The organism is Chitinophaga sp. G7 BAM 1005 (genome assembly GCF_057126945.1).
Genome location: NZ_CP181478.1, coordinates 6380515 through 6438185 on the forward strand (window position 1 = coordinate 6380515; position 57671 = coordinate 6438185).

General features: G+C 47.0%; 42 protein-coding genes (2 of these 42 only partly in view). 15 read left to right on the top strand and 27 right to left on the bottom strand.

Annotated features, from left to right (window positions below):
• Window positions 1-283: the final stretch of a helix-turn-helix transcriptional regulator gene (locus tag ACMXI2_RS25625; protein WP_483778778.1), read on the top strand. Its footprint begins 638 nt before the window's first position; the window shows 283 of its 921 coding nt (coding positions 639-921); its start codon lies off the left edge, out of view; its stop codon occupies window positions 281-283.
• Window positions 284-289: 6 nt separating this feature from the next.
• Here the strand turns inward: ACMXI2_RS25625 and ACMXI2_RS25630 are convergent, their stop codons facing one another.
• The 13 genes from ACMXI2_RS25630 to ACMXI2_RS25690 all read right to left on the bottom strand — a co-directional run bounded on the left by ACMXI2_RS25630 (window position 290) and on the right by ACMXI2_RS25690 (window position 20882).
• A complete protein-coding gene (locus ACMXI2_RS25630) occupies window positions 290-1774 on the bottom strand; it encodes an MBOAT family O-acyltransferase (RefSeq protein ID WP_483778779.1) in 1485 nt (494 codons plus the stop codon).
• Window positions 1761-3047 (bottom strand): GDSL-type esterase/lipase family protein, encoded by a 1287-nt coding sequence (locus ACMXI2_RS25635; RefSeq protein WP_483778780.1) that lies wholly within the window; start codon window positions 3045-3047, stop codon window positions 1761-1763. Before ACMXI2_RS25635 ends, ACMXI2_RS25630 begins: the two co-directional genes overlap by 14 nt.
• Window positions 3019-4419: an SGNH/GDSL hydrolase family protein gene (locus tag ACMXI2_RS25640; protein ID WP_483778781.1), complete on the bottom strand. Its 1401-nt coding sequence runs from the start codon at window positions 4417-4419 to the stop codon at window positions 3019-3021. Before ACMXI2_RS25640 ends, ACMXI2_RS25635 begins: the two co-directional genes overlap by 29 nt.
• Before the next feature lie 20 nt (window positions 4420-4439).
• Window positions 4440-5015 (bottom strand): glucosaminidase domain-containing protein, encoded by a 576-nt coding sequence (locus ACMXI2_RS25645; protein ID WP_483778782.1) that lies wholly within the window; start codon window positions 5013-5015, stop codon window positions 4440-4442.
• A 151-nt stretch (window positions 5016-5166) separates the two neighbouring features.
• Window positions 5167-5295 carry a hypothetical protein gene (locus ACMXI2_RS25650; RefSeq protein ID WP_483778783.1) on the bottom strand — a complete coding sequence of 43 codons (129 nt, stop codon included), beginning with the start codon at window positions 5293-5295 and terminating at the stop codon, window positions 5167-5169.
• Between the two features lie 24 nt (window positions 5296-5319).
• Complete coding sequence (gene aspS / locus ACMXI2_RS25655) at window positions 5320-7071, bottom strand: aspartate--tRNA ligase (RefSeq protein ID WP_483778784.1); 1752 nt, start codon at window positions 7069-7071, stop codon at window positions 5320-5322.
• 144 nt (window positions 7072-7215) lie between these two features.
• On the bottom strand, window positions 7216-8250 hold the full coding sequence (locus tag ACMXI2_RS25660; protein ID WP_483778785.1) for an NAD(P)/FAD-dependent oxidoreductase: 1035 nt from the start codon (window positions 8248-8250) through the stop codon (window positions 7216-7218).
• Between the two features lie 74 nt (window positions 8251-8324).
• Window positions 8325-14354: an alpha-2-macroglobulin family protein gene (locus ACMXI2_RS25665; protein WP_483778786.1), complete on the bottom strand. Its 6030-nt coding sequence runs from the start codon at window positions 14352-14354 to the stop codon at window positions 8325-8327.
• 146 nt (window positions 14355-14500) lie between these two features.
• The gene (sucD, locus tag ACMXI2_RS25670) at window positions 14501-15388 is read right to left on the bottom strand and encodes a succinate--CoA ligase subunit alpha (RefSeq protein WP_079471030.1); all 888 of its coding nucleotides are present in this window, start codon (window positions 15386-15388) and stop codon (window positions 14501-14503) included.
• 221 nt (window positions 15389-15609) lie between these two features.
• Entirely contained in the window at window positions 15610-16422 is an 813-nt protein-coding gene (locus tag ACMXI2_RS25675) for an ABC transporter ATP-binding protein (RefSeq protein ID WP_483778787.1), read from the bottom strand.
• A 2-nt stretch (window positions 16423-16424) separates the two neighbouring features.
• The gene (locus ACMXI2_RS25680; protein ID WP_483778788.1) at window positions 16425-17168 is read right to left on the bottom strand and encodes an MlaE family ABC transporter permease; all 744 of its coding nucleotides are present in this window, start codon (window positions 17166-17168) and stop codon (window positions 16425-16427) included.
• Window positions 17169-17230: 62 nt separating this feature from the next.
• Window positions 17231-18262 carry a hypothetical protein gene (locus tag ACMXI2_RS25685; RefSeq protein ID WP_079471033.1) on the bottom strand — a complete coding sequence of 344 codons (1032 nt, stop codon included), beginning with the start codon at window positions 18260-18262 and terminating at the stop codon, window positions 17231-17233.
• A 304-nt stretch (window positions 18263-18566) separates the two neighbouring features.
• The gene (locus tag ACMXI2_RS25690) at window positions 18567-20882 is read right to left on the bottom strand and encodes an NADP-dependent malic enzyme (protein WP_483778789.1); all 2316 of its coding nucleotides are present in this window, start codon (window positions 20880-20882) and stop codon (window positions 18567-18569) included.
• 145 nt (window positions 20883-21027) lie between these two features.
• Here ACMXI2_RS25690 and ACMXI2_RS25695 point away from each other — a divergent pair, with 145 nt between their 5' ends.
• Entirely contained in the window at window positions 21028-21468 is a 441-nt protein-coding gene (locus ACMXI2_RS25695; RefSeq protein ID WP_079471035.1) for a DUF4293 domain-containing protein, read from the top strand.
• 80 nt (window positions 21469-21548) lie between these two features.
• Here the strand turns inward: ACMXI2_RS25695 and uvrA are convergent, their stop codons facing one another.
• Complete coding sequence (gene uvrA, locus ACMXI2_RS25700) at window positions 21549-24368, bottom strand: excinuclease ABC subunit UvrA (protein ID WP_483778790.1); 2820 nt, start codon at window positions 24366-24368, stop codon at window positions 21549-21551.
• Between the two features lie 287 nt (window positions 24369-24655).
• Here uvrA and ACMXI2_RS25705 point away from each other — a divergent pair, with 287 nt between their 5' ends.
• On the top strand, window positions 24656-25237 hold the full coding sequence (locus tag ACMXI2_RS25705; protein ID WP_235015960.1) for an RNA polymerase sigma factor: 582 nt from the start codon (window positions 24656-24658) through the stop codon (window positions 25235-25237).
• 94 nt (window positions 25238-25331) lie between these two features.
• Here ACMXI2_RS25705 and ACMXI2_RS25710 read toward each other — a convergent pair whose 3' ends face one another.
• Entirely contained in the window at window positions 25332-26531 is a 1200-nt protein-coding gene (locus ACMXI2_RS25710; RefSeq protein ID WP_483778791.1) for a thiolase family protein, read from the bottom strand.
• 201 nt (window positions 26532-26732) lie between these two features.
• On the opposite strand from ACMXI2_RS25710, the gene ACMXI2_RS25715 reads away from it, so the two are divergent.
• The 4 genes from ACMXI2_RS25715 to ACMXI2_RS25730 all read left to right on the top strand — a co-directional run bounded on the left by ACMXI2_RS25715 (window position 26733) and on the right by ACMXI2_RS25730 (window position 32274).
• Window positions 26733-28661 (top strand): hypothetical protein, encoded by a 1929-nt coding sequence (locus ACMXI2_RS25715; RefSeq protein WP_483778792.1) that lies wholly within the window; start codon window positions 26733-26735, stop codon window positions 28659-28661.
• A 148-nt stretch (window positions 28662-28809) separates the two neighbouring features.
• Complete coding sequence (gene rlmN / locus ACMXI2_RS25720) at window positions 28810-29853, top strand: dual-specificity RNA methyltransferase RlmN (protein WP_483778793.1); 1044 nt, start codon at window positions 28810-28812, stop codon at window positions 29851-29853.
• Between the two features lie 57 nt (window positions 29854-29910).
• Entirely contained in the window at window positions 29911-31515 is a 1605-nt protein-coding gene (locus ACMXI2_RS25725; RefSeq protein WP_483778794.1) for a pseudouridine synthase, read from the top strand.
• 15 nt (window positions 31516-31530) lie between these two features.
• Window positions 31531-32274 (top strand): RluA family pseudouridine synthase, encoded by a 744-nt coding sequence (locus ACMXI2_RS25730; RefSeq protein ID WP_483778795.1) that lies wholly within the window; start codon window positions 31531-31533, stop codon window positions 32272-32274.
• Between the two features lie 39 nt (window positions 32275-32313).
• Here ACMXI2_RS25730 and ACMXI2_RS25735 read toward each other — a convergent pair whose 3' ends face one another.
• The 7 genes from ACMXI2_RS25735 to ACMXI2_RS25765 all read right to left on the bottom strand — a co-directional run bounded on the left by ACMXI2_RS25735 (window position 32314) and on the right by ACMXI2_RS25765 (window position 42876).
• The gene (locus tag ACMXI2_RS25735) at window positions 32314-34035 is read right to left on the bottom strand and encodes a metallophosphoesterase (protein WP_483778796.1); all 1722 of its coding nucleotides are present in this window, start codon (window positions 34033-34035) and stop codon (window positions 32314-32316) included.
• A gap of 21 nt (window positions 34036-34056) precedes the next feature.
• Window positions 34057-35601, bottom strand: coding sequence for a RagB/SusD family nutrient uptake outer membrane protein (locus ACMXI2_RS25740; RefSeq protein WP_483778797.1), 1545 nt, complete (start codon window positions 35599-35601; stop codon window positions 34057-34059).
• 20 nt (window positions 35602-35621) lie between these two features.
• A complete protein-coding gene (locus tag ACMXI2_RS25745; RefSeq protein WP_483778798.1) occupies window positions 35622-38978 on the bottom strand; it encodes a SusC/RagA family TonB-linked outer membrane protein in 3357 nt (1118 codons plus the stop codon).
• 201 nt (window positions 38979-39179) lie between these two features.
• Window positions 39180-40178 carry a FecR family protein gene (locus ACMXI2_RS25750; protein WP_483778799.1) on the bottom strand — a complete coding sequence of 333 codons (999 nt, stop codon included), beginning with the start codon at window positions 40176-40178 and terminating at the stop codon, window positions 39180-39182.
• Between the two features lie 330 nt (window positions 40179-40508).
• Window positions 40509-41108, bottom strand: a complete 600-nt coding sequence (locus ACMXI2_RS25755) for an RNA polymerase sigma-70 factor (RefSeq protein ID WP_483778800.1) — start codon at window positions 41106-41108, stop codon at window positions 40509-40511.
• Window positions 41109-41326: 218 nt separating this feature from the next.
• The gene (locus ACMXI2_RS25760) at window positions 41327-41962 is read right to left on the bottom strand and encodes a peroxiredoxin (RefSeq protein WP_483778801.1); all 636 of its coding nucleotides are present in this window, start codon (window positions 41960-41962) and stop codon (window positions 41327-41329) included.
• Window positions 41963-42249: 287 nt separating this feature from the next.
• The gene (locus tag ACMXI2_RS25765) at window positions 42250-42876 is read right to left on the bottom strand and encodes a hypothetical protein (RefSeq protein WP_483778802.1); all 627 of its coding nucleotides are present in this window, start codon (window positions 42874-42876) and stop codon (window positions 42250-42252) included.
• A gap of 139 nt (window positions 42877-43015) precedes the next feature.
• On the opposite strand from ACMXI2_RS25765, the gene ACMXI2_RS25770 reads away from it, so the two are divergent.
• Complete coding sequence (locus tag ACMXI2_RS25770; RefSeq protein ID WP_483778803.1) at window positions 43016-44020, top strand: helix-turn-helix transcriptional regulator; 1005 nt, start codon at window positions 43016-43018, stop codon at window positions 44018-44020.
• Window positions 44021-44069: 49 nt separating this feature from the next.
• Here the strand turns inward: ACMXI2_RS25770 and ACMXI2_RS25775 are convergent, their stop codons facing one another.
• Window positions 44070-44792, bottom strand: a complete 723-nt coding sequence (locus ACMXI2_RS25775; RefSeq protein ID WP_483778804.1) for a LolA family protein — start codon at window positions 44790-44792, stop codon at window positions 44070-44072.
• Window positions 44793-44902: 110 nt separating this feature from the next.
• On the opposite strand from ACMXI2_RS25775, the gene ade reads away from it, so the two are divergent.
• Window positions 44903-46543: an adenine deaminase gene (gene ade / locus ACMXI2_RS25780; protein ID WP_483778805.1), complete on the top strand. Its 1641-nt coding sequence runs from the start codon at window positions 44903-44905 to the stop codon at window positions 46541-46543.
• A 55-nt stretch (window positions 46544-46598) separates the two neighbouring features.
• Here the strand turns inward: ade and ACMXI2_RS25785 are convergent, their stop codons facing one another.
• On the bottom strand, window positions 46599-47690 hold the full coding sequence (locus ACMXI2_RS25785) for an anhydro-N-acetylmuramic acid kinase (protein WP_483778806.1): 1092 nt from the start codon (window positions 47688-47690) through the stop codon (window positions 46599-46601).
• Window positions 47691-47740: 50 nt separating this feature from the next.
• Between ACMXI2_RS25785 and ACMXI2_RS25790 the strand changes: the two genes are divergently transcribed.
• The 5 genes from ACMXI2_RS25790 to ACMXI2_RS25810 all read left to right on the top strand — a co-directional run bounded on the left by ACMXI2_RS25790 (window position 47741) and on the right by ACMXI2_RS25810 (window position 53246).
• Complete coding sequence (locus ACMXI2_RS25790; protein ID WP_483778807.1) at window positions 47741-49708, top strand: vWA domain-containing protein; 1968 nt, start codon at window positions 47741-47743, stop codon at window positions 49706-49708.
• A gap of 43 nt (window positions 49709-49751) precedes the next feature.
• Complete coding sequence (gene upp / locus ACMXI2_RS25795) at window positions 49752-50405, top strand: uracil phosphoribosyltransferase (RefSeq protein WP_483778808.1); 654 nt, start codon at window positions 49752-49754, stop codon at window positions 50403-50405.
• A gap of 169 nt (window positions 50406-50574) precedes the next feature.
• Window positions 50575-51588 carry a PorP/SprF family type IX secretion system membrane protein gene (locus tag ACMXI2_RS25800; RefSeq protein ID WP_483778810.1) on the top strand — a complete coding sequence of 338 codons (1014 nt, stop codon included), beginning with the start codon at window positions 50575-50577 and terminating at the stop codon, window positions 51586-51588.
• A 180-nt stretch (window positions 51589-51768) separates the two neighbouring features.
• Complete coding sequence (locus ACMXI2_RS25805; RefSeq protein WP_483778812.1) at window positions 51769-52533, top strand: EI24 domain-containing protein; 765 nt, start codon at window positions 51769-51771, stop codon at window positions 52531-52533.
• A complete protein-coding gene (locus tag ACMXI2_RS25810) occupies window positions 52533-53246 on the top strand; it encodes an SAM-dependent methyltransferase (RefSeq protein ID WP_483778814.1) in 714 nt (237 codons plus the stop codon). Before ACMXI2_RS25805 ends, ACMXI2_RS25810 begins: the two co-directional genes overlap by 1 nt.
• Window positions 53247-53285: 39 nt before the next feature.
• Here ACMXI2_RS25810 and ACMXI2_RS25815 read toward each other — a convergent pair whose 3' ends face one another.
• Complete coding sequence (locus tag ACMXI2_RS25815) at window positions 53286-53675, bottom strand: hypothetical protein (RefSeq protein ID WP_483778815.1); 390 nt, start codon at window positions 53673-53675, stop codon at window positions 53286-53288.
• A 23-nt stretch (window positions 53676-53698) separates the two neighbouring features.
• Complete coding sequence (locus ACMXI2_RS25820; protein ID WP_483778816.1) at window positions 53699-55072, bottom strand: M20/M25/M40 family metallo-hydrolase; 1374 nt, start codon at window positions 55070-55072, stop codon at window positions 53699-53701.
• A 179-nt stretch (window positions 55073-55251) separates the two neighbouring features.
• Between ACMXI2_RS25820 and bshA the strand changes: the two genes are divergently transcribed.
• Window positions 55252-56391: an N-acetyl-alpha-D-glucosaminyl L-malate synthase BshA gene (bshA, locus tag ACMXI2_RS25825; RefSeq protein WP_483778817.1), complete on the top strand. Its 1140-nt coding sequence runs from the start codon at window positions 55252-55254 to the stop codon at window positions 56389-56391.
• Here the strand turns inward: bshA and ACMXI2_RS25830 are convergent.
• Window positions 56388-57671, bottom strand: partial view of a murein hydrolase activator EnvC family protein gene (locus ACMXI2_RS25830; RefSeq protein ID WP_483778818.1) — the 3' portion only. 66 nt of this gene lie beyond the right edge of the window; 1284 of the gene's 1350 nt are visible here — the last part of the coding sequence; the start codon falls outside the window, past its right edge — the gene reads right to left on this strand; the stop codon is at window positions 56388-56390. The genes bshA and ACMXI2_RS25830 overlap by 4 nt on opposite strands.

Sequence of the window (57671 nt, forward strand, 5' to 3'; positions counted from 1 at the left end):
TGTGGGGATTATGATTCCTATGCATAATGAGTACGACAAAGCGCACAACCAGGTACGGAGCTCTTTCCAGGAACCATTCAGTCTTTTCACAAAACGTGTTCCTGCAGGCAACTACAAAAAGCTACCCGTGCCCATGAACTTTGCAGCAGCAGGATTGCCCATGTATGAATTCATCAACAACAGCTGCCGGTCAGGATATTTCAAAATGAGCGGCAACCATTTCTTCATCTCGCTCACAGGCGAAAATGAATCTGAAATCTATATCCCCTGGCAAAAAAGGTAAATCAGGTTAGAACTGGAAGTAAATCGGGATCATAGGTTGCGTGCTTTTTACCTGCACCAGCAACCAAATGAAAGCTACCATGATGGCTACGCTACCTGCTACCGGGATACGTCCCAGTATTTTCTCTAGAGAAAATTCCACTTTTGAAGGCAGGAAGTGTAATATAAAGCCAAGTATCATCACCCAGAATACAGCGGTATAGCCGTTGTACAGTTCCAGCGCAATTTCTGGCTGGAAGTCATATACCACCTGGTGGATCAGCGACCAGGCATCGTGGAAGGTAGATGCTTTGAAGAATACCCAGCAGAAACACACAAAGTGGAACGTGATAAGCACACCCAGGATCTTCAGGAAACCGGCTTTCCATCCGGTGATCACTGTTTTGCTTTTCTTCAGGTAGTCGATACGCACTTTATCAATCGCCAGCGCACCGCCGTGCATTGCTCCCCAGAAAATGAAGTTCCAGCTGGCGCCATGCCAGAAACCACCAATCAGCATCGTCAGCGCCAGGTTAACATACTGGCGCACCTTGCCTTTGCGGTTACCGCCAAGCGGTATATACAGGTAATCCCTCAGCCAGCTGGACAGGGAAATATGCCAGCGGCGCCAGAACTCTGTAATGGAAGAACTCTGGTAAGGAGAATCGAAGTTAGGCGGAATTTTAAAACCCGTCCACCGGGCAATACCCAGCGCCATATCAGAATAACCGGAGAAATCGCAATAAATCACCAGCGCATAGCCATACACACCCATCAAACATTCCAGGCCCGTATGCTTGCTGGGATCATCAAAAATATATTGTACAAAGTTCTGATAAATGAAATCCGAGATCACAATCTTCTTGAATAATCCCCCCATGATCAGGTACATCCCCTTGCCAATGTCCTGGGAGCTGAGACGATAAGGCATGGAGATCTGCGGAATAAAATCTGCCGCGCGCACGATAGGCCCCATCATCAGTTTCGGGAAGAAAGACAGGAAGAAAAGATAATCCATGAAATTATTTACCGGCTTAATTTCATCCCGGTAAACATCTATGGTATAGCTAAGATTTTCGAAAGTATAAAAGGAGATACCAATGGGCAGGATCAGCTTCAGCGTAGAAATGTGCCCCGCTGTGATGTCGTTGATCATCCCTATAAAGAAGTTGGTGTATTTGAAATAAAACAGCAGCCCTATGTTCAAGAAGATACTTAGTATCAGCAGTGATTTCTTCACTTTTTTGTCGGGGCTTTCATGGATCCATCTCGACAAATTAAAATCCACAATCGCTGAAAGTATGACCAGTCCTACGTAGTAGCCGCACGCTTTATAAAAGAAATAAAGTGAAAATACCGTATACACCCATACCCTGGCGGTTTTATTCCTGCTTGCCAGCAGGTAACACATCAGGAATATCGCAAAATAATAAAAGAAGAACCCACTGTTAAAAAGGACCGGGTCTGACTCATGGTACGACAGTTCGTATAACAGTTTATTAATGTCGATCATCGGAGGTTACTGGATTTTTCTTTGTTTGCTGTATATAATGTGTATAAGAACGTCGCAGGGCTTCATATAATAATTGTCCCTGTAACTGATATCCTCTTGCATTAAAATGAATATGGTCGGGTGCCCATGCTCCTGCAAATCTACTTTTCTGCGCTTTATTCACCGCATTAAAATTCCAGCAGGCAATGCCATATTGCCGGGCATATCCCATGATTTGCTGTGTTACCATAGAGATATACGGATTGGGATAATACGCAGTATGGTATATCGTTTTGTATTTCTTTTTACCTACTTTTTTTCGGGTGGCTTTCCGCACCGCACGCATACAATCAGGTGGCGTGGTAAGCAGGATATTTACGGAAGGGTCCTGTTCCCGGATAAGCGTTACTGTTTTATCTATTTCATCCCGGAAGGCCAGCGGGTCCATTCTGCCGCCATAGGCTTCATTGGTACCCAGGGAAATGATGACCAGTTTGGGTTTCAGTACAGCCATTTGTGCCAGCAGGATGTTGCTGATTTCATTGTAGTGTTGAAACATCGCGCCGTTGATACCTACGCTGTGGTACAGCACCCCGTTGCGGCTGTTTTCCATAATGGCGCCGTAAAACCTGAAAGGACCGCTACCGGCGCCTTCCCATCTTGCCTGGAAAGATTGTGACGTTTGTAAAAAATCGAGTGTTGCTTTGCTCAGGGTAGAAGAACCGGGAAAAGGTGCAGGCGTTACCGTTACGGTAGCATCCGGCACTACCAATGTGTTGTTGGTATTTCCGGCATCATACAGCAGGGTTACTTTACGGAAATTATTATCCATCTTGCCGTCTGTTTTACCGGTGAAAGACAAGGTAGGCGCATTGTTCTGGGAAATGATGGCAATAGCGCCGGGTCCCAGCACATCAGATTTATTACGATCCACCACTCTTTCCGATGTCCATCTTACGGTGCTGTTCCACTTGAAATCATCCGGGCCGTTGGTGCCTGCCAGGTTGTAGGGAAATACAAATCCTCTCCCGGCATAACCAAACCGGTTCTGCAACAGGGAAGCAACGGTAAGTGGGAAAAAGCCAGCCTGCACATGTGAATCGCCCAGGTGCAGGATGGATATTACATTACTATCTGCCTCATAAAGCGAGGAAAAAAAACGATACAAGGCAGTGTCCTGCTGGATAGCGCCGGCATCTGCTGATTGTTGTGCATAAGTTGTAAATCCGCTGAGTATCAGTAAAAGCACTGCCACCCATTTCGCGCTAAGGTTGTTGTGCCTGACTGTATTCATTCATAATAGCTTTGTAAAGCAGCGATCCTACTTTGGCTGCTCCCGTTCTGTTAAAGTGCGTATAGTCTTTGTTGGCCATCACAGTGTCTCCCTCTACCCACTTTACCATAGCGCCTTTTCCGCCCATAGCGGCGAAAAGGTTCCAGTAGGCTGTACCGTGGCCGGCGGCCAGGTTGTGCTGAACTTTCAGCAATGCTTCCACACCGGGTGCGGTAATATATTTGTCGGCTTTTCTGTAAGATTTATCGGCAGTACCAATGATCAGGAATGAAGTCGCCGGCAGATCCCGGCGAAGGGAGTCCATTACTTTCTTCATCGGGCGTTCATACCAGCTGTAGTCAGTGAGCTCCGGACGGAACAACACATTGGCGCCGTAGTGCATTACCACCAGGTCGTAAGGCCGTTCCTGCTGCATGCGACGGACCATACTGGCAGACAAGCGGCCCAGCTCCACGCCACTGATACCTCTGAACGAATAGTTATCCACGTAAACACCATCCCCGTTTTCAAAGCAAACACCATAAAAAGGCATTGCGCTGCCGGCATTACGGAGCGTTACAGACGTGGCGCCTGTATCCTGCTGCAGATCCAGCCTGTTCACCGGTTCGGCGCCTGAAAGCGTATAGGCTTTATCGTTAATAGTGATAGTGCCGGCTTCAGCAGGACCGTACAATACGGATACTTCCCGGAATTTGTCGAGCAAAGGCTTTTTCACAGGAGAATACCTCACCCAGCTGTTTCCGCCGGGATAAAAAGTATGCCCTGATAAACCCAGGGTGACATTGGACGGTGGTGAATTTTTATAGTGATAATCTTTCCAGTCGGTGGAAAAAGTATGGGTGATAGTAGTTCTGAAAGAGGCTACCACAGAGGTTACGGGAACAAATCCCACGCCTCCGCCTCCGAAGTAGTGCTGTAAGCTGTCGCGCAGATCGCCGGTGATCAGGTCGCCTTCAATCATGGAGTCGCCGAAATAGGCAATCCTGACTTTGCGGCGTTTACCGGCTTTCAGTTCTTTGAGAGCGGCGAGGAATTGTTTCATCCCTACAATAGAATCGCCGGGTACCGGGGAAGCATATTCCATGATGCCGGTATACGACATGAAGTTATGGGTGTGATCCGGATTAGGCACATCCGGATTAACACGGGTGCTATCTAAACCAGAAAGCTTACTGCTGTCGTTGCCGGCTGCAGTAAGCTTTTGATCGTCCGGGGAAGTGGAATTTGTTCTCAGGTCTGATAACATATCCAGCTTCCGGAATTGAAAGTCTTTGTATGAAAAAGTGTAATTGAGCTGTGAAAGCCCTACTACACAAACTAAAGTTCCAAGAATAATATAAAACGGATAGGCAGACTTATTTTTGCCGGACATAGTTTATGATCTGTTGCACATCACTGATCGCCTGCTGCCGGCATGCCTACGGTTAACCATTTTTCTGATTCCGTTGCCACGCTATCCATACTTGCGTCCAGCTTATACAATTTATAGCGGTTAATAATATTTGTCACTCGTCTGATCCATTCATGACCGGCAGATGAATAACCGCTATGGTTCATTTTTTTGAGCCACAGCGCAAATTCGGGGTTTCCCTTCATTTCGCCGAACCATTTCTTGCGTGCCAGTACTTCCACAAAATGCTCATAGGAAGCCATGTCTGACACATATTGCTTGTACACGGACCTGGCTCCTGGTTTTGCCTTGGAAATGTTATTTTTCCCTACAATCCCGAAGTGGTTATGCAGCAACTTTGCATTTCTACTTGTTCCGGTGCCTGATTCCAGCATGGCTATCCCCAGGATAACACTTGCCGGAATACCAGTTTCCTGCATCAATTCTACAGAAACCGGTTTAAATTTCTTTAAATAACTGTTTGTGGATTGTTGTGCAAACCCAACATTGCTGAGCATTAGCAATAATAACACCGCACATAACCATACTGTCCTCTTAAAGAATGTTGAAATTCTCATGGTAGTATTTTTTGATACAGGTGATAGTTCCTTCTTTGTTTTCAGCATCATTTCTTATCTCACATATCAACGATGATCACACCGCAATATTACTTTAAAAATTTAAATAATACGTTCTCCGCTTTTTCTTATCTAACCCGTTAATCTCTTGTTAAAAAAATTGTACCTCATATTTGTGCCAATCCCCTTTGATGCGGCACTTTGCCATATCAAAGGGGATTTTAGCGACAAAAGCATTCTCTTTTGCAAAGACCATGCCGGCAATAGCAGCTTCTGCCATTTAACTGGTGGCAGCCATACTGGGTTATTGCTTTACCAGACTGATCTTCAATTCGTTAAGCTGTACCTGGTCTATTGCAGCGGGTGCATCCAGCATTACATCGCGTCCGGAGTTATTTTTCGGGAAAGCGATAAAGTCGCGGATACTTTCACTACCACCCAACAGCGAACACAGGCGGTCAAATCCGAAAGCAATACCTCCGTGTGGTGGTGCACCATATTCAAATGCACCTAACAGGAAGCCAAATTTATGTTCTGCCTCTTCCTTGCTCATTCCCAGGGCTGCAAACATTTTCTGCTGCAGGTCGCGCTGGAAAATACGGATGGAACCACCCCCTACTTCTGTGCCGTTTAAAACTATATCGTAGGCGTTAGCCTTAATTTTAGCGTATTGTGAAGGATCATCCATCAGAGCAATCTGCTCTGGCTTTGGTGACGTAAACGGATGGTGACGGGCCACCCAGCGGTTTTCCTCTTCGGCATATTCAAATAACGGAAAGTCTATAACCCACAACGGTTTAAAGTCGTTTTTGTTGCGTAAACCAAGGCGTTCACCCATTTCCAGGCGGAGTTCGCTGGCAGCTTTACGGGTACGCTCTTCCTTGCCAGCCAGCACCAGGATAAGATCTCCGGGTTGCGCCTGACATTTTTGCGCCCATAATTTCAGCTGTTCTTCATCAAAAAACTTATCCACAGAGCTCTTCAGTGTGCCGTCTGTGTTATAACGGAGATAGATGAGCCCGCTCATGCCTATCTGCGGACGTTTTACCCAGTCGGTCAGTTCATCCAGCTGTTTGCGGGTGTATTCAGCACAACCTTTGGCAGCAATAGCCACTACCAGTTCTGCATCGTCAAATACTTTAAAGCCCTTATTCTTTGCGGTATCGTTCAGGTTTACCAGCTTCATTTCAAAGCGGATATCCGGTTTGTCGTTACCATAATATTCCATCGCATCATCGAAAGTCATCCGCGGAAAAGCATCCGGGAACTCGATTCCTTTTATTTCCCTGAAGATGTGCTTCAGCATATGCTCAAAGGTGCTCAGAATGTCTTCCTGGTCTACAAAGCTCATTTCACAGTCGATCTGTGTAAACTCCGGCTGGCGATCTGCACGCAGATCCTCATCCCTGAAACATTTTACGATCTGGTAGTAACGGTCGTATCCACTCACCATCAGCAATTGCTTAAAGGTTTGCGGCGACTGTGGCAGCGCATAAAACTCGTTGGGGTTCATGCGGCTGGGTACTACGAAATCGCGGGCGCCTTCCGGGGTAGATTTGATCAGGAAAGGCGTTTCTATATCCATAAAACCAGCGGTGTGCAGGTAGTTACGTGCAGCACGTCCTACCTGGTAGCGCAGTTCCAGGTTTTGTCTTACAATATTACGGCGCAGATCAAGGAAGCGGTATTTCATCCGCAGCTCATCTCCTCCGTCGGTATCATCCTGCAAGGTAAACGGCGGTGTTTTAGCCGCATTGAGGATGGTAAAATCGCTCACTGTGATTTCAATATCACCGGTAGGGATGTTCTTATTTTTATTAGAACGCTCGGTTACGGTACCTTTTACCTGGATCACAAATTCACGGCCCAGCGGCTGTGCGTCCAGTTTTGTATTCAGGCTTTCACCGAACAGCAATTGAGTGATACCATAACGGTCTCGCAGGTCAAAAAAATTGATGCTGCCAAACTTTCTTACTGTCTGTATCCATCCGGCCAAAGTTACTTCCTGGCCCACCTGTTCCATTCGTAATTCCCCGCAAGTGTGCGTCCTATACATGCGTAAATAGTTGATTTAGTTAGTTTTATGGTTGAATTACGGGACAAGTAATCTTCAATTGGCGACCACTATCCAGTTGTTCACTTATACCCATAAGGGGGGCAAAGATACGGTTTGGATCGGGCATTTTATGCCCGATGTATGTTAAAAATATCGCCTGAGGTTTATTTCCGGCATCAGTGGCGCATCAGCAACCAGCACATCCCTGAAATGAGCCGCCATAAAAGGCGCCAGCGAGCAACCCTTTGTTCCAAGCCCGTTAAATAACCCTACAGACGGCAACGCCGGATGAAAACCGGCTATCGGGCGGCGGTCGTTTCCCGATGGCCGCACCGCCGACAACTGGTCCACTATTTCATAAGGCGCCTTCAACAGCTGTACGAGGCTCTTTTCCAGCACTTCCCGCTGCTTTGCGGTCGGATGGTCATCTTCATAATCCCACACGAAAGAAGACCCTGCCCAGAACAATCCGTTGTCCTGCGGCACCAGCGTAATCCCTTTCTTTATGATGTCCACGGTTTCCAGCCCCGGTATCTTCACCAGCAATACTTCTCCCTTATTGGGCAAAAATTTTATCTCCTTAAAAAAAGGAAGCCCGGTAGTGCCTACCCCATCGCAGAAAATAATTTTACGGGCGGTAATATCTTTATAGGTAACTCCTTCTTCCGTAATTTCCAGGTCCGCCACATCCAGGCGAATTTCCAGCAGCGCTTCCTGCGCCTGTAAATATTGCCGGTAAGCCGGCAATAATGCACGGAGGTTCACCGTAGCGCCATGTACAATGGCTGCGCCGTGAGGCTGATCCAGGAAGGCTTCATATTTTAACACCGCCGGCAGCTCCGTATATTCATTACCGGTAGTTTTATTCAGAAAGGCTTCCCGCATCTGCAGCGAAGGAAAAACAGTCCATAGCTGACGCTCCGTAAAAACCGGTACCTGCAGCAAATCCGCTAACTCCCTGTAGGTAGTTTTTGCGAAAGGGTATATCATATCATACATCCAGGCCGGTTCAAACCTGCGGCCCGATACCGGGTTAATGATCCCTGCAGCCACCCTCGAAGCGCTGTTGGGTTTGGCATCGTCGATAACAATTACTTTTTTCCCTGCCTGCAACAGGAACCAGCTTAACATGGTTCCTGCAATTCCCTGCCCTATGATAAGGTAATCTGCTTTCCTCATATCCTCAAAAATAGCAATAAAAAAAGGGCTGATGGACAACTCCATCAACCCTTCTGAAACTATATGGCAATAATTTACTCGGTGACTTTTACATTAAGACCGCTGCTATGTGCTGAAAACTCCGGTGCATACATACACTGGGCGGTGCTGATACCGTTGGAAAATTTACCCTGGTGGGTAACAAACAACGAGTATTCAAACACATAAGTTCCCTTGGGCAGATAACTGAAGAAGAAATCTGTGGAGGCATCCCGGGTGCTTTCATAATAGCTTAATCCATCCTGCCATTTGCTGGCGCTGATTACATTGACAGGCTCAAAACAGGCCGCCCGCATGTCTTTCAGGTGGATGTACTCCATTTGCCTGTCGGCGCGCAACACGATCCGCACCTTCACCTTGTCTCCTACTTTCAGCTCATTGCCATCGGTGATTTTGGTGAGTACCGGTCCTTTATCGCTGTTCACTTCTTTGAACAGTTCTTTTTCCAGTACCAGCGGTGTAGCGGCAGCAGTAATTTTATCGAGGTCTTCAAAGTACTGCCAGTACACGGCGCCCCACGAAGGTTGTCCTTTACTATCCCTCAGGGTTACACTGATGTTGCCCATATCCGGCTTTACTGCTTTTGCGTCTATCCTTTCTTTAAAATAGCCGGTACCTGCTTCTGTTGCGGCAGGTTTCACAGTAGTATTTCCAAGTTGTATGGTTACTTCCGGAGAAGCAGCCAACCAGTTACTGCCTTGCAGCAACATAGCGTAGCAGGCATCTGCAGTAGCTTTGGTGGTATGCCAGTTATTGGTTTGTTTACTTTTCAGCAACCAGGTTTTCATATCCGCCACTGCATCGGCGTCTTTGCCTGCTACCTGGAAGGCTTCAATCAGCAATGCCTGTGTTTCAATAGGCGCCTGGTACCAGTTGTAACCACTGGTTACATCTTTCCAGTACATACCCATTTCTTTACTGTTCATGGCATTTTCCTTCAGCGATTTTAATATAGCCGCCGGCGTTACCTGGTCGTTCTTTTTGAACTGCGATAATGCAATCATGCCTTGTGCATAGCGGCTTTGCTTCGTCCAGTATTTCTGCTGCTGTGCGTAATAGAAGTCAAACGACTTCTTCATGGCGGCAGGTACCGGTTTGTCGAAGAAGCTGCGGGCGTACAGGTAGTGGATTTGTATCTGATTGATCTGTTCTTCTTTCAGGTTAGCCTTTGCTTTGATTAACTTATAATAATCTGCATCCAGCTCTTTATCGAGGTAGTCGATGGCCTTCAACGCCATGTCGGTAGCTGCGGGATCTTTTTCCGTTGTAAGCTGTTGTAAATGACCTAAGCCTGCAACAATGTATTGTGTGAGGAAGCGGTCTTTCCACATACCGGTAAACCAGGGAAAAGCGCCATCCGGCAATTGTTTGGCCGTCAACTGATCTAACGCCGATTTTCTTTCCTTCTGCATCCGTTGCAGATCAAACAGCAGGGCGATATTCTTTTTCTGCTGTGTTTCATTTTTTGCTTCCAGCACCCACGGCGTTTGTTGCAGCAACACTGATTTCAGCTCTTCATTCTTTGCCAGGTTGCTTTGCAACGCAGCGGTATCAGTGATTTTCCATTTATCAAAAATGGCCTTTAAACCGGGTGTGGCGTTGGTAATATGTGTAGCCAATGCGTTGGCATAATAGCGGTTAAATACCTGCTCAGCGCATTCGTACGGGAACTCCATCAGGTAAGGCAATGCCTGTACTGCGTACCAGGCAGGGTTGCTGGTATATTCCACGGTAACGCCATGCTGTACAATTGTTTGGGAAGAATCGCTGTGCAATAATTTCCCGAAGATAAAGTCATGTTTGCCATCGCCGCGAACCGGTAATGGGAGCGACTCTGTCACCAGCATCCGGTTGGTTAACACCGGCAATGCATTTTCTTCTCCATCGCTGAAACTTCCTGCCTGCGCGGTAACCCGGTATATGAGCGCGCTCTGGAATCCGTGCGGGATCTGGATCGGGAAGGTTACCACGGTACTTTGTCCGGCTTTGGCGGTAAAGTGTTGCAGCGGGAAAATGTTCTGGAACCATCCGTCCACCGGCTGCATGGTAGTAGCATCCAGCAGTTCCAGGTGTGCCTGGCCTATCAGTTGGGAGTCGGACAGGTTGCTCACTTTAGCCGTGAATTCCATTTTATCCCCTTCACGTACAAACCGGGGGGTATTGGGCTGGATCATCAGCACTTTCTGTGTAACAATGCTGGTGCTGGTATACCCAAAAGCCAGTTCTTTTGTATGTGCCAGACCCTGGAAGTTCCATTTGGTAAGGGCTTCCGGAACGGTAAACTCAAAGGTGATATTGCCGTCTTTGTCTGTGCGGAGATCCGGGAAGAAGAAGGCGGTTTCCTGGAAGTTTTTACGGATAGAAGGAGCCGTTGGTTCCTCTCCGCCTGCCGGCTCTTTTTCTCCGGCAGTCTTGTTGGCAATAACTTTATCAGCAATTGCGTCGTCAGCCAGTGTTGCTGCCGGAGCGGGGGCCTGGGCCATTTCCTGCACTGCTATGCCACCTACCGCTGCAGAGGCTTTCATTCTTTTTGTAGTTGCAGTCCCCCTTATCAGGATCCGGCCTCCGCCAGAGCCATCCGTCATGTTCCAGTCGAACAGGTTCAGCATTTCATAAGTCTTTTCCTCAGCAGGATGCGATTTCCCTTCCTGGTCATACAGTCCTGTAGATACATCCATTTTGAAATTCTCCCTGCCGTTAAACCTCAGTATATTATTTACATAAGGGTAGATAGCCGGCTGGTACCATTTGTGTGGCAAAAATTCATCCAGGGACGCATCATACATGGAGGCAAGCATTTCGGCTGCTGCTTTTTCATTCTTATACCCGGATATCTGTGCAGTCCACTTTTCTTTTTCTCCCGGTAATAATTTATCGCGATGGGTGCCCAGCTTTATTTGCAGATCTTTGTTATCCCAGTTGACCGTTACCGTTGTCTCAACAGTAAACACCCGGTTGTCTTTTACAAACACATAGGCCAGCGATATATTTCCCCGGTCATTTTCTGTTACGGGAAAATCCAGCTGCTTTACACCGGAGAGTTCCAATGTGGAAAGTACTTCCGGCGCAACCACTGTTCTCTTTGTTTGAATCAGGTGTACATTACCAGCAGAGGAGCCCAGCAGGATAGTGGCCGTTTTACCCGGCGACACCACAGCGGAAATGGGATAGGTCCACAAATATGCAGGCGCCGGTAATGTTTTCGGATGAGCGTCTATTAACTCGAAAGTTGTTTTCTGCACAACAGCTTCGTTGTTTTTATCTTTCGCGCTTACTTCCAGTTCATAAAATCCCGGAGCCAGCTTTTTGGTGTCCAGCACTACTTTTCCTTCCGGGTTGCCTTTAACGGTTTCCTGGATCACTGCCGCCTGGCGGGGCCAGTTTTGAAGATCGTCTTCCGCTTTATAAATATCTACCGGAAACGCCTGTACGTAACTGGCTTCGTCCATTACAAACTGATCGGGCGTTTCCCAATAGCGGGGACGCAGCAGGCGCTTGTTAGGGGTGAGCGGTTTTATCTGCACAGTAAGGTTCGCAGGCTCAAAGGCGCCGTTCAGGTTACGGGAATAAATCTTCAGTTCCTTAAAATCGTCGGGGTGCAGGCGAGCCGGCGCATTCACCACAATTTCCATCGACTGATACCCCACGCTGATCGTTTGGTCGCCGCTGCGGGTTTCACCGTTAAGATCGGTTACATCCGCATGTACCACATAGGTAAATACCGGTTTGGTGGCCGGGTCTACAGACTTATCGCTGAGTGCAGGAAACTGTACACGGAAGGCGCCGTTGGCGTCAGTAGTGGTTTCTCCATGAACAATTTCGCGGGAGGAACCATACGGCGCGGCTATCTTATAAAATAACCACGGGTAAGGAAAACGTACCCGCCGCTCTACGCGGTAGGTTACTTTGGCGCCGTCGATATTGTTACCGGCAAAGGCCAGGGCTTTTGCATTGGCAGTAACGGTATCCCCTATACGATAAGTGCTTTTTATGGTATCAAACTGCACATAGAATTTAGGGCGCTTGTATTCTTCTACCTGGAAAGCGAGGTATCCGTTGCCGATCTCATCTCTCAGGCTGTAACTGCCGTTCATGCGGCCTTCCGGCAATATAAATTTCCCGGAATAGGCGCCGAATTCGTTGGTGGTTACTTTAATTGAATCTGCTTTATCGCCGTTGGCGTCGTACAACGACAAAGTAGTTTTGTAATTAGTGAGTATATCGCTACCGGTTTCATTAGTGCGTTTCTTTAAAACGATCCCTTTAAAGTAAATGGTTTGTCCGGGGCGGTAAATGCTCCTGTCGGCAAACAGGAACGTTTGCGCCTTTGGTTCTTCCGTGCGTTCATAATTGGTATAATAATAACGGTGTGAATCGATATACAGCTCATCCTGTCCATTTTTCCAATGCAGCCGCAGGTAATTATTTTGCTTCAGGGGGGCAGGCTTTACGCGGCCATCGTTACCGGTGGTGAGGTTTTCCACCAGTACCCATTCTTCTGTATTATCGTTGTTCTTATTCCTCAGCAACTGCAGGTTGATGCCAGCCAAAGGCTTACCGGTGGTACGATGCAGGGCATAATACGTGGTGCCGTTTTCTATATAGCTGATATTGGATACCCAGGTCATTTGCATGGCCATAGGATTGTTTTTCAGGGCAAACTGCGGGTCGGCGCTGGATAACAGCATATAATGGCCGGCAGGCAGTGCGTCTATTTTAATTTCTGCTTTGTGGGTGATATAATCCTGCGGATCGGGCAGGGTTTGTTCCCAGGATTTTATGGCGGGGCGCGACAGCATCAGCTGCCAGTAGGTATTTGCCTGGTCGCGGTAGTTGCCCTGTGCCTTGCGTAACAGCTTCAGGAAGGTTTCATCCACTTTAAAAACGCGCAGGTAGATCTTATTAAGATTCTTATATCTTACCAGTGTTCTGAACGGCAGCTCCGGAACATTTACGGTTTCTGTTGCCAGCTCCAGGAATTGCTCGCTGATCTGGTCCAGCATGTAAGCGCAGGACGCACCTCCGGAGGATTTGGGAGCCAGTGCCACTGCTTTTTCGCAAATGGCTTTCGCTTTCTTTATATGATCTCCTTTTGCGTCATCAGCAGCTTCTCCTTTCTGCATATAATAAGACGCCTGCATAACCATTACGGCCGTCACTTCTTTTTCACCGGCGTAGGCTAATGCCATCTGATCGAGCGCCTGGAGGTAAAGCGCATCTTTATTTTCCGTTACTGCCACCTGGTTCATCCAGGCAATTCTTTCCACATCCACATCCAGTAACGCGGCTTTATCGCCGGCATGCAGGCGGATCAGTTCCTGCAGGATCAGCAGGGCGTGATATTGCAGGGAGGCGCTATCGGCGCTGGTGAAGTGATGTGCTGCAAAAGTGGCGGCAGGCGCAAAGGCGGCAGGGTCGTTAAGTTCAAACTGGTTGGTGGGATTGGTAATGGTCGCTTCTCCCGATTTAAAATAATCCAGGGCGCGGTGGGCCAGCAAATCGTACAGGGTTGGCCGTAATTGCCGGGTATTTCCTTTAATGATAATGGGTTCAAAGGCCGTGAGGTTTGTTTTCTCCAGCATTTCCCGGTTGAACAGCGACGCCTGGTAGGCGGCAGTAATTTCCTGGTGCAGCCGGTCGGCCCCCCAGGTGCTTACATCCGTTCCCTCGTTGCCGGCAATGGCGGTGCGGTTATAAAACCGGTATCGGTTATGCTGAAAATACCGGTACAGCATTTCGGCTTTGATGCTTTGAAGAATGGCCTTCTGTGCGCCGGTAGCAGCGGTGATCTCCCCATCCATTTTTTGCATATTGAGCAGGGTGCTGCTATCGTTGATCTCCGCGTTGTACTTCATCTGGTAGATGAGCGCTTTGATTTGTTGTGCCGTTGCCTTGTCTTTTACAGCGTGGGCATAAATATCATTAACTACTTCCAGGGCCGATTTAGGTAATCCCTTTTCTTCCAGTGCGCTAATTTTCTTCCAGGAGTTATCGTAGTTGAACTGGGCCATCATCTTGTTGCTGCTAAAGATTAAAACAATGAATATTCCAATGAATAAACGCATATAGGATCGTTATTTACAGTAAGTTACTTTTTTTACTGAGGATGCCGGTGCGGGCATGGTTTCCATAAAGGGGAACAAAAAAAGGTGAAAAGTGTTGGAATAGCTCTCCTTCACTTTTCACCTTATATAATTTTACCGGCAGATAATTATGCCAGGACTGCTGCTTTACTTAATACTTCTGCCATTGTTTTACCAATGTTGGCAGGGCTTTCTACTACGTGAACACCACATTCTGCCATGATCTTCATTTTTGCAGCGGCGGTATCTTCAGCACCACCAATGATAGCACCTGCGTGCCCCATACGGCGTCCCGGAGGCGCGGTTTGGCCGGCGATGAAACCAACTACCGGTTTAGTACCGTTTGCCTTGATCCACTGGGCGGCTTCCGCTTCCATGCTGCCACCAATTTCACCGATCATGATGATACCTTCTGTTTCAGGATCGTTCATCAGCAGTTCCACAGCATCTTTGGTAGGGGTACCGATGATAGGATCTCCACCAATACCGATGGCGGTAGAAACGCCTAAGCCAGCTTTTACTACCTGGTCGGCTGCTTCATAAGTTAAAGTACCGGATTTGGATACGATACCGATCTTACCTTTTTTGAAGATAAAGCCAGGCATGATACCTACTTTAGCTTCATCTGCAGTGATAACACCAGGGCAGTTTGGTCCGATGAGGCGGGTAGTTGTACCCTGCAGGAAATTCTTCGCCTTGATCATATCCTGTACAGGAATACCTTCGGTGATACATACCACCAGAGCAATACCAGCTTCGGTAGCTTCCATGATGGCGTCAGCTGCAAATGCAGGAGGTACAAAAATGATAGAAACATTTGCACCGGTTGCCTTTACGGCATCGGCTACCGTGTTGAACACCGGGCGTTCCAGGTGTGTGCTGCCACCTTTACCGGGTGTAACACCACCCACTACCTGGGTACCATATTCGATCATCTGTGTAGCGTGGAAAGTACCTTCAGTACCGGTAAATCCCTGAACAATCACTTTGCTATCCTTATTAACTAAAACACTCATCGCGCTTGTTTTATTGGTTTAATATTATATGTCTGATTCTTCTGGACGGCAAAAATAAGCCGATTTCCATAATTCTGCAATTTAGTGCCTTTAAGATAAAGCTACCAATTGGTTTGGAAAATAATTGGCAACAAATAAGGAGTGTTCGCAAGCCAGCAGTGCCAATAATAACAGATCTAAATACTATATATTATCTTTTTTACTGATAATCATATACTTTACTACTCTCCCTGTTCCTTTTTCAGCTGCTCCCGCCATTTTCCGTCTTTAAATAATTCCAGCTGCCGCATTTCTTTCGCTTCCCGCAGGAACTCGGAAGCAAAAATGAAGTCGTTTAATTTCTGGTCCTTGCTGAATACGATATCTTTATTACTACCCTCCCACTGTTTCTGGCCCTGGTACATATATACAATATGGTCGCCGCTTTCCATTACGGTGTTCATATCGTGGGTATTAATAACCGTAGTAATATTGTATTCCTGGGTGAGTTCTGTAATGAGCTTATCAATAAGCAGGGAGGTTTGCGGGTCCAGACCGGAGTTGGGCTCATCGCAGAAAAGATATTTCGGGTTGAGCACAATGGCACGGGCAATGCCCACCCTTTTCTTCATCCCGCCGCTGATTTCAGCAGGGAACTTTTTAGCGGCTTCTTTCAGCTGCACCCTTTCGAGGCATTCTGCTACCCTGGCTTTTTTCTCTTTCAGGGTGCCTTTACCAAACATTTCCAGGGGAAACATCACATTCTGTTCAACGGTCATACTGTCGAACAGGGCAGACCCCTGGAACAGCATGCCTATTTCCTGGCGTATTACCTTCTTCTCTTTTTCATCCATCGCGGTAAAGTCCTGTTTATCGTACAATACTTTACCATCGTCAACGCCCATCAGTCCTACAATGCACTTCATCATCACAGTTTTACCGCTACCGCTGGCGCCAATGATGAGATTCACTTTACCGGGTTCCATTATTGTTGATACGCCCTTCAGTATTTCCTTATCCCCAAAACCCTTTTTTATGTCTTGCAGTTCAATCATGATTACAGTAATATGGCCGTTAATGCGTAGTCCATGAATAATATCAGCACGCAGCTCACCACTACGGCAGTAGTGCTGGCTTTACCTATTTCCAGTGCGCCACCGGTTACGTTATAGCCGTAATAAGCAGATACGCTGGCAATAATAAACCCGAAAGTATAGGATTTGGCCATCGCAAAAAATACGTTGTATGCCTTGAACTCCTGCCGGAGCCCCTGCATAAACTGCTCGGCAGAAATAATGCCCGAAAGCACCCCTGCTTCCTTGCCACCCCAGATACCCAGGAAACCCGCAATGGCTACCAGCACCGGTATCATCAGCACTGCGGCCATAATTTTAGGCGCTATCAGGTATCCTTTAGTATTGATCCCCATAATTTCAAGGGCGTCAATCTGTTCAGAGATCCGCATGTTACCCAGTTCTGAGGCTATTTTTGATCCGATTACGCCCGCCAGTACGATACAGGTAAGCGTTGGCGCAAATTCCAGGATAATAGTATCTCTTACCACCTGCGCGATGGTACTTTTTGGAATGATAGGGCTTACCAGCTGATACGCCGTTTGTAAGGTAGTTACCCCTCCCATAAACAGGGAAATAATAAATACTATCCCAAACGACCCTACGCCGATATCCACACATTGCTGCATAAATTGCTTCCAGTACATCTTCATGTTTTCCGGGCGGGAAAACATGCCTTTGAGCATGAGCAGGAAGTTTCCGAAATGATAGAAGAATTTGAACTCCATAACTGATCAAAGATAGGAAGGATTTTTTCAATCATATCCTAATTTAAGATTTAATGCAGGGCTTAACGTAAACTACTCACCAGTAAACGCTTCAGGCTACGCTCAATAATCTCTCCCATCGTTTTACAACGGGAAAATACGGCATCATGATAATATTCCGCCAGCTCATCCCCCAGCTGCTGGATCTTTTCAGGGAAAGAAACGCGATCTGTCATGATCACATCCCGCAGGTCTTTGATGCGGTGCCGCTGCACTTTAATACGACGGGCAATTACCGCACGTTCTTCCTGCTGATACTGTTTTACTACTTCTGCATTGAGATGTTTAATGGCGAGGTCCACAAATACCCGGTTCTCTTTAAAGTACTGCGGCATATATAAAGTGCGCCTGCCTTCGTAAAACTGCTGGTCAAAATCAATGGCGCGGATACGGAACTGTACATCATCAAAGTCCGGGGTAATATCAAAAATGAAATTATAGGAACGCATGTCGCCCAGCAGCCGGACAAAGCACCGTTCATTGAACTTTACAAATTCCTTGGCGATACGTTTCGGGTTAAATTCCGGCCTGTTCAGGTAATGCAGAATAAACTGATCGCCCGGCACCCCGGCGATATGTTCTTCCACGAGGGTATTACCATCGATCAGGAAGTTCATCCAGTAGGGAGATAAAATATGCTCCAGTTCCAGGCCATAAATACGGGAGGCATCGGCAATCTTGATATAAAAATAGTCGTATACTTCGTTGTAATTATTAACAATCTTAATCCGGAAAGGATGGGAATTCCCGAAAGTACAGTAATCGATCCGCTCAATATGCAGGTGCTCTTCCGCCGTTTGGTCGCCACCGGCCTTCAGAATGGAGTACACCCGTTTTAACCCCGCATGGATGGAGCCCACCATACTCTGGGGATAAAATACGGTTTCCCACAAAGTATCTTTCCCTTCCTTGTCATACACCGATATGGCCTGATCATAATACCGCAACTCCTCGTAAGATATAGGCAGCTTCACTTCCCGCTCATACATTTTAAGGTAATTGCGGAAAGCGGAGTTGATCGGAAAAAATATCTTCTTTCGGGAAATAGTTTGCATATAGCGGATTTTGTCTTTCTCAGGATTACGCTGATTTTACTGATTAGCTTGATTTTTATTTTTTTGATTTTATAAATGATTAAGGGAGATAATAGCGAATATAGCGGATTTTGTCCTTCCCGCTGATTACGCTGATTAGCTTGATTTTACTTTTTTGGTTTAATAAGGATTAAGGGAGATAAAAGCGGATATATTCGCTATTATCTCCCTTAATCCTTATTAATCATAAAAAAATCCAAAAACAAAAATCTAGCTAATCAGTAAAATCAGTGTAATCAGCGGGAAAGACAAAATCCGCGGCGGTCTACTTCTTTTTCTTCTTCTTGTCTTTCCCTTCTTTTGCGTCCCTGCAACATTTTTCCTGGGCGTCTACCACGGCGATGTTCACCATGTTCACAATTTGTCTTACAGTGCTGCCCAGCTGGAGAATATGCACCGGCTTCTTCATTCCCAACAGGATAGGACCGATGGCGTCAAATCCGGCCACTTCCTGCAACAGGTTATAGGCGATATTACCAGCGGCCAGGTTAGGGAAGATGAGGGTGTTTACTTCTTCTTCCAGTAACTCTGTGAACGGGTAATTATCTTTCAGAATTTCCTTATTAAAAGCCATTGCTGCCTGGATTTCTCCATCTACAATGAGGGAAGGATCACGTTGTTTTACTATTTCCCGGGCTTTGCTCATGGTTTGCGCTTCCGGTGTCTGGCTGCTGCCAAAGTTGGAATACGACAGCATGGCAATACGCGGCGTCATATTAAAATGCTTTACTTCCTTCGCTACCATCATGGTGATGTCCGCGAGTTCTTCTGCCGTAGGGTTGAAGTTGACGGTGGTATCTGCGAGGAATAAAGGTCCGCGTTTGGTTTGAATGATATACATACCGGCTACACGTTTCGCGCCCTCTTCCATACCAATTACCTGCAAAGCCGGACGGATGGTATCGGGGTACTTACGGGTGAGGCCGGAAATGAGTGCGTCTGCCTCGCCGGTTTCCACCATCATACAGCCGAAGTAGTTACGTTCCCGCATAATTTTACGCGCTTCGTACAGGTTCAGGCCTTTGCGCTGGCGTTTCTGGAAAAACAGATCTCCGAAGCGGTGACGCATTTCCTTCATCTCTTCGCTTTTCGGATCTATGATCACCACATCATCAATTTCGATGGCGTTTTCCAGCATCAGCTCGCGGATCCGGGCTTCATTACCCAACAGGATCGGGCAGGCAATGCCTTCGTCATTCACTACCTGTGCGGCTTTCAGTACTTTCAGGTTATCTGCTTCCGCAAAAACAACCTTCCTCGGGTCGCGGCGGGCTTTGGTACCAATAATCCTGAAAAGCTGATTATCCAGTCCGAGGCGGTGATTCAGTTCATTCCGGTATGCTTCCCAATCGGTAATGGGGTGATGCGCCACACCGCTGTCCATTGCGGCTTTGGCTACAGCAGGCGCTACTATGCTGAGCAAGCGTGGGTCCAGTGGTTTAGGAATAATATATTTGGGCCCGAAGAAAATATTTCTTTCGTTATAGGCCAGGTTTACGATGTCCGGTACCGGCGACTTTGCCATATCGGCCAAAGCCCTTACTGCGGCCAGTTTCATGGCCTCATTAATTTGTGTGGCTCTCACGTCGAGGGCCCCACGGAAAATGTAAGGAAAACCCAGTACATTGTTCACCTGGTTGGGATAGTCGGAACGGCCGGTAGCCATGATAATATCCGGGCGTGCCGCGATGGCTGTTTCGTAAGCAATTTCCGGGTCGGGGTTTGCCATTGCAAACACGATCGGGCTTTTAGCCATGCTCCTGATCATTTCGGCTGTCACCACATTCCCTACAGATAAGCCCAGGAACACATCCGCTCCCTTCATGGCTTCTGCCAGTGATTTAACTTTTGTGCTGGTAGTGAATTGTTTATGTCTGTCGGAAAGATCCTGGCGGTCTTTATTCAATACGCCGTCTTTATCAAACATGATAAAGTTTTCCGGTTTGGCGCCCAATGCCACATACAGCTTTACACAGGCCATAGCAGCGGCTCCTGCGCCATTTACCACTATTTTTACTTTTTCTATTTTCTTTTTTACCAGTTCCAGTGCATTCAGCAATGCGGCAGAGGAAATGATGGCCGTACCATGCTGATCATCGTGCATGATCGGAATTTTCAGTTCTTTCCTGAGCCTGTCTTCGATTTCAAAGCACTCTGGGCTTTTAATATCTTCCAGGTTAATACCTCCGAAAGTAGGCTCCAGCGCCTTTACAGCAGCCACAAAGGTATCCGGATCTTTTGCGTCCAGCTCTATATCAAATACGTCAATATCAGCGAATATTTTAAACAATACTGCTTTCCCTTCCATCACCGGCTTACCGGCTTCAGGGCCAATATCTCCTAAGCCCAATACAGCGGTACCATTGCTGATAACGCCCACCAGGTTGCCTTTCGCGGTATATTTGTAAACGTTTTCTACATCATTGAAAATTTCTTTGCATGGCTCTGCCACTCCGGGAGAATATGCGAGTGAGAGATCCCATTGTGATTTTGTGTCTTTCGTAGGTATGACTTCTATTTTGCCCGGCCTGCCCTTTGCATGATAATCCAACGCATCCTGCTTATTCAGTTTCTTTGCCATATAAATATAAGATTGTTATTGGGCGTGCAATATACGAAGTATTGAATTAAGGGCTGCCACCCAAATAGTGGGATATCGGCTCATAATTACGCATGCTAACCATTAAAATTACTTACTTTTACAGCGTTAAACATTCGTAAATATCATGATACAACGCATCCAGAGTCTCTATCTGCTATTGGCTGCCGCCGCAGGCGCTGCTGCTCTGTCTTTCGATTTGTGGAGAGCCACCCTTTCCAATGGCGTAAAACAATCTGTAAACGCCTCCAGCAACTATCTCCTGTTTGTACTGTACATCATTATTATCCTGCTGGCCCTCGTCACCATTTTCCTTTTTAAGAAACGTAAACTGCAGTTCCGGCTGACAATATTTAACATTCTTTTTGGATTCGGAGCGCTGGCATATCAATATTATGTGGTGCAGCAAACGGCTAATAAACTGAACACCGGTGGCATTACCATTACCTCGGCGTCTTATTTGCCCGCATCTTTCTTACCTATCGTTGTCATCATACTTTTGTTCCTCGCCGCCAGGGGAATTTATAAAGATGAGAAACTGATCAAATCACTGGACAGACTCAGATAAACAGGATATAAAGTCCTCCGCATAAAAAAGCCATTGTCTTTACATGTGTAAAGACAATGGCTTTTTTTAGATCTATATCCTTATTTCAGGAACTTCCCGGTATAACTTTCTTTTACTTTTTTCAATCCTTCCGGCACGCCGGCATACAGTAAATTACCTCCACCAGCACCGCCTTCAGGTCCAAGATCAATTACCCAGTCGGCACTCTTAATCACATCCAGGTTATGTTCAATGACCAGCACGGTATGCCCTTGCTCTATGAGGGCGTTAAAGGAGTCCAGCAATTTTTTAATATCATGAAAATGCAGACCGGTAGTAGGTTCATCGAAAATAAACAGGATATGCCCCTGGGCTTTTCCCTTACCCAGGAAAGAAGCCAGCTTTACACGCTGCGCCTCGCCGCCACTCAGCGTATCACTGCTTTGTCCGAGTTTTACGTATCCTAGTCCCACACTGCTCAACGGGCGTATTTTGTTGCACACATCTTTTTCCTCTCTGAAAAAATCCAGTGCTTCGTCTACTCCCATTTCCAGTACTTCGTAAATATTTTTTCCTCTATAGGTTACTTCGAGTACTTCGTCTTTAAAGCGTTTACCACCGCAGCTTTCGCAGGTGAGATGTACATCTGCGAGGAACTGCATTTCTACAATCACTTCCCCTTCGCCTTTGCATGCGTCGCAACGGCCGCCATCTACGTTAAAGGAGAAATGTTTTGGCTGGAAGCCGCGCATCTTGCTCAGCGGCTGTTTGGAATACAAATCCCTGATCTCATCATACGCTTTGATATAAGTTACCGGGTTGGAACGCGACGATTTACCAATTGGGTTCTGGTCAATCATCTCCACCTGTGTAACATCATCCAGCGCCCCTTTGAGCGCTTTATAATTCCCTACCCTTTCCGCAAATTCACCTTTCAGCTTCATCAGCGCAGGATACAGGATTTGTTTAACCAGCGTGGTTTTGCCCGATCCGCTCACACCACTGATTACTGTTAACACCTGTAAAGGAAAATCAACAGTAATGTCTTTCAGGTTATGCTGACGGGCGCCTTCAACAGTAATCGCTTTTTTCCATTTGCGTACTTTCGCCGGCGGATCAATAGTAAACTGACCGCTGAGGTATTTGCCGGTAAGACTTTTACCATCTTTTAATATCTGCGGATAGGTCCCTTCAAAAATAACTTCACCGCCCAGATGACTCGCCAGTGGTCCCATATCGATGATATAGTCGGCTTCCTCCATCATCTGCTCATCATGTTCTACTACTACCACCGTATTACCGAGGTCGCGCAGTTCTTTCAGCACCGCAATCAGGCGGTGGGTGTCCCGTGCATGCAGTCCTATGCTGGGTTCATCAAGAATGTACATGGAATTGGTGAGGTTACTTCCCAGGGTGCGGGTAAGCTGAATACGCTGGCTTTCGCCACCACTGAGGGTATTGGCCACACGATTCAGGGTAAGGTATCCTAAACCTACATCCAGTAAGGTTTTAATCCGGTGATTAATTTCAAGCAGGATACGCTTCCCGATCTGTTGTTCAAACTCATTGAGTTGCAGGTTGTCGAACCATTCCTTCAGGTTAGACACCGGCATATCTACCAGTTCGGCGATACTGCGGTCGCCTACTTTTATATAAAGCGCTTCTTTGCGTAAACGTCCGCCGCCACAATCCGGGCAAATGGTGCGTCCGCGGTAGCGGGCCTGTAACACGCGGTATTGCACCTTATACAGGTTTTGTTCCACCATTTTAAAGAACTCGTTCAGCCCGTAAAAGTGTTCGTTACCGGTCCAGAGTAATTTCACCTGTTCATCGGTAAGTTCTGCGATAGGCTTATGCACCGGGAAACCAAATTTACGCGCGGTTTTAATGAGCGCTTCTTTGTATTCGCCCATTTTTTCTCCACGCCACGGGGCTACGGCGCCTTCAAATACGCTCAACCGTTTGTCGGGGATCACCAGGTCGGCATCGATGCCCAGCACCTGTCCGAAACCTTCGCAGGTAGGGCATGCGCCGTATGGATTATTGAAAGAGAACAGGTTGGGCACCGGTTCTTCAAACTGAATACCATCCAGTTCGAAGCGGTTGGCAAAATGCTGCATCTCCTTACCATCAATTTCCACGTAACAATCGCCTTCACTTTCATAAAAGGCCGTTTGTACGCTATCGGCTATACGATGTTTATCATCTTCCTCAAAATCCTTTGCTACCAAACGATCTATGAGTACCCAGGCATTGTCGGGCACCGTTATTTTTTTCTGTTCCAGCAGTTCCTCTATACGTACCAGACCGGCGCCTTCACTACCGGGCATGTATAAACGGGAAAACCCTTTCTGCACCAGGATGTTCAACTCTTCTTTTACCTCTCTTTTGGCATGCCTGCGGAAAGGAGCAAGGAGTAACACTTTTGTGCCATTTTTCAGTTTGGTGATATAATCTACCACATCACTTACTTCATGTTTTTTTACCAGTTTTCCGGAGATAGGGGAATAGGTTTTACCCACCCTTCCATACAGCAACCGCAGGTAGTCATAAATTTCCGTCATCGATCCCACGGTAGAACGGGGAGTACGTGTAATCACTTTCTGCTCAATCGCAATCGCAGGACAAATCCCCTTGATGTAGTCCACATCCGGTTTGTTCATCCGCATCAGGAACTGGCGGGCATAAGAACTTAAGCTTTCGGCATACCTGCGCTGGCCTTCCGCATACAGCGTATCCATAGTGAGGGAGGATTTCCCGGAACCGGACACACCAGTAACAACTACCAGCTTACTGCGGGGAATGGAGACGCTTACGTTCTTAAGATTATGTACCCTGGCTCCTTTTATGAAAATCTGGTCCTGTGGGCTAACATCCTGAGGATCAATTATGCTTGTTTGTTTCTTTACTTTTGTTGCCATGACAGAACAAATTTAAGGGAAAAGATATTAGTTCGGCAGCTTGCTTTTTATAGATGTCCGCAATACGCTAAAAGCTAATCCCTAAGCGCTGAAAGCTATTTTTTATTATTTGTTTTATTGAACTAATCTTTTATATTTGCATAGGGCCAGATCTATCTCGCTGGATAATCCAAAAATCATCATTAACTAAAACTGTTCAATATCGCCTAAACTCTACTTAATTAAAACAACCAAACTGGCTGTAAAGTCTGTAATTTATTTACTAACCCGCCTAGTTGTAGAAGTTTATGCAAGTAATGTACAAATTGTGCGATGAGCAGTTGATTACCCTCTTTAAAAAGGGGCATTCTTCCGCATTAGAAGAGTTGGTTCACCGTCATAAAGATAAGGTGTTCACTTCTATCCTGTTACTGGTTAAAGATTCATTCCTCGCGGAAGATATTTTCCAGGACACCTTCATTAAGATTATTGACACCATCAGGGCCGAACGTTATACTGAAAAAGGGAAGTTTTTACCCTGGGCAATGCGCATTGCGCATAACCTGTGCGTGGATCATTTCCGGAAGATCAAACGTACACCAATGATCAGGACCGGAGATGACAAAGATATCTTTGATGTGCTGGGCTTCAGCGACAGCTGTGCAGAAGAAAAGCTCATTACCCGTCAGAGTCATGACCGTGTTCGCAGAATGCTGGACATGCTGCCGGAAGAACAGCGGGAAGTAATCATCCTGCGACATTATGCAGAATTAAGCTTTAAAGAAATTGCCGATCTCACGCAAGTGAGTATCAATACCGCATTAGGTCGGATGCGTTACGGTCTGATCAATCTCCGGAAAATGATGACGGAGAAACAAATCTGTCTATGAGGAACCCTTTTTTTTGCTTGCCAGCAACGAGCGGCCGGATGTAATGTCCGACCGCTCGCTATTTTAGGGGGATCGCCGAAGGCGATCCCCCCGCTCACACGCGCTCAAACACCATAGCAGCGCCCTGCCCTACTCCTACACACATGGTAGCCAAACCATATTTAGCTCCTACCCTTCGCTTCATTTCATGCAGCAGCGTAGCCGTAATACGCGCGCCACTACACCCCAGCGGGTGCCCAATAGCAATAGCGCCCCCATTTACATTCACGATATCCGGATTTAACGCCAGGTCGCGCATACAGGCGAGCGACTGCACCGCAAAGGCTTCATTCAGTTCTGCCAGATGCAGCTGGTCCGCCGTAATACCCGCACGCTGCAAAGCCTTCTGTGATGCCGGCACCGGGCCTATTCCCATAACAGAAGGATCTACTCCCGCTACTGCCATACTTTTTATTTGCGCCAGCGGCTGAAGATTAAACTGCTTCAACGCTTTTTCAGATACAATTAATACCGCCGCTGCGCCATCGTTGATACCGGAAGAATTACCGGCTGTAACAGAGCCGCCTTTTGCAAAGGCAGGGCGTAAGCCGGAGAGCTTTTCCAGTGTGGTATCGCGCGGATGTTCATCTTTTGAAAAAATGACCTGCTCTTCTTTATTTGGAGTGATGGGTACCGGGATAATTTCATCCTGCCATCTACCGGCATCCAGGGCTTGCCTGTAAAGTGTTTGACTTCTTAACGCAAAAAAGTCCTGCTCCTCCCGGCCGATATTCCACTGGTTCGCCACATTTTCTGCCGTTTCCCCCATAGAAAAAGGATAGTACATATCGGCCAGTTTTTTATTGGTAAACCGCCAGCCAATAGTAGAATCATACATCTCAGTTTTACGGCTGAAGGCACCATCGGATTTACTCATCACAAAAGGCGCACGGGTCATGCTTTCCACGCCGCCGGCCAGGTACGCGTCTCCTTCGCCACACATCACCGCACGGGCGGCATCCATGATCGCCTGCATACCGGAAGCGCATAAACGATTTACGGTATTACCAGCTACAGTTACCGGCAAACCAGCCAGCAATGCGGCCATACGCGCCACATTCCGGTTGTCTTCACCGGCCTGGTTGGCAGCGCCGGCAATTACATCTTCTATTACAGCAGGATCGAGAGAAGGATTTCTTTCCATCAACGCCTTCAGCAGATGAGCCAGCAGATCATCCGGGCGGACAGTACTTAATGCGCCCCCGTAACGGCCTATCGGCGTACGCACCGCATCTACAATATATGCAACTTGCATGTGGTTGTTTTGGTTTATATGCAAATAAAACACATCCCGCCAACTCAACCAATAAAACATCATCCCCCTTCTGTACAGGAATTCGCAAAAACCGCCAGATATAACCCTATTTCCGCCTTTCAGTAATTGTTGCTTGACTCCTCCCCCTGCCGGGCCTAGTTTTGCCGCTGTCATTAAATCTATCAAAAAATAACCCCAAAAATGAAACACCTAAGTAGCGTGGTGTGGCTGGCAATCTGTTTGCTCAGCACTACACCTGTAATTGTGAAAGCCCAACAACCCGCGGGCGAAAATGAGGCGAACCTCTCCGAACTTTTGTACAGACCCATTAAACCCACCGCCAAAATCATGGAAGGCCTGGAACCTTCCCGGCAGGTAGCAACACCCCGTGGCGCCGTAAACGTAAGAAATCTCCGCGCCGCCCCTAAATGGAACCTGGCTGCAGACAATACCACACGGCAAATCAATATCGATAACCTCCAGTTGCTGCCGGACAAAGTGATAACCGTTAAAAAAGTTAACGCACCCCTCTATTGCACGCCTCCGACCGTAACCATCGGCTGCTGCAGCTATTCCATCAAAGATGAAGTAGCCAATAAAAGCCTGATGTACGCCTCTCCGGCAGCAGTGTTCAGCAACGAAAACGATGCCCGCACCTTTGCCGGCAGCCTGTCGCCAAAAGTTCCTTTCTTCCTCCCGTATACCAACAGCAAAGTATACCCGGCAGGCGCCTGGAAATATGATAACGGCAATGGCCACGGCTCAGTAGATTACCTCAAAACCAGCGACGCCTACGGCCCAGGCATCGACCCCACCTTTGGCGTATACGCTTCCGCCGCCGGAAAAGTAGTGACTGCCATGTGGGACCCATTCTTCGGAAATGTGGTGATCATAGAACATAAAGCGGCAGACGGAACATCCTACCGTACCGGCTACTTCCACCTCCGTGGCGGTTTTGATCATGATGTAGCGAACGCGAAAGTCATTAAAGTGAATGACCCCAACAACAAAGACGCCCGCGATACCAAGTATAAAAAATTTGCCAACCTGCCCAACCCATCACCATTACTGTGGGGTACCAACGCCCAAAAGCTGAAGGTAAAAGCAGGAGATTATGTATACGCCGGCCAGCAAATTGCCTGGGCAGGTAACACAGGCTTTGGTGGCGCCGGCTGGGGGCTTAACCAGGACGGCACCCCTACCAATCCCAATACCGGCAACAACCACCTGCATTTTATGCTCTGGGTGAAAAGTCCCGGCACTGGCGCCGACTGGATGGAAATAGATCCCTATGGCGTGTATGCTACTTCAGAAAGCAGTAACAGCTCCTGCTATGAAATAGGCGCCAACGGCGGATTTAACCGCTTCTTTGCACCTTTCTATCCTTCTTTCCACAATGTACCGGTGCAGTATATCACCCAATACTGGGGTTACTATACCGGCATGGGCATGGCGCTGCAAACGCTGAGTGTACATAAATCCGGTAACCAGTACCTCGCATCCGGCTCTTTCCAGCAAGGACTCCCCGGCGCCTGGTATTGCCGTATCAACATGAACAGCACCCAGTACCAGCAGTATTTCAACGAATATTATGGCAAAGGATATATTCCCCGGCAAATCTCCGTTACCAACGACAACGCCGGCAATCCGCTGTTTACCGCTATCTGGCAGAAAAAAGGCAATGAAAACTTTGCCGCCGTTCATAATGCTACAGACGAAGTATATGCCGCCAAGTGGAAAACTTATGTAGAACAGCAGAAAATGCGCGTAACCGAACATGTAGTATACTACGCCGGCGGTAAACGCTATCATGCCGGGGTATTTGGCAGCAGCAATCCCGGAGGGTTTTACATGTATTATGGCATGAATACCAACGACTTTACAAAGAAGTTCGAGGAGTTAAATAAAGCAGGTCTGATGACAGTGAATGTAAACATTGAGGAAAATGGGAGCCAGAATAACGTAGGTGGGCTCTGGTGGCCGAAGAACAAGGCATACTATTCGTATATGAATATGACTCCGTCTGACTACCAGGCTAAATTCACCGACCTTACAGCCCAGGGATACCGGCTGTTCAGGATCCAGGGATACGACAATTCCTCCCATTTTGCCGCTATCTGGATGAAATAAGCCGAATACGCCTTTATAAACGGATGCCACAGCTGGAAACGGCTGTGGCATTCAGTTTTAAAGGACATTCTGTCAGTACGCCAATATTACGTATCTTTGCCGCTACTTTCCGACTGCCGTAAGGCAGCCAATTGCTCAATTAATGATAATGAAGTCTGACAATAAAAATATCCGGCATTTAAGTTTACCGGCTTTACAGGAATATTTCGGGTCAATAGGCGAAAAGCCTTTCCGTGCAAAACAGGTATACGAGTGGCTTTGGCTGCGGCATGCTGAGAGTTTTGAGGCAATGACCAACCTCTCTAAAGAATTACGACAAAAATTAACGGAGCATTTTTCCCTTCCTGCTGTAAAGGTGGATACCGTACAGCAAAGCAATGATGGTACCATCAAGAGCCGTTTCCGCTTACACGATAATCACCTGGTAGAAGGTGTGCTGATTCCGACCGACAGCCGGCAAACCGCCTGCGTATCTTCACAGGTAGGCTGCAGCCTGAGCTGCAAGTTTTGTGCTACCGGCTATATGGAGCGCAAACGCAACCTCGATTACGATGAAATTTATGATGAAGTAGCGCTGCTTAATAAGCAAGCCCTGGAATCATCCGGCAAGAAACTGAGCAACATTGTATTCATGGGTATGGGCGAACCCCTGCTTAACTACAAGAATGTGTTACAGGCAATTGAGCGCATCACTTCCCCCGACGGACTGGGCATGTCGCCAAAACGTATTACCGTTTCTACCGCCGGCGTGGCCAAAATGATCCGCCAGCTGGGCGACGATAAAGTACGCTTTAACCTGGCACTGTCTTTACACGCCGCCAATGATAAGAAACGCAGTGAAATTATGCCTATCAACGATTCCAACAACCTGAAGGAATTGATAGACGCACTGAACTACTTCTACAAGGCTACTGAAAACGAAATTTCTTTCGAATATATCCTCTTCAAAGATTTTAACGACTCAAAAGAAGATGCTGATGAGCTGATTAAAATATACAGGCAGGTTCCTGCTGATCTGGTAAACATCATCGAATATAACCCGATTGACATGGCCCGGTTCCAAAAGCCGGACGCCAAAAAAGCAGAAGAGTTCATGGAATATCTTGCCAAAAACCGGGTGAATGCAAGATTGCGTCGCAGCCGTGGTAAAGATATTGATGCGGCATGCGGACAACTCGCCAATAAAGGCTGATACTATAACAATATTCCTATTGGTCATGCACGCATGATCATCAATCAATAATAATTTATGAAGAAAAAACAACCTGCTAAAAAAGGGTTTGGTCCATCAAGGGATAACAAATTTGGTAAAAGCGACAAACCAGCAGGCAACCGCAACCGCTCCTCCGCTGATGGCGAAAGGCCAGGAAGAGCATCTGCAAAAGATAACCGCAGCACTGACGACAGCTCCTCATCCCGCAGGCCCCGTTTTGGTGGCGAAAGCGCCGGTGATGAAAAACCTGCTTTCCGCAAACGCACGTTCGACAGCAACGGCAGACCGGCCCGCAAAAAAGGCCCAGCTACCGATAGCTTTGGAAATGATAAACCTCAACGCGGCAAACGCAGCACCGGCAGCAGCGAAGAGAAACCTCCATTCAAACGCAGCTTTGGCGAAAAAGGCGAAGAAAAACGCTCTTTCGGCAGAAGTGATGATAAACGCTCTTTTGGTAAAAGCGACGACAAACGTTCCTTCGGCCGCGATGAAAAACCAGGCGCCCGTAAACGTTTCGACAAAGACGAAAAGCCTTTCCACAAACGCAGCAACGACAACGACTTTAAAGACAAGAAAGATAAACCCGATGGCGAACGCGCTTTCAGCGCTTTCAGAAAAGATGGCGAACGTCCGGAACGTGTACGCAGCTTCGATAAAGAAGAAAGCCGTGAAAGAGCCCCCCGCAAACGTACCTACGGTGCAGGAGCCGCTAAAAAAACGGACGACAGCAGCGCATTTCACTTCCACGGAGAAAAGAAAAAAGGCGGAAAAGAAATACCCAGTGGCTTCAACCGCAAAAAATTCTTCGATAAAACCAACGAACGCTTCGCCGATAAACAGGATAAAAAAAAAGGCACAAAAGTAAGAGGCGCTAACGATCACGAACACACGAACGAAGGCAAAGAAAGCATATTTGGCCCCGGTGAAATGCCGCTGAACAAATTTGTGGCCCATTGCGGCCTTTGCTCCCGCAGAAAAGCAGTAGACCTGATCAAGGAAGGCAAAGTAACCGTAAATGGTAAAGTGGTAACGGAACCCGCTACCAAAGTAACCAGCAGCGATGTGGTAACTATGCAGGATAAAAGAATTACCCCTACTAAAAACCTGGTGTACATTCTCCTGAATAAACCCAAAGGCTACATTACTACCACCGATGATCCGGAAGGCCGCAAAACAGTAATGGACCTGATCCAGGACGCCGCAGAAAACGAAAGGGTATACCCCGTAGGACGCCTCGACCGTAATACCTCCGGTTTACTGCTGCTCACCAACGATGGTGAACTGGCACAACGCCTGGCTCATCCCAAACACAATATCAAAAAGATTTACCAGGTAGAACTGGATAAACCACTGACTAAAACCGACTTCGAGCAAATCATTGCAGGCGTAACCCTGGAAGATGGTGTTGCCCTGGTAGACGCACTTGGTTACGTGGACCCGAAAGATAAAAAACAGGTGGGCATTGAAATTCACAGTGGTAAAAACCGCATCGTCCGCCGCATCTTTGAACACCTGGAATATACAGTGGAAAAGCTGGACCGCGTAATGTATGCTGGTCTTACCAAAAAAACACTGAACCGTGGCCAGTGGCGCTTCCTCAATGAGAAAGAAGTTATCCTGCTGAAACACTTTAAAAAATAACTGCCGATTTACGGAATGCGATTATCAGAACATATTATACTCGAAACGCCTGATTTTGTTGTAGTAAACAAACCTTCAGGAATGCTTACGTTGCCCGACCGGCATGATAATGAACTTACCTCCCTGATAGCCATCATGAAAAAGGCTTACGGGGAAATATTCACAGTACACCGGCTCGACCGCGAAACCAGTGGCATTATCCTGTTTGCACGCAATGAAGCAGCGCATAAATATTTCTCGCAGCTTTTTGAAAGCAGGGATGTAAAGAAGTTTTACCTCGGATTGGTGAGTGGCCAACCAATGCCTAAGCAAGGCAATGTGAGTGAAGGGATCATGGAACACCCTGTACAAAAAGGTAAGATGGTTACTAACCGTAAGGGTAAGCCATCCTCTACAGATTATGAAGTGCTGGAAGAATTTGGTCTTTACAGCCTGGTAAGAATGCAGATCCATACCGGCCGTACCCACCAGATCAGGGTGCATATGAAGTACCTGGGGCACCCCATTGCCGTAGATGAATTTTACGGCAGCGCACAACCGGTGCTGTTGTCTTCTATCAAGAAAAAATTCAAGTTAGGCAAACATACAGAAGAAGAGCGGCCATTACTCAGCAGGCTGGCCCTGCATGCGTCTATGCTGATCTTCAAAGATCTTTCCGGTAAAGAATATACGATTGAAGCGCCGCTTCCAAAAGATATGAGCGCCCTGCTAACCCAACTGCGGAAACACCGTGGTAAGCAGCCGGCAGGCGAAGAATAATGAAAAATGGCCGTGTACAATACACGGCCATTTTTCGTTTTATTTCACCAGTTCTGTTAGCTTCCCCTGATTGGCTGTTATTGTATGACCGTTTTCAAGATAGATCTTACCATCTCTGTAAACAGCCGGGTAAGTTCTCCCATCTCTTAAATAATTTCCGGGAACAGGAATATCTCCTTCTTTCCCAAGCTTTACCGGTTCTTTAAACCGGTCAATGATCCATTCACCGGTGGAAGGACGAAATACGGCCATTTCAGCTCTGCCATCGCCATCGTAATCACCGGGAACCGGAATGTCGCCGGGGATATGTTTTACCTGCAACGGAATATTACCCAAACTTGTTTGCCATAACGAATTGTCCGTACGAAATACGCCTACATCCAGCATGCCATCTCCATCATAATCCGCCGGAACCGGAATACCATTCTTATGTCCGAACCGGATGCTGTCCAGCCCATCAAAATACCAGGTAAGCGTTGCTGGCCGATATACTGCCACCTCTGCAAAACCATCACCGTCATAATCTCCGCACACCGGGATATCTCCCGCTTGCCCAAGCGTAACTACTTCCCCACCCTGCAGATAAAATTTACCTTCTGAAGGCCGGAATACGGCCAGCTCCGTTTTGCCGTCACCGTTATAATCCGCCGGCGCAGGGATATCTCCTTCCTTTCCAAACGTTATATCCTGCTGTCCCGCAATCTTCCATACCCCACGGGAAAAAAAGGCAATATCAGTATGCTGGTCATTATCATAATCATGATAACGGGCTACGTTGGTATGATGAAACCACGGCAGCGTAAACTCACTATCCGCATCCTTTTCTTCTTCACCTGTGTAAGGCGAAAAGGTACGTACACTGATCAGGTCTTTTGATTTCGAAAACTTCATCAAACGCATTAACCCATGACCACCATCTGGCCTGCTCTGGTAGTCGGATAGAAACGACCGGATAATATTCCCGGCGTAGCCATCCTGACGGTACCCTTCGCCGTTATCGCCCACATGTCCTGATAAGGTTAACATCACGTTAGGGTAGCTTTTCAGCCGGTCGAACACACGTTGCGCCTGTTTTGAAAATTTCGGAAATCCCTTCTTGTTAGTGCCTGTTGTTTTATTAAAATGAATGATAGAATGGCTCACAAGGATCGCTTTTCTGTCGCTGTATTTCTCCAATACCTGGCTCGCCCATTTGTTCATGCCTTCAATATCTTCCCCATAAGCATCATACTCTAAAAAGATGCTGATAAATTGAATGCCCCCGGCTTCAAAAAGATCATAGTGACTATCGTTATTATCACCATAGTGACCTCCATACCATTTTTTACCCTTAAAATGTTCGATGCCGAAATACTTGTTGTACTGATCCGTTTTACCGCTCAGCGGATACTGACTTTTAGTCTGGTCATGATTTCCTACGGCCATGCCATACGGAATACCCTGCGGATACCCGGGTTGCGGTTTCTCCAGCAGATACATGGATGCCGCTGCATTGACCCATTGTTGCGGAAATTTTTCACCGTCCTCTGATATGTCTCCCAGATGGATCACATATTTGATGTTTTCCTTTGCCGCATTCTTTACGATCCATTCTGTTTGTGCAGTAAACATTTCCTTCTTCCCGCCATTTTTCTCTGCGGTGTAATACTGGGTATCGGGGATTACCGCAATAGAAAACTCATCTTCTTCTTTTTGTTGTGCATTGCTAAAGCCACTTGCAGCTAACAATAGCAGTATACAAAAGCCTCTTTTCATCATCATGATATGCTGGTTTGAAAACTATTAAAAGTAGCCGGGGTTCTGGATGATCTTCGGATTGAGTCCCACTTCATTTTGTGGTATGGGAAATAACAGGTGATGCTGATCAATCACGTACGCATCTGATGAAAGATATGGCAGCTGTTCCCTGATCTTTACGCCAAAGGCATTGATCACAGGTAGCGCCTTGCCGCTTCTGAGCAGATCTGTCCAGCGATGGTTTTCAAATGCCAGTTCCACCCTGCGTTCATGAAAAATAGCGGTACGCAGCTGGGCGGGATCTGTATTAGTGAAATCTGCCAGCCCTGCTCTTCTTCTTACCCGGTTCAACGGCGTTAGTGCATCCGAAGATTTACCCTGTTCATTTAAGGCTTCCGCCAATAAGAGCAACGCATCAGAAAAACGATAGACAGGAAAATCGTCACCGGAGCCGGTAGGTGATTCCAGCGGAGCATGCAAATACTTTTTTATGTACGGAACACCAATTTTCCCGGTTGCAGGAACATAATCAATGATGCTTTTTGCTGCTGAATATTTAAAGTAGTTGCTGGCATCATAGGTGCCTTCTGCAATGCCGATGGAGGCTTCCAGGCGTTTGTCGCCGGCTTCGAAATCACTGATCAGGTCATTGCTGGGCGTATTCCATCCACCTGTGCCGGTATTGTCAATAGAAATACCCGTTAGCAGTTTTGTGTCTTTACTTCTTGGTAAAAAATGAAAAGACAACACATTCGGCGTAGCCCCTGTTAGCGTGCCTCCGAGAAACTGGATCTCAAAAACCGATTCTTTACTATTCTTATTCGCCGGCGTAAAGGCATCTGCGTAGTTCGCATTAAGATCATACCCCATAGTCAGCATACCGTTTAGCAGCTTCTCCGCATCTGCCCATTTTTTTTGCGTGGCATATACTTCAGCAAGCAATATAGTAGCAGACCCTTTGGTGGCCTCTCCCGTTTGCGGGAACTTTGCAGGCGGCGCCAGTTCAGCGATGGCGTCCTGCGCATCCGCAACGATCTGGGCATATACTTCTGCTTCGGTTGAGCGGGCCTTAAATGCCTCTTCTGCCGTAGTTACTTCTTTTATAAACAGTGGAACGCCACCGTATAAGCGCACGAGTTTAAAGTAATTGAGCGCCCTTAAAAATTTGGCCTGTCCATCGAGGTTTGCTTTTACTTCGTCATTAAGGTCCGCGCCTTTCAATCTTTCAATAATAATATTACAACGGGAGATGCCGGTGTAACTATGCTGCCAGGTGGCTGCAACATAAGCATTGGTAGAGGTATTGGTAAAGTCAGAAATATTTTCACGTTCTACGATAGAAGTACCCCTGTTACCTGGTATAGCCTGATATATGGTATTATCAGAGTGCATCTCTGAAGTAAAATAATCATTCACAAGCACATCCCGGAGTGGCGCATAGGCAGCTACTACAGCCGATTTGAATTGTTGCTCCGTTTTATAAAATACGTCGTCGGTATATGCATCTTCAGGCGACCGTTCGATAAAATCCTTGCTGCAGGATATCGTTACTGCACACAAAAGGACCATCACTGTATATAGCTTTTTCATATTTTGTCAGCGTTAAATGATTATTTAAATGTGGTGGTGAATCCAATAGAAAAGGTTCTTGGTATAGGGTAGGCATTTTCATCTACACCAACACCCGACGTAGGATCAGATCCGCCCACATTTATTTCCGGATTCATACCTGAATAGCCCGTTAATACAAACGCCTGTTGGATAGATGCAAAAACCCTCAGGTTTTTTATCATCGCGTTTCTTAATGGCACGGTATATCCAAGTGTTATATTTTTGGCGGTGAGGTAAGATCCGTCTTCTATCCATTGACTGTTTACCTGTCTTCCCATTGCCGTGGTACCTGATTTGGTACGCGGATAAATGCCGGAGCCCGGATTTTCTTCTGAGCGCCAGCGATCGGCAGCTGCGGCCAGCGGAAGACGGGAACCATCCATGTTGGTTTGATAGGCCCATTTAGCCGCATTCAGGATTTTTCCGCCAACAGAAAAGGTCATGTCAATGTTCAGATCAAAATTTTTATACCTGAAATTGTTCACGATACCGCCGGTAAATGTGGGGGTAGGATCGCCAATAAAAGTGCGGTCGTTCACATCATCAATAACGCCATCCCCGTTAATGTCCTTCACCTTTATTGTTCCGATATCGGAGTTGCCGTTTGGCTTGGCAGTAGTACTTAAATACTTGGGAGAGTTGGCAAGGTCGGCAGCATCTTTATATAATCCTTCAAAAACAAATCCATAAAACTCACCCAGATGATGTCCTACCTGCTGACGGTAATAATCGGAACTTACTGTTACATTTCTCCTGATATAACCGGGGGCTACGAGGTTGGTGATCAGGTTCCTGTCGAACGACAACGCCAGGCTGGTATTCCATTTCAGGTTGCCGGTAAGGTTTTTAGAACTCACAGAAAATTCATGTCCCCACATTTTAAGTTCGCCCACATTGAAAATGATTTGACTAAACCCGGATGATGTAGGTATCGCACGCTGTTGAATCAACCCGTCGGTCAATTTGCGATAATAATCGTAGGTAAAGGTGAGGCGGTTATCTAATACACCCAGTTCCAGGCCGATGTCAAACTGCTTGTTGCGCTCCCATCTCAGATCTTTATTGGGAAGACGGTTGATCGTTTGCCCCTGGGTGATCACATTATTAAAGTTGTAGTAATAAGTTCCTATAGTGGCCTGTGGATCATAGCTGCCGGCAAAAAAGTTATTACCCGTGATCCCGTAACTGGCTCGTAGTTTGAGGAAGTTAACCCCTTTTACATTCTTCATAAATGATTCATCACTTATGATCCAACCCGCGGCTACTGATGGGAAGCTGCCCCACTGTGTATTCTCTCCGAATTTTGAGGAACCATCGCGTCTGAGTGCTGCTGACAAAAGATACCTCCCTTTATAATTATAGTTCAGCCGGCCTATTGTTGACAGCAATGAATAAGATCCTGCACCACTGCCCCCCGTAACACTGGTAGCGGCACTGAGGTATTCAATATCATCGCTGGTAAAACCGAGGCCCGTCAGTGAGTTGCTATAGGTGCTGAATTCCTGCGCCGAGTAGCCTACCAATGCTTCTATGTTATGATCTTTTAAGAAGGTTTTATTATATACCAGGTTTCCTTCCGCAGTCCATGAACCGTTATCAACCGCCGAGCTGGTTCCGGTGGTTTGTCCTTGTGTACCTGTAACCAAACCCGATTGGAAATATTTACGGGTTTCAGCTCCCTTATCCCCTGCCAGATTGGCCTTGATACTTAATCCCGGCAGAAACTCATAGTTCAGGTAAATGTTACCCAGTATGCGGGTTGTTTTATAATCGTCGTTGGTTAATTCATAAGTAGCGAGTGGATTGATATAGGCCACCATGCCCGGGGATGAAACATTGCGTGTGTAGGTACCGTCTGCATTGTAAGGACTTACCAATGGGCTGGCCTCGAAGAACCTTTCAAAGTATCCGCCCACACCATCACTATTCAGCCTGTTGTTATGATCCATCCGGTAGCTTGGCGCCAGGTTAAAACCTACTTTGAGTTTATTGTTTTCGGTAGTAAAATCCTGGTTAAAGCGCATCGAATATAGCTTGGTACCGGTATTGATCAACACACCTTGTTGTTCCTGGTAACCTGCCATTACTGTTGATGAAGAGTGTTCCCGGGCCGTTCGCACGGTGAGATCATAGCTTTGAATGGGGGCCGTTCTGGTTAACAGATCAAACCAGTTGGTTCCTTCTCCATACTGCTCCGGGTTGTCGTAGGCGGCATGATAGTCGGCAGAAACTGTATAGCCGGGTTCATACTTCAGTCCATCTTCCGCACGTTCTTTCATGAATGTAGCAAACTCCCTTGCTGTCATCATCTTTGGCAGTTTACCTGTGGGGATCTTTTGCAAGCCGTAGTAGCTGGAGAATTCAATTTTTGCATCTCCTGGTTTTGCATGTTTGGTGGTAATGAGCACTACGCCATTTGCAGCTCTTGATCCATACAGTGCCGTGGCGGATGCGTCTTTAAGAAAACTATAGCTTTCTATCTCTGCCGGATTGATGTTATTGATGCTTCCTGTAATGGGGTTACCATCAATCACAAAAAGAGGCTGATTATTCAGGTAAAAAGAGGCTGCGCCCCGGATAACAAACCCCATACCGCGCCCGGGCTGGCCGCTGGTTTGGGATACCTGAACACCTGCCACTTTTCCCTGCAGCTGCTGGGCAAACTGTGTTACCGGCATATCCTGCAAAGTCGAGGCATCTACCGTAGCAATGGAACCTGTTATTTCGCGGCTTTTCTGCTTACCATAACTCACCACTACTTCTGTCAGTTTGTTATCGGCCAGCTGCATGGAGAAGTCAAGCGAGGTGGTTTTTCCTTCTTTTATAACAACGTTGCCCGATTTCTGCGACCTGAAAGAAACGTAAGTTACTTCAAGTGTATAGTTGCCTGGTTGAAGGTTGAAGGTGTAATCGCCGTTAGCGTCACTTTGAACAACCTGGCCGGTTTCCAGTGCCCTGATTGTTGCGCCGGGCAAAGGCGCGCCTTTTTCGTCCACCACTCTTCCTGATAACTTACCGGGCGCCTGTGGTGCCCGTTTGGTATCAATCACAACATAGCCTTCTACCAGCTTATAATCGAGATTGGTTGATTCCAACACCTTTTCAATCAGGTACTTTACTGTTGAATGGTCCGAATCAATAGTGATTTTTTGTTTGAGTCCTGCCATCAGCTTTTCCGGCAGTACAAACCTGATTCCGCTCTTTGCCTGAATGGTTAACAGGCTTTCTTTCACGCCGGCGTGATCCAACTTAACAGCAATCACTTTGTCCAGTTGCTGGCCGCGGGCATTTCCGGCCAGCAGCACGCCAATAAAGGTAAGTTGCGCGATTAAAAGTATACATGAACATCTCATCATAAACTTAGTTGTGGGATGTAATCCTTTTTGCATTAATTTTTGTATTAAGGTTGGCCCGGCGTCAGCCGGAATCGTTGTTAATTTCCTTTCGCTTTATCCTGTTGCCTCTTATGGGCGTGCGGTTTCACGACATCACATGCGACGTCCCTATCCAATGATGGACAGTTTTTTTTTAATACATATCGTTTGTATATTTTAAGTTTAGCGAATAACGATTTCCCCGTTTTCCATTTCGTAGTTGAAATGGCCTGCTGCGGCCAGCACGTTCAATATTTTATCTATTGGCGCCCTGGCGTCCAGTGTCAGCGTCATTCTTTCCGCTGATTTTGTGTGTTGTTTAAATGTGATCTTCACATTGTACCACCGCTGCAGTACCTCCGCAATATCATTGAGCGACGTGTTGTTGAATGTCAACCTGGCTTCCTTCAGGTCCTGTACTTCCTCCGGGGCAACTGTTTCCCTTTTAATCTCACCATGATCAAACAGCACTTTCTGCCCGGGCGTTAAAACTGCCAGTGATCTGGAGAAATCGGCGCCTACCTGGTCCACCTTTACTTTCCCGGTGGCTACTTCCACCATTAGGGGTTTATTTTTAAATGCTTCTATTTTAAAAGAAGTACCCAATACTTTGGTTTGCACGTTGCCGGTGTGAACAGTGAACGGCTTATGTTTCTCCTTCGTTACTTCAAAAAAGGCTTCTCCATACAGATAGATATCCCGGGTATCTCCGGAAAAATTTTCGGGATATTTCAAACGACTGCCCGCACCCAGGTATACCACGCTGCTATCAGAAAGAATTATTTTTGACCGCTGTCCGTTCGGGTTGTTGCTTTCCAGAAAAGCCACCTGTTCTCCTTTTTTATTGCTTAAATAGCTGATGGTATAAATACCCATACCTGTCAGGATCAGGCCAATCCAGATGGCAGCATTCCGCAGGTGTAATAAACTCCTGCTACGCGCAGTATTTACATGCCCTATCCTTTCCTGCATGGATTTTTTCAACTCCTGCTGCCGGGGATGAACAGATTTGTCGTTCTCAAATACTATCCAGTCTTTACCAGCATTTGCAGACAGGATCTCCTCCAGCAATTTTTCTGATGCAGGATCTTTCAGAAACAGGTATACCAGTCGCTCCTCCTCAGCTGAACATTTGCCTGCTAAAAATTTCTCAATTAATTCCCGGTTTATTTGTCTTGACATGCTGGTTTAACAGAGCATAAAAGGTCCCTGTTAATCATATAGGGACAAAAAAGAAGGCGAAGGGCTATTTGATGTTGAAGAAAAAACAGAAACATAATTTACGGGGGGGGATGGTAGTCCTGCCGGGATCCTATCACGGGATTTCTCAGGGTATATTCATACAATACCTGTACATAAGATAATGGTGAGCCATAGATAAGTCGTATCTTATAGGTATGGCTTATATACGGGTTATATATGGCTTAACTATGGCTTAACTATGGCTTATCCTATAATGGGGCCAGCATATGGCAGAGATTGCCAATAGTGAAAGTATTGTCTATATATATATTACGAGTGGGAGAAAAGCAGCAAAAATCCAATGACCGGCAACACCGTATCGCTATGGTTATTGAGCTGTTTTCTGAAATGATTCAGCGAGAATTTAATATGGTTCTTAACGGTATTAATAGAAATATTGAGGTCGTTGGCAATTTCGGCGTGAGAGAGGTTTCCTTCCCTGCTCATTTGAAATACGATTTTACGCTGGGGGCTTAATGAATCAAGATGGAAATGATATTTTGCCTCCAGCTCCCTGGTATCCAGTTCGTGGTCGGCCGGGGTAGCCACAAAGGAGAGGTTATTCTCAATAAATTCTATCGGAGCTATGGAAACGGCTTTTTTACGGATCGCCTTGATAGTGGCGTTTTTGGCTGCTCTGAAGATATATGGCTTAAACTCGCCTTCTATCTGTAGTGTATGTCTTTTATCCCATATCCACATCATCAGGTCCATGATGGCTTCCTCTGCAAAGTATTCATCCTTCACATAGCCAAGCGCATAATTATACAATCTTCCAAAATAACGATCAAATAAAGTATTAAATGCTTTGAGATTGTTTTTGGTACATTCTTCCAGTAGCTGCTTATCTGATAGTAAACGATATTCCATAAAAATGGATTGAATGTATTTTTCAGCAAAACTAGAGACCAGAGTTTGTTTTTCTGCTACGTGGGATGTTAACTGTGCATTAATAAACTGTTACCTCCGTAATAATATTTGACACGGATAGGGGCATAAAAAAAACGGGGAGAAATCCCCGTTTCGTAAAAATCAAAAACCAACCATTAAAAAATCTTTATAGCAAAAGCCTTACGGCTCTTTAAGTACTATTTGTTGGGCTGTGGTGTTGTTCTCAGGTAAGGCTTGATAATTTTGTGGCCTTTCGGAAAACGGGCAGGAATATCTGCTGTTGGCACCCCTGCCGTAACGATTACGTCTTCACCATCTTTCCAGTCGGCCGGTGTAGCGACGCTGTATTTAGCGGTCAGCTGCAGGGAATCCAGTACACGGAGTACTTCTACGAAGTTTCTGCCGGTAGAGGCCGGGTAAGTGATGATGAGTTTTATTTTTTTGTCCGGTCCTATGATAAACAAGGATCTTACTGTAAATGTTTCAGAGGCATTTGGATGAATCATATCATACAGGTTTGCCACTGTTTTGTTTTCATCTGCAATAATAGGGAAAGTTACGTCACACTGTTGTGTTTCGTTAATATCATTTATCCAGCTCAGGTGTTTATCTAATGGATCTACGCTGACAGCCAGTACTTTAGTATTACGTTTTGCAAACTCGTCCTTTAATAAAGCCGTTTTTCCCAACTCTGTCGTACATACCGGTGTAAAATCTGCCGGGTGGGAAAACAGGATACCCCAACCTTCGCCGAGGTAATCGTAAAAGTCTATTTCTCCTAAAGTGGTATTGGCTTTGAAATTAGGGGCAGCATCTCCCAGTCTTAAACTCATAGCGCTTCTATTTAATTGACCAAAAATAGCATTTTCCTACAAAATTTATAGACTTTAAGGGATTTTTTTCAGAATTTTGCGCTTTTTTTTTCCGGGGCAAAGGTTTTGGGGGCTAACAAACAATGGAAACGGGGGTTAATTTAAACGGATACCAGGGCTAACACCAATGGATATCAGGGGTTAACATAAATGAATGCAAGGCATGGCGGTTAACGTAAATGGATACCGGGGTTAACATAAATGGATCATCAGGGTTCATCAACGGATAAAAATATGATTATAAGTATTTATGTATTTGAGGTGTACAGCTGCCAGGCATAATATGCCATACTGAACTTGTTATCGTCTTCCAGTGCGGCCATTACCCGGGCAGCGTCTTCCCCCAATTCTAATTCGATAAAACCGAGATACAGGCTATATGCATCATGAAGCATTTGAATGCAGTACTCCATTTTCTCATTGGCGTCGTTTGAGTTGTACCGGGCGGCAGGCGGCAATGTAGGTATGGTGGGCGCCGGCATCTGGATTACACGCTCTATATAATAGCACTCTTCATCGGCATATGCCTCCCAGTTATCGTCCTGTTGCAAACAGGGCCTTCTCATGTGAAATACGAGGTGGTCAAACACCACGGCGCCACCCAGTTCCGCCTCCAGATCAATGATGTCCGGCGTGCGGCGCATATCTTCCAGTTTTCTCACAATCGTCATCTGCACCGCATCATGCTTGTCCTGGCTGAAACGCAGCATAGTATTCATTACTTCGTAAGTAGTTACAAAATCGCAGGGATACCACACCTCATCCAGTAGCGCCTGGCCCCAGAGCGTCAGGTAATTGGAATCATCCATAATGATCTGCCCAATTGAAATGGCCTGTACCTGCGTAATTGCTGTAGTTGTATTTACCTTATTCATAACCATCAGGTTTTAATAACACTACAAATTTACCGGCGCCGCACGCAAGGGATTTGCGTAGTGATCTTTTGATGATAATTTTTTTAATCCCCGTCGCAAAAGCGGGAATTGTTTATTTTTATTATCTAAATTTTATCTTTTGCCAAAGAATAAAGACGCGGTGTCGCGCTACCGCTGGATCGACGAGCGGTTGCGCAGCAAGCAGAAACCCAAACCTACCCTGGATAACCTGATTGAATATGTATCGGACAAGATGGGAACCGCCATTTCTACCCGCACTATCCAGAAAGATATCCAGGATATGCGCCAGGACCCTGAACTGAATTATATGGCGCCTATCGTATATGAGCGCAGCAGCGGCACCTACCGCTACTCAGACGATAGCTTTTCCATCAGCAATTCCCCTATAGAAGAAGCAGATCTGCAGGGGCTGGAAATTGCCATTGGTATACTGGAACAATTCCGGAGCCTCCCGGTAGTACAGCAGTTTGAAGACGCCATCCTGAAAATTGCTGCCAGTCTCAAAATGAACAGGGAAGCCCTCCAGCATAAAGGACTCATCAAGTTTACCCGGGCATCCCACTACAAAGGCGCGGAACATATCCCCGAAATAGTGGATGCCATCAAAAACCTGGAAGTGGTCCGCATCGCCTACCAGAGCTTCGACCGCGATGAGCCCAAAGAACACTGGGTGGAACCCTATCACCTCCGCGAATACCAGCACCGCTTTTACCTCATCGGAAAAAGCCAGCAAACCCGTGGGGGCGCTGTGGTTACCTTTGCCCTCGACAGGGTGGTGAAATTATGGCCTACCAATAAACATTTTGATGAAAAGAATTTTGACGAAGCCAGCTACTTCCAGCACGCAGTAGGCATCACCGTACACGACGGAGATCCTGAACATGTATTGCTGAGCTTTACACCACGACAGGGGAAATATATTAAGTCGCAGCCCATCCACACTTCCCAGGAAATAGTGGAAGACAACAGCAATGAATGCCGTATATCCCTTAACGTTGTTATTAACCCGGAACTTACCATGACACTGCTGAGTTATGGCGCCCAGGTAAAAGTGCTGAAACCCGTACACCTCGCTAAGAAAATGGCTGAGGATGCCAAAGCGATGGCGGCATTGTATAAATAATACCGCATTCCGCTATTGGACCACAGGAGCCCAATAGCGGAACTGTTTCTTAAGGATTTGGTTTGGTAAACAAACTATCTGCTACCGGCTGATTCGTTTCTATCTTCAGAATATTAATTTTAACCCCACCAGGGTCCTGCTCTGTAACACCCGGATACGTAAGTCCCTCCGGCGTTTTCTTATAATCAGACAACAACGTTACCAGCTCCATATCCTGCCCCTGCACGTTCATATGATTGGTAGCCTTCACCAGCAGGTAAGTTTTGGCATCCAGGTAAGCAATACCCGATGTTCCATCCGCGGCAGTGATCTTCAGCTTATACGCCGGCGACCCGCTCACGGTATCCTTTCCCAATAATTCTATCTTTTTTCCCTTGCTCTTGTAATCATATAACTCACCTCTCACATCCAGCTGGGTTTTCATCAGCTTCAGCATTTCCGGGTTCATTTCCTGCGGCGTTGTTTGCTGCATCACCGGCATCAGGCTCCAGCCCGCATTACGGGTCACTACCTGCACATTGCTGGTACCATTCACGGTAAACTCCAGCCGCATCGCTTCATCCTGCTTCACCCACCGCTTAATAGGAACGGATTGCCCCTGTACTTCCATATTTCCCTCTACATACTGCGATTTAATTCCTTTTATCTTCGCCTCACCTCCCATCGCTACAATATTCTTTGCTATCAATTCATCTGCAGATTGTGCACTGGTGCAATAACCAGCGATCAAAAAAGCTGCTAACAGCGTATAAAACCTGGTTCCTCTCATCATAAAAATTAATTTTCCTTTGATAAATAAAGATAACCTAAAAACAACTCCGGCATCTCTTTTCAAAAAATACGCCAGCATTGAAAATACGACCTATTCCTTAGCTTTGCAACATGAATACATTCCAGCTCTCAGGCAACCTGGTAGATATACTGCAACAGGAAATATATCCGGCCACTATACATATCACAGATGGCTATATCAGCAGCATTGAACGCAACAACAATCAATATACTACTTACCTGCTTCCGGGATTTACCGACGCGCATGTACACGTGGAAAGCTCCATGCTCATCCCTTCAGAATTCGCCAGGCTGGCCGTTGTGCACGGTACTATTGCCACCGTGAGCGACCCGCACGAAATAGCGAATGTGATGGGCGTAAAAGGAGTGGAATACATGCTCGAAAATGGCAAAAAAGTTCCCTTCCGGTTTAACTTCGGCGCCCCCTCCTGCGTACCGGCCACCGTTTTTGAAACCGCCGGGGCAGTAGTTACCGTGGCCGATATTGAAGCATTACTCCAAAGAGATGATATCAGGTACCTGACAGAAATGATGAACTTCCCCGGCGTACTGCATAAGGATCCGGAAGTACTCGCTAAAATAGCCGCCGCCAAAAAAGCCGGCAAACCCGTGGATGGCCACGCTCCCGGCCTCCGGGGCGAAACCGCCGCTGCCTATATTGCCGCCGGTATCAGCACCGATCACGAATGCTTTACCATCGAAGAAGCAAAAGATAAACTGCAATACGGCATGCATATCCTCATCCGCGAAGGAAGCGCTGCCAAAAACTTTGAAGCCTTGTACCCGCTGCTGCACGACCATGCCTCACATATCATGTTTTGCAGCGACGATAAACACCCCGACAACCTCGTGGAAGGCCATATTAACCTGCTGGTGAAGCGCGCGCTGGCCTATGGTGTTGATCTGTTCAAAGTGTTAAGGGCCGCCTGTATTAACCCGGTACTGCATTATAAACTGGATAATGGCTTACTGCGTGTAAATGATCCGGCAGATTTTATTGTGACAGATGACCTGCAAAACTTTAACATTCTCGCAACATATATCAACGGCGTGAAAGTCGCGGAAAACGGACATACGCTGATACCTTCCATTCCTTCATCTCCCGTAAATAATTTTATAGCAGATCCCGTAACAGCTGCCGATTTTCGTATGCCCGTTAACGATAGCAACGCAAAAGAAGTGACGGTGAAGGTAATCGGCGCGATGGACGGACAACTGATCACCAACGCCCTCTCAGCGGTATTGCCCGTTGCCAACGGCGCCATAGAAAGTAATACACAACAGGATATCCTTAAACTAGTAGTAGTAAACCGCTACAAAAAAGCACCGCCGGCAGTGGCATTTATTCACGGCTTCGGCCTGCAACACGGCGCCATCGCCTCTTCTGTAGCGCACGACAGTCACAATATCATTGCAGTGGGCGCCAGCGATGAAAGCCTCGCAGCCGCTGTCAACAGCGTGATTGCCGCACAGGGCGGCATCAGCGCAGTGGGCAACAACACGGTGCAGGAACTGCCACTACCCGTAGCCGGACTAATGAGTAACCTCGACGGATACACGATAGCAACCCGGTACAGCGCGCTGGATAAAGCCGCAAAGGAGCTGGGATCCAAACTGGCATCGCCTTTCATGACATTATCATTTATGGCGCTGCTTGTAATACCACATTTAAAACTGAGTGACCTGGGGCTGTTCGACGGAGATAGTTTTCAATTTACCCCCACTCACTAATCCATAAAAAAAGCAGCGGATGTAACCGCTGCTTTTTTATAGCTGTAGTATACTGTTAATGGGTTGTCCACAACGCGCCGTTAATGGAGTCGCGGGAAGCCCCGGTAACCCCGCTCAGCACATTATCTTCCTGCCGCCAGCGCAATGTTCCGATAAGCGCCATGATCAACGCCTCTTTGAAACTAACAGTTTGCTCATCCGGTACCTCCACGGTAATGCCCAATGGCTCCAGCTGTTGCCGGATCGTATTCACCAGGAAAGTATTAAACGCGCCGCCACCGGTTACCAGCATCTTGCCAGGCCCTTCCGGCATCTGCGCTTTCAGCGCTTTTACGGCCTGCGTGATTTGTACGGCGATATGCTCTACATAAGTGCGGAGCTTGCCCTGTACAGAAATGCGCAAAGGCGCTATCAGCGGCAATATGGTATCGGTACCAAAATCGTTGGCCAGTGATTTCGGCCACGGTTTGGTGTAATAATCCAGTTGATTCAGTTGTTCCAGCAGGTTGCTGTCGGCCACTCCACCCGCTGCCAGTGCGCCGCCATCGTCATAGGGTTTATTCAGCGCAGCGGCCAGTTCATTCAATACCCTGTTGGCCGGGCATATATCAAACGCCACAAACTGTTCCGGCAGCTGCGCCGAAATATTGGCGATACCGCCCAGGTTAAGCCAGTACTGGTATCCCGGTAGCAGGTACTTTTCGCCAATAGGAACAATGGGGGCTCCCTGTCCACCCAATGCCACATCTACCGCACGGAGGTCGTTGATAACAGGTAACCCTGTTACGGCAGCAATGGCTGCGCCATCTCCCAGCTGGGCGGTCATTTGCTGCGCGGGTATATGAAAAGTAGTATGACCATGTGAGGCGATAAAATGAATTTTATGATCCAGCTGGTTCTTTTCAATGAATTGCAGGATGCGCCGGCCGGTATAATGCCCGTATGCGGTATGTAACAACAGGTAATCCTTTGCCGGCAGGGAAGTGGCCTGTGACAGCTGCTCCACCCACTCCGGCTCGTAAGGCAGGCTCTCCGAGGCCCTGATAACATAGGTCCATTGTCCGCGTATCTCGGTCAGTTCTGCAAAAACTATATCTAATCCGTCTAATGAGCTACCAGACATGGCGCCAATCACGTTATATACCATCGACAAAAAATTTGAGCAAAGGTAGTTTTAAAATATTTTTTTTTCGATTTATGGAAACAGGATCGCCCGGCACATCCTACAGGCAGAAAAACTACTTCGCCATGAAAAAATATCTCTCTTTACTATTGCTCATCTGCCTGGTGGCATTTACTGCCTCCGCCCAACAGGTACGGGTTATTACAGGTATTGTAACAGACAGTTTGCTTAAAAGTCCCCTCGCCAATGTGGTCATAAGGGTAAAAGGTACAGATGTATTAACGGCCACGGATAAAAAAGGGCAATTCAGCCTGAAAACCGCCACAGGGGCCCTGATCCTGGAAGTAAATGCTGCCGGTTACCCGGCGGTTGACATAGCAGTGAAAGACGGGCAGCATAAAATAACCGTACAGCTTACCAAACTGCAGCCGCTTGATAAAAAAAGGAACCAGTATGTGATGCAGGGCAATACCACCGATGCGCTGCAAGGCAGGGTAGCCGGGGTTAGTACCTCCGCGCTGTCTGAAGTAGTGGTGGTAGGCTATGGTGCACAGAAACGAAGACATGTAACCGGTTCTGTTACTACTATCAGGGGTACCAGCAAGAACTACGCCCCCTCCCCGGTTTACAATACTGAAGACTACAGCCCCATTAACGAAAACATTTTCCACACAGCTACAGACCAGCCCCTCAGTACTTTCAGCATTGATGTGGACAGGGCCTCCTACAGCAACGTACGCCGTTTCCTGAACCAGGGCATGATGCCGGAGGCGGACGCAGTGAGAGTAGAAGAGATGATCAATTATTTTGACTATCAATACAAAGCGCCCGAAGGAAAAGACCCGGTAGCTATTTATACCGACATGGCGGTTTGCCCCTGGAATACCGCTCATCAGCTGGTGCGGGTGGCCCTGAAAAGCAAACAGGTGGATACCCGGGAACTCCCTCCCTCCAACCTCGTTTTCCTGATAGATGTTTCAGGCTCCATGTCTGGTGAAAACAGGTTGCCGCTTGTTAAACGCGCGTTTGCGGTTTTAACGGAGCAGCTCCGCCCGGAAGACAAGGTAGCCATTGTAGTATATGCCGGTGCAGCAGGAGTAGTACTGCCGGCCACCAGCGGCAGCGATAAGAAAAAGATCCTGGCCGCACTGGATCAGTTAGAGGCAGGTGGTTCCACTGCCGGTGGTGCAGGCATACAAATGGCCTACACCATTGCCGGTGAACTGTATTCCAAAAACAGCAATACCCGCGTAATACTCGCCACCGACGGCGATTTCAACGTGGGCGTTTCCAGCGACGGAGAACTTACCCGGATGATCGAAAAGGAAAGGGAAAGAGGCATCTCTCTCTCAGTGCTGGGTTTTGGTATGGGTAATTATAAAGATAATAAACTGGAATTGCTGGCAGATAAAGGCAATGGCAACTATGCCTATATTGATAACTTTGAAGAAGCCCGCAGAACCTTTGTGACCGAATTTGGCGGTACCCTTTTTACCGTAGCAAAAGATGTAAAACTACAGATAGAATTCAACCCGCAGTTCGTGCAGTCGTACCGGTTAGTGGGCTATGAAAACCGGGTGCTCGCCAATGAAGATTTCAACAATGATAAGAAAGACGCCGGGGATATGGGCGTAGGCCATACCGTAACTGCCCTGTATGAAATTATCCCTACCGGCGCAAAGGGTACTGCCGCTAACTGGGTAGATCCGCTGAAATACCAGGAAGGTAAAGTGATTGGCAATAAATCCGAAGTACTTACCGTAAAGCTGCGGTACAAACAACCTGACGCCAGCAAGAGTAAATTGATGGAGAAAGTATTGCCTTACAGCAGCCAGGAGATCGCCGACGCGCCCGAAGATTTCCGGATGGCCGCTGCTGTAGCAGCTTTCGGACAATTGTTGCGCAACTCGGCCTTCAGAGGCACTGCCACTTACGACCAGGTGTTATCCTGGGCCGGCAATTCCAAAGGAACAGATACAGAAGGCTATCGTGCTGAATTCATCCAGCTGGTAAAAAAAGCGATGCTGCTGAACAAAGAGTAGTTCCACTATTTTTCGGTAATTTGCGGCCTCAAAGCGATAGCTCATGATTATCAATTTAAGTGAAACCAATTCATTGGTGGGAGAATGGTTAAGCGAGATCAGGAATATAGATATTCAGCAGGACCGTATGCGCTTCCGGCGTAATATGGAACGGCTGGGCGAAGTAGCGGCATATGAGATCAGTAAAACACTGAGTTACGAAGAAAAGGAAGTGACTACCCCTATGGGTATTGCTACCTGCCGGGTGCTGAAATCACAACCGGTCCTGGCCACTATTTTACGCGCAGGGCTGGCACTACATCAGGGATTGCTGCACTACTTCGATAAAGCAGATCATGCCTTTGTTTCTGCCTACCGCAAGCATAATCACGACGGTTCTTTTGATATCAGCCTGGAATATGTAAGCACTCCTTCTATCGATGGGCAGGTGCTGATCCTTTCCGACCCGATGCTGGCTACCGGCTCTTCATTGGTGAAAACGATAGAACACCTGGAAGAAATAGGCAAACCCAGTCATATACACCTCGTGGTGGCCATTGCCTGTACCGTAGGAATCGAATATGTATTACGCAATACCAAAGCGAGTCTGACCATCTGGGCCGGTGATATTGATGACGAACTAACCGCTAAAGGCTATATAGTACCGGGGCTTGGAGATGCCGGCGACCTGGCTTTCGGAAATAAATTACAACAATAACTTAGAATAATCGTTTTACGGATAGCAGTTTTGTATCTTTAAAAAGAACAAAGCTGCTATTTGTTTTTTGCTAAACCGGACCGTTTATACATGAATTTAATTTGAGATATGATTTAATTAATGTACCTTCACCCGTATTGCATAAACCCTATGCTATAAGCTTAATGATATGAAAAGAGCTTTACTATTCCTGGCCATATTACTTTATTTAAATCCTTTGCGGGCGCAGGACCCGCACTTCTCGCAGTTTTTTGCGTCGCCGCTAACCCTTAACCCAGCGTTTACAGGTTTATTTTCAGGAGATTATCGTTTATCCGGTAACTACCGGTCGCAATGGAGGAGTATTTCTACCCCCTTCGTAACAGGTACCGCCGCCATTGATTTTGGCATTTTGAAAAACGTAATTTCTTATACCGATATCTGGGGCGTGGGGCTTATGGCGATGTACGACAGAAGCGGCGGTGGTGCGCTCACATCCAGCTACCTTTCCTTCAGTACAGCCTATCACAAAGGACTGGATCCCGAAGGCAATCACACCCTGGCCATTGGCTTACAGGGTACGCTGGTGCAGAAAAGAATAGACAATACCAAACTGCAGTTTGAGAACCAGATCGATAACAACGGGTATAACCCAATGATTCCCAGCAATGAAACACTGGTAAATCCTAAAATATCCTACTTCGATCCCAACATCGGTATTTTATACAACGGCTTAATCGGCGAAGCATCCAATATTTACATGGGCGCCTCCTATTATCATATTACCCAACCTACCGAATCATTCATGAACCTTACCCAGAACAGGCTCAGCTACCGCTGGACCTTACACGGAGGAGGTTCTGTTCCGGTAAACGGACAAGACAGGTTTCATGCCAGTATCCTCTACATGAAACAAAGCACCGCTTCTGAATTCACCTTTGGTGGCGCCTATGGCTTCATGCTCAACGACATGGACGATAATCCCACCACTTTTTACCTGGGTAGCTGGTATCGCCTCAAAGATGCCGTTATCCCCTATGTGGGCCTTGAAATCAAAGGCTTCCAGATTGGTCTTACCTACGACACCAACGTATCCAGCCTGAAACCAGCCTCCAACTACCGCGGTGGACTGGAAATTTCACTCATTTATATCCACACCCGGAACGAAAACAATAAATATAAAACGCTCTGTCCACGTTTCTAGGACAATGGTTTTTGTGATATAATAATTATCCTGATTCAGGAGTTCATAACATCTTATGATCTCCTAAATCAGGATAATCATTTAAAATCATGATAATCATTGTTAATTTTGCGTTAGTTTCGTTACGCTTTCATAAAACCAGGAAAAACACACATTCAGTTACAATAAAATATTCAGGCGTTGTTTTCATTCAGAGAAGTACTGTCGGCCATCCAGTCATACGGAAAAGCCCATCAATTCATACTACAGCATAAATTATGGAAATGGATCCTGATTCCTGGAGTGATCTATTGCCTGTTATTTTTTGCAGGATTTTACTTTGTATGGGGCTACTCCGGCGACTTTGTGGAATACCTCACCCGGCTGATGCATATCACAGAATGGGTACAGGAACTGGAAAGCAGCTGGGTAAGCTTCCTCTTTATCCTCGTCGCATTTTCTATCCGGATTGTATTTGTATTCTGGTACTTTTCCTATTTTAAATACCTGTTCCTGATAGTCGCTTCTCCCGTGTTTTCTTATTTATCTGAGAAGACAGAAGCCATCCTGGATCATAAAGACTTCCCGTTCAGCTGGTCGCAGCTGGGCCAGGATATCCTGCGCGGGATCAAAATGTCGTGCCGGAATATTGTTTATCAAACCGCCGCCATCCTCATCCTCTTACTGATCTCTTTTATACCGGTGATCGGCTGGCTTACCCCGATGCTGGGATTCTTTATCGAATCTTATTTTTATGGCTTCTCCATGATGGACTATAGCTGTGAAAGACATCGTTTAAATATGTCGCAGAGCATCGACTTTATCCGCCAGCACCGTGGCATGGCCATCGGTAACGGCATGGTGTTTTACCTGTTCATGCTGATCCCCGTACTGGGCTGGATGCTGGCCCCCTCCTATGCAGTCATTGCAGCTACTATTGACTTACAAACAAAAAGACTGAAATAATGAATACCACCGGCAAAGTGTACCTGGTTCCTACTGTTTTGAGCGCCGACGCCCTATTCAGCATTCCCGCTTATGTAACCGCTATCGTGCAGCAATTATCTGTTTTTTATGTAGAGAATGAAAGAACAGCCCGCAGGTATCTGAAGTCGCTGGACAGAAACATCGTAATAGATAACCTGCAGCTCCTGCTGATGAATGAAAACCAGGCGCCCGACCTGGTTCTTGCAAAAAAATTATTACTCGAAGGAAAAGATATCGGCATCCTCAGCGAAGCCGGATGCCCTGCTATCGCCGACCCCGGCCACCTCATCGTAAAACTGGCACAGCGTATTGATGCCAGGGTGATCCCGATGATTGGCCCCAACTCCATGCTGCTGGCCCTCATGGCCTCCGGTATGAACGGACAGAACTTCCAGTTTGTGGGATACCTCCCCATCAAACCACCTGAAAGAACAAAGATGATCCGGGAACTGGAACAGGAGTCCGAAAAGAAAAAGCAAACACAATTGTTTATTGAAACACCTTACCGCAACAACCAGCTGCTGAAAGATATACTGGATAACTGTAAAGACTATACGCAAATTTGTATTGCGGCAGATATCACCGCTCCTGCAGAGTATATTAAAACAAAAACGGTAAAGGAGTGGAAGAAACAATTACCCGATCTTCATAAACGACCGGCTATCTTCCTGCTGTACGCAGGCAACGAATAAAAGAAGGGGAATTACGGCATCGTAATTCCCCTTTATATTTTAAGGCAGTTCCGACTTCACCGGATCCTTAATGGAAATAATGCTGTCTACAATAAATGCGCTGTATCCCCTCCAGGGAATGGCGCCCAGGTATTCTTTGTAGTGCAACTCCACCATCTTTCCGCTGGCCGTCATCAGCTGCTGTGCAATCTGTTCGCTGCTCACGGAAAATTCAAATTCGTTCGACTGGATAGTACCGGCTACCTTGCCCCGGTAGCCCGACTGGATCACTTTGCCTTCATAGGTTTTAAAGATGTATCCCTTCTGCACAAAATAATTCAGCTCCCCGGCTTTAACGCCCTGTCCGAAAACAAAATAGTATTTATAGAAGAAAATACCTCCCAGTACCAGTATAATAACAGATACAATGATAAAGACAAACCGACCCATAGTTAGTTTTTAGTGATGGATGATCAGAAATTCTGATCTACAAGATAAATGAAACCTGCCATACCAAACGCACCCAATTCCAGTTCTCTTTTATTCACTGCTTCAAACACGTCGTTCGCCGCATGATGAATATCAAAATAACGCTGCGAATCAGGAGAAAGTTCAGCCATCGGGGTACCTATTGCCTCATTTAACTGGCCTACATCCACACCGCCGCCTGGTTCATCAAAATCGTAAATGCCATAAGGCTCAAAAAGTGGCTTCCAGCTGTTCATTTTTGCCTTGTGGGCAGCATCCATAGTGGTAATGAAGCCGCGTGGCGTAAAGCCGCCGGCATCGCTTTCCAGGGCAAAAACGTGCTTCTCCTGGCGGGTTTTAGCTACTTCCGCGTATTTCTTGCCGCCACGGGTACCATTTTCTTCATTGGCAAACAATACTACGCGCAGGGTATGCTCGGGCTTCATGCCCAGTGCTTTAAAGGCACGCAATACTTCGATGGACTGTACACAACCGGTACCATCATCATGCGCACCCTCCGCCACGTCCCAAGAATCGAGATGCCCGCCAACAGTGATGTACTGATCCGGGTATTTGCTGCCTCTCAGTTCCCCGATCACGTTATGCCCGATGGTGTCTTTCTTCATTTCGCAATTGGTACGCAGAAATACGCTGGCGCTGTTATCATCTTTTAAGCGCTGGCTCAAACGGTCGGCATCTTCCAGCCCGATGGCCACCGCCGGAATTTTAGGATAGGCGCTGTCGTACTGCATAGCCCCGGTATGCGGGAAGTTATTGGCGCCATGCGTCATAGATCTTACAATAACTGCCACGGCGCCGTATTTGGCGGCCCGGCTGGCGCCCTGGCCACGATACTTTACGGCATCGCCATAGGAGTAAAACGTTTTTATAAACGTAGGATTGAAATGATAGTTATAGAAAACGATCTTTCCCTTTACCTGGTCCTTTTTTGCTTCGAGGTCATCGAACGAAGCCACTTCCAGTACCGGTGCGGTTACGCCATCCGGTCCGCTGCCCACCGAGTTGCCCAGGGCCAGTACTTCCAGTGGCGGTATAAAGTCGCGGCGTTTGGAGATAATACGGGCTTCTTCCTTGGCGCCCCTTATCCAATGCGGCACCATACACTCCTGGAGATAAACGGTATCCGCACCAGCGGCTTTAAGCGCCTTAACGCCCCATTCTTCGGCTTTCACCATTTGTGGGGACCCGGCCAAACGGCCGCCTATCTGCTTCGTGAGGATCCGCAGGTTTTCGTAGGCAGTGCTGTGGATTAATACTTCATCAGCTAGTTTTCTCAAGGTCACAGAATCCTTCTCCTGTGCCACCGCCAGGGCCGGCAGGGTACAGGCTAACAAAATTGGCATTATATAATTTCTCATGCAGCAGGTTAATTTATGGTTAAAACTACTAAAAAAGCTGAAGGAGAAAAGCATAAAGGTATCAAGTAGCCAACTCTTTTGTCCGGCGGCCCCCGGGCTACCGCTCATCCTTCTCCCTCAGGCATTATGCGATATCGTTCTGCTTTTTAGTACCTTTGCGGGATGCAAAAAATTAACTCATGCGCATAGGAATAGTATGTTACCCCACTTACGGTGGTAGTGGGGTGCTGGCCACAGAGCTGGGGAAAGCCCTGGCCGACAAAGGCCATATGGTCCACTTTATTACATATCAACAGCCGGTAAGGCTTAATGCATTTCACGCTAATATATATTATCACGAGGTTCAGGTTCCTACATATCCGCTTTTTGATTTTCCACCTTATGAATCTGCCCTCAGCAGTACTATGGTAGATGTTATCATTAATCAGAAACTGGACCTGCTGCACGTTCACTACGCCATTCCACATGCATCTACCGCCTATATGGCCAAACAGATCGTGAAAAAGCATGGCAGAACAGTGCCTTTTATCACTACACTTCACGGTACAGATATTACCCTGGTAGGTAAGGATAAAACCTACGAACCGGTGGTTACCTTCTCCATCAACGAGTCTGACGCTATTACCGCTGTTTCCGAAAACCTGCGGGATGAAACCTATAAATCGTTCCCGATAGAAAAGGATATCACGGTGATCTACAATTTTGTGGATACCCAGCGCTTCAGCCGCCGGGAACTGCCTCATTTCAGACAGGCCATTGCTCCAAATGGTGAAAAGATCCTCCTGCACGTATCTAACTTCCGTAAGGTAAAGCGGGTACCGGATGTGGTAAAGATCTTTGCCCAGGTACGCAAAGCAGTGCCGGCCAAACTGCTGTTGGTAGGCGATGGCCCGGACAGGCCGGCTATTGAATGTCTTTGCCGGGAATTAGGTATTTGTGATGATGTAAGATTTGTAGGTAAACAGGAGCAACTGGAAGATGTAATGTCTATCAGTGATCTGTTCCTGCTGCCATCGGAATATGAAAGTTTTGGATTGGCGGCGCTGGAAGCAATGGCTGCACGGGTGCCTGTGATCTCCTCCAATGCAGGCGGTTTACCGGAAATCAATATCCCCGGACAAACCGGTTATATGAGCAATGTAGGGGATGTAGACGGAATGGCTGCCCATGCGATCAAACTCCTGAAAGACGAAAAATTACTGGAGCAGGTACGACAGGGAGCATGGGAACAGGCGCAACGCTTCCATATCGATAATATCATTCCACAATACGAAGCTTTATACGAGGAAGTACTGCAAAAACAAGTGCAGTTGCTTTAACGGGCACGTATCCATTTTTCCGGATTCTGTTTCACCATATTGCGGTATATCTGTAATTCTATTTCCCCGGTATTGCTACCTGCACCTGGTGCGGCCACACCAAGTGTTTGCCCACGTTTTACAGAAGCCCCTTTGCTGACACGAACATCCAGTAATCTCACATAATTGGTAAAATATTTTCCGTGGCGCAGGGTTACCATATACCCTGCGCCCGGTACCATAAATACCATAATTACCTCCCCGTCGAAAATGGCCTTCACTGCGGCGCCTCTTGCAGTAGCAATGATAGTACCGTTATGATCCACTTCAATTTTGCCAACCCTGCCAGCGCCGAAATGACCTGTAACACGGCCTGCATCTACCGGCCAGGGCAGGCGGCCACGGTTGGCCTCAAAATCGCGCGATAGGGAGAGCGCCTCCGGAGTAGCTACCAGTGCATCTTCGCTGGAGGTTTTAGCTTCCGGTGTATCGTCTTCTGCTGTTTCTTCTTTTTCCACTTTTGCCGGCGGTTTCTTACCTGCTTTTTTTGCCGCAGCAATAGCGGCTCTTCTGCGGGCAGCTGCCTGTTCGCGCCGCCGGGCATCAGCAGCCTTTTTACGGGCCAGCGCCTGTGCTGCAGCTTTCTTCTGCGCCGCAGCTATTTCCCGCCGGATGGCGTCCTGGATAGCCCGGTCTACCTGCCGGGCTTCGGCTTTACTTTTATTGATACGCTGCTGTAATTCCTGCTCCTGGTCCTTCAGCTGGGCAATGGTTTTATCTGCTTCCTTTTTATCCTCCAGCAGATCTACCCGCTGCCGTTGTTCTGTTTTTAATGCCCCTGTTTTCTGCGCCCGTTGTTGTTCCAACACCGCCAGCTTCTCTCCCAGCAATGCTTTGGTAGATAGCAGGCTTTCTGCTTCCTTGCGCCTGTTTTCACGGTATTGCTGCAGGTATTGATACCGGCGGATGGCGTCATTAAAACTGGTGGCAGAAAAAAAGAAGTTCAGCACCTCATATGAATCACGGGTTTTATAAGCGTATACTACCAGCTGCGCATACCTTGCCCTGAGAGAGTCAACTTCTTTCTCCAGCGTTTGTACGTTGCTGTTAGTATGGCTGATATTTCCTTCTATAAAACTGATTTCCTTGTTAATGTTAACGATCTGCGCATTGCGGGTGGAAATTTTCCGGAGTAGTTCCCGCTGCAGGGCAACATTTTGCCGGGTGGATTTCCTGGTTTGCAGCAGTGATTTGTTCGCTTCTTCTATTTCTTTCAACAGCTCCTGTTTACGGTTTTCCAG

Bases quoted from the DNA above. Each gene is read 5' to 3' on its own strand.
- ACMXI2_RS25675 (WP_483778787.1), bottom strand. From the start codon at position 16,422: ATGATTGAACTGCAAGACATAAAAAAGGGTTTTGGGGATAAGGAAATA.
- bshA (WP_483778817.1), top strand. From the start codon at position 55,252: ATGCGCATAGGAATAGTATGTTACCCCACTTACGGTGGTAGTGGGGTG.
- ACMXI2_RS25650 (WP_483778783.1), bottom strand. From the start codon at position 5,295: ATGGCAGAAGCTGCTATTGCCGGCATGGTCTTTGCAAAAGAGAATGCT.
- ACMXI2_RS25680 (WP_483778788.1), bottom strand. From the start codon at position 17,168: ATGGAGTTCAAATTCTTCTATCATTTCGGAAACTTCCTGCTCATGCTC.
- ACMXI2_RS25810 (WP_483778814.1), top strand. From the start codon at position 52,533: ATGAATACCACCGGCAAAGTGTACCTGGTTCCTACTGTTTTGAGCGCC.
- ACMXI2_RS25630 (WP_483778779.1), bottom strand. From the start codon at position 1,774: ATGATCGACATTAATAAACTGTTATACGAACTGTCGTACCATGAGTCA.
- ACMXI2_RS25645 (WP_483778782.1), bottom strand. From the start codon at position 5,015: ATGAGAATTTCAACATTCTTTAAGAGGACAGTATGGTTATGTGCGGTG.
- ACMXI2_RS25705 (WP_235015960.1), top strand. From the start codon at position 24,656: ATGCAAGTAATGTACAAATTGTGCGATGAGCAGTTGATTACCCTCTTT.
- ACMXI2_RS25640 (WP_483778781.1), bottom strand. From the start codon at position 4,419: ATGTCCGGCAAAAATAAGTCTGCCTATCCGTTTTATATTATTCTTGGA.
- rlmN (WP_483778793.1), top strand. From the start codon at position 28,810: ATGAAGTCTGACAATAAAAATATCCGGCATTTAAGTTTACCGGCTTTA.
- ACMXI2_RS25740 (WP_483778797.1), bottom strand. From the start codon at position 35,601: ATGAAAAAGCTATATACAGTGATGGTCCTTTTGTGTGCAGTAACGATA.
- ACMXI2_RS25775 (WP_483778804.1), bottom strand. From the start codon at position 44,792: ATGATGAGAGGAACCAGGTTTTATACGCTGTTAGCAGCTTTTTTGATC.
- ACMXI2_RS25685 (WP_079471033.1), bottom strand. From the start codon at position 18,262: ATGCAAACTATTTCCCGAAAGAAGATATTTTTTCCGATCAACTCCGCT.
- ACMXI2_RS25760 (WP_483778801.1), bottom strand. From the start codon at position 41,962: ATGAGTTTAAGACTGGGAGATGCTGCCCCTAATTTCAAAGCCAATACC.
- ACMXI2_RS25690 (WP_483778789.1), bottom strand. From the start codon at position 20,882: ATGGCAAAGAAACTGAATAAGCAGGATGCGTTGGATTATCATGCAAAG.
- ACMXI2_RS25735 (WP_483778796.1), bottom strand. From the start codon at position 34,035: ATGATGATGAAAAGAGGCTTTTGTATACTGCTATTGTTAGCTGCAAGT.
- ACMXI2_RS25820 (WP_483778816.1), bottom strand. From the start codon at position 55,072: ATGAGAAATTATATAATGCCAATTTTGTTAGCCTGTACCCTGCCGGCC.
- ACMXI2_RS25785 (WP_483778806.1), bottom strand. From the start codon at position 47,690: ATGGTATATAACGTGATTGGCGCCATGTCTGGTAGCTCATTAGACGGA.
- ade (WP_483778805.1), top strand. From the start codon at position 44,903: ATGAATACATTCCAGCTCTCAGGCAACCTGGTAGATATACTGCAACAG.
- ACMXI2_RS25665 (WP_483778786.1), bottom strand. From the start codon at position 14,354: ATGCGTTTATTCATTGGAATATTCATTGTTTTAATCTTTAGCAGCAAC.
- ACMXI2_RS25790 (WP_483778807.1), top strand. From the start codon at position 47,741: ATGGAAACAGGATCGCCCGGCACATCCTACAGGCAGAAAAACTACTTC.
- ACMXI2_RS25695 (WP_079471035.1), top strand. From the start codon at position 21,028: ATGATACAACGCATCCAGAGTCTCTATCTGCTATTGGCTGCCGCCGCA.
- ACMXI2_RS25765 (WP_483778802.1), bottom strand. From the start codon at position 42,876: ATGAATAAGGTAAATACAACTACAGCAATTACGCAGGTACAGGCCATT.
- ACMXI2_RS25710 (WP_483778791.1), bottom strand. From the start codon at position 26,531: ATGCAAGTTGCATATATTGTAGATGCGGTGCGTACGCCGATAGGCCGT.
- ACMXI2_RS25745 (WP_483778798.1), bottom strand. From the start codon at position 38,978: ATGATGAGATGTTCATGTATACTTTTAATCGCGCAACTTACCTTTATT.
- ACMXI2_RS25750 (WP_483778799.1), bottom strand. From the start codon at position 40,178: ATGTCAAGACAAATAAACCGGGAATTAATTGAGAAATTTTTAGCAGGC.
- aspS (WP_483778784.1), bottom strand. From the start codon at position 7,071: ATGTATAGGACGCACACTTGCGGGGAATTACGAATGGAACAGGTGGGC.
- sucD (WP_079471030.1), bottom strand. From the start codon at position 15,388: ATGAGTGTTTTAGTTAATAAGGATAGCAAAGTGATTGTTCAGGGATTT.
- ACMXI2_RS25730 (WP_483778795.1), top strand. From the start codon at position 31,531: ATGCGATTATCAGAACATATTATACTCGAAACGCCTGATTTTGTTGTA.
- ACMXI2_RS25800 (WP_483778810.1), top strand. From the start codon at position 50,575: ATGAAAAGAGCTTTACTATTCCTGGCCATATTACTTTATTTAAATCCT.
- ACMXI2_RS25725 (WP_483778794.1), top strand. From the start codon at position 29,911: ATGAAGAAAAAACAACCTGCTAAAAAAGGGTTTGGTCCATCAAGGGAT.
- uvrA (WP_483778790.1), bottom strand. From the start codon at position 24,368: ATGGCAACAAAAGTAAAGAAACAAACAAGCATAATTGATCCTCAGGAT.
- ACMXI2_RS25660 (WP_483778785.1), bottom strand. From the start codon at position 8,250: ATGAGGAAAGCAGATTACCTTATCATAGGGCAGGGAATTGCAGGAACC.
- ACMXI2_RS25815 (WP_483778815.1), bottom strand. From the start codon at position 53,675: ATGGGTCGGTTTGTCTTTATCATTGTATCTGTTATTATACTGGTACTG.
- ACMXI2_RS25715 (WP_483778792.1), top strand. From the start codon at position 26,733: ATGAAACACCTAAGTAGCGTGGTGTGGCTGGCAATCTGTTTGCTCAGC.
- ACMXI2_RS25635 (WP_483778780.1), bottom strand. From the start codon at position 3,047: ATGAATACAGTCAGGCACAACAACCTTAGCGCGAAATGGGTGGCAGTG.
- upp (WP_483778808.1), top strand. From the start codon at position 49,752: ATGATTATCAATTTAAGTGAAACCAATTCATTGGTGGGAGAATGGTTA.
- ACMXI2_RS25755 (WP_483778800.1), bottom strand. From the start codon at position 41,108: ATGGAATATCGTTTACTATCAGATAAGCAGCTACTGGAAGAATGTACC.